The organism is Roseiconus lacunae (assembly GCF_008312935.1).
GTDB classification, from domain to species: Bacteria; Planctomycetota; Planctomycetia; order Pirellulales; family Pirellulaceae; genus Stieleria; species Stieleria lacunae.
In genome coordinates this window covers 1-57,671 of sequence record NZ_VSZO01000006.1, presented here as the reverse complement: position 1 = coordinate 57,671, position 57,671 = coordinate 1, and the positions used below count along the sequence as shown (strand labels likewise).

41 protein-coding genes (1 of these 41 running past the window's edge) are annotated in these 57,671 nt (G+C 53.2%); 16 read left to right on the top strand and 25 right to left on the bottom strand.

Going from position 1 to position 57,671, the window contains the following annotated elements; all coding sequences use genetic code 11:
- Window positions 1-406, top strand: partial view of a bifunctional 4-hydroxy-2-oxoglutarate aldolase/2-dehydro-3-deoxy-phosphogluconate aldolase gene (gene eda / locus FYC48_RS10100; RefSeq protein WP_149496587.1) — the 3' portion only. It extends 281 nt beyond the left edge of the window; the window shows 406 of its 687 coding nt (coding positions 282-687); the start codon falls outside the window, past its left edge; the stop codon is at window positions 404-406.
- An 87-nt stretch (window positions 407-493) separates the two neighbouring features.
- Window positions 494-1,522: a sugar kinase gene (locus FYC48_RS10095; protein ID WP_149496586.1), complete on the top strand. Its 1,029-nt coding sequence runs from the start codon at window positions 494-496 to the stop codon at window positions 1,520-1,522.
- A gap of 14 nt (window positions 1,523-1,536) precedes the next feature.
- On the opposite strand, the gene FYC48_RS10090 is transcribed toward FYC48_RS10095, so the two are convergent.
- From FYC48_RS10090 to FYC48_RS10070, 5 genes are all read right to left on the bottom strand, one after another.
- Complete coding sequence (locus FYC48_RS10090; protein ID WP_235034187.1) at window positions 1,537-2,406, bottom strand: hypothetical protein; 870 nt, start codon at window positions 2,404-2,406, stop codon at window positions 1,537-1,539.
- A gap of 93 nt (window positions 2,407-2,499) precedes the next feature.
- On the bottom strand, window positions 2,500-3,444 hold the full coding sequence (locus tag FYC48_RS10085; protein WP_149496584.1) for a hypothetical protein: 945 nt from the start codon (window positions 3,442-3,444) through the stop codon (window positions 2,500-2,502).
- Between the two features lie 152 nt (window positions 3,445-3,596).
- A complete protein-coding gene (locus FYC48_RS10080; protein ID WP_149496583.1) occupies window positions 3,597-4,025 on the bottom strand; it encodes a hypothetical protein in 429 nt (142 codons plus the stop codon).
- A gap of 177 nt (window positions 4,026-4,202) precedes the next feature.
- Window positions 4,203-7,394, bottom strand: a complete 3,192-nt coding sequence (locus tag FYC48_RS10075) for a mechanosensitive ion channel domain-containing protein (protein WP_235034186.1) — start codon at window positions 7,392-7,394, stop codon at window positions 4,203-4,205.
- Window positions 7,395-7,722: 328 nt separating this feature from the next.
- Window positions 7,723-9,096 (bottom strand): purple acid phosphatase family protein, encoded by a 1,374-nt coding sequence (locus FYC48_RS10070; protein WP_235034185.1) that lies wholly within the window; start codon window positions 9,094-9,096, stop codon window positions 7,723-7,725.
- Window positions 9,097-9,439: 343 nt separating this feature from the next.
- Here FYC48_RS10070 and FYC48_RS10065 point away from each other — a divergent pair, with 343 nt between their 5' ends.
- Together FYC48_RS10065 and FYC48_RS10060 are read left to right on the top strand one after the other, a co-directional pair.
- Entirely contained in the window at window positions 9,440-9,979 is a 540-nt protein-coding gene (locus FYC48_RS10065; RefSeq protein ID WP_200836580.1) for a PAS domain-containing protein, read from the top strand.
- A 19-nt stretch (window positions 9,980-9,998) separates the two neighbouring features.
- Entirely contained in the window at window positions 9,999-11,267 is a 1,269-nt protein-coding gene (locus FYC48_RS10060; RefSeq protein ID WP_149496581.1) for a methyl-accepting chemotaxis protein, read from the top strand.
- Window positions 11,268-11,309: 42 nt separating this feature from the next.
- On the opposite strand, the gene FYC48_RS10055 is transcribed toward FYC48_RS10060, so the two are convergent.
- Complete coding sequence (locus tag FYC48_RS10055; RefSeq protein WP_149496580.1) at window positions 11,310-12,326, bottom strand: zinc-binding alcohol dehydrogenase family protein; 1,017 nt, start codon at window positions 12,324-12,326, stop codon at window positions 11,310-11,312.
- A gap of 116 nt (window positions 12,327-12,442) precedes the next feature.
- Here FYC48_RS10055 and FYC48_RS10050 point away from each other — a divergent pair, with 116 nt between their 5' ends.
- A complete protein-coding gene (locus FYC48_RS10050) occupies window positions 12,443-12,811 on the top strand; it encodes a winged helix-turn-helix transcriptional regulator (protein ID WP_149496579.1) in 369 nt (122 codons plus the stop codon).
- Between the two features lie 210 nt (window positions 12,812-13,021).
- Window positions 13,022-14,419 (top strand): aminotransferase class I/II-fold pyridoxal phosphate-dependent enzyme, encoded by a 1,398-nt coding sequence (locus tag FYC48_RS10045; protein ID WP_149496578.1) that lies wholly within the window; start codon window positions 13,022-13,024, stop codon window positions 14,417-14,419.
- A 185-nt stretch (window positions 14,420-14,604) separates the two neighbouring features.
- Here FYC48_RS10045 and FYC48_RS10040 read toward each other — a convergent pair whose 3' ends face one another.
- Both FYC48_RS10040 and FYC48_RS10035 read right to left on the bottom strand, forming a co-directional pair.
- Window positions 14,605-16,914 (bottom strand): hypothetical protein, encoded by a 2,310-nt coding sequence (locus tag FYC48_RS10040; protein ID WP_235034184.1) that lies wholly within the window; start codon window positions 16,912-16,914, stop codon window positions 14,605-14,607.
- 129 nt (window positions 16,915-17,043) lie between these two features.
- Complete coding sequence (locus FYC48_RS10035) at window positions 17,044-17,898, bottom strand: AraC family transcriptional regulator (RefSeq protein WP_149496576.1); 855 nt, start codon at window positions 17,896-17,898, stop codon at window positions 17,044-17,046.
- Window positions 17,899-18,385: 487 nt separating this feature from the next.
- Between FYC48_RS10035 and FYC48_RS10030 the strand changes: the two genes are divergently transcribed.
- Both FYC48_RS10030 and FYC48_RS10025 read left to right on the top strand, forming a co-directional pair.
- The gene (locus tag FYC48_RS10030; protein WP_235034183.1) at window positions 18,386-19,309 is read left to right on the top strand and encodes a dihydrodipicolinate synthase family protein; all 924 of its coding nucleotides are present in this window, start codon (window positions 18,386-18,388) and stop codon (window positions 19,307-19,309) included.
- 292 nt (window positions 19,310-19,601) lie between these two features.
- Window positions 19,602-21,053 carry an oxidoreductase gene (locus FYC48_RS10025; protein WP_149496574.1) on the top strand — a complete coding sequence of 484 codons (1,452 nt, stop codon included), beginning with the start codon at window positions 19,602-19,604 and terminating at the stop codon, window positions 21,051-21,053.
- A gap of 78 nt (window positions 21,054-21,131) precedes the next feature.
- On the opposite strand, the gene FYC48_RS10020 is transcribed toward FYC48_RS10025, so the two are convergent.
- The 3 genes from FYC48_RS10020 to FYC48_RS10010 all read right to left on the bottom strand — a co-directional run bounded on the left by FYC48_RS10020 (window position 21,132) and on the right by FYC48_RS10010 (window position 23,606).
- Window positions 21,132-21,482, bottom strand: coding sequence for a P-II family nitrogen regulator (locus tag FYC48_RS10020; RefSeq protein ID WP_149496573.1), 351 nt, complete (start codon window positions 21,480-21,482; stop codon window positions 21,132-21,134).
- Window positions 21,473-22,492, bottom strand: coding sequence for a Gfo/Idh/MocA family protein (locus tag FYC48_RS10015; protein WP_149496572.1), 1,020 nt, complete (start codon window positions 22,490-22,492; stop codon window positions 21,473-21,475). The genes FYC48_RS10020 and FYC48_RS10015 overlap by 10 nt, the downstream gene beginning before the upstream one ends.
- Window positions 22,493-22,709: 217 nt before the next feature.
- Window positions 22,710-23,606, bottom strand: a complete 897-nt coding sequence (locus tag FYC48_RS10010) for an AAA family ATPase (protein ID WP_149496614.1) — start codon at window positions 23,604-23,606, stop codon at window positions 22,710-22,712.
- Window positions 23,607-23,834: 228 nt separating this feature from the next.
- Between FYC48_RS10010 and FYC48_RS10005 the strand changes: the two genes are divergently transcribed.
- The 5 genes from FYC48_RS10005 to FYC48_RS09985 all read left to right on the top strand — a co-directional run bounded on the left by FYC48_RS10005 (window position 23,835) and on the right by FYC48_RS09985 (window position 30,488).
- The gene (locus FYC48_RS10005) at window positions 23,835-25,604 is read left to right on the top strand and encodes an outer membrane protein assembly factor BamB family protein (RefSeq protein ID WP_149496571.1); all 1,770 of its coding nucleotides are present in this window, start codon (window positions 23,835-23,837) and stop codon (window positions 25,602-25,604) included.
- Window positions 25,601-26,716, top strand: coding sequence for a hypothetical protein (locus tag FYC48_RS10000; RefSeq protein ID WP_149496570.1), 1,116 nt, complete (start codon window positions 25,601-25,603; stop codon window positions 26,714-26,716). Before FYC48_RS10005 ends, FYC48_RS10000 begins: the two co-directional genes overlap by 4 nt.
- A gap of 116 nt (window positions 26,717-26,832) precedes the next feature.
- Window positions 26,833-27,708, top strand: coding sequence for a hypothetical protein (locus tag FYC48_RS09995; RefSeq protein ID WP_200836579.1), 876 nt, complete (start codon window positions 26,833-26,835; stop codon window positions 27,706-27,708).
- A gap of 44 nt (window positions 27,709-27,752) precedes the next feature.
- Window positions 27,753-29,594 carry an alkaline phosphatase D family protein gene (locus tag FYC48_RS09990; protein ID WP_235034182.1) on the top strand — a complete coding sequence of 614 codons (1,842 nt, stop codon included), beginning with the start codon at window positions 27,753-27,755 and terminating at the stop codon, window positions 29,592-29,594.
- Between the two features lie 54 nt (window positions 29,595-29,648).
- Window positions 29,649-30,488, top strand: coding sequence for a phosphoenolpyruvate hydrolase family protein (locus FYC48_RS09985; protein ID WP_149496568.1), 840 nt, complete (start codon window positions 29,649-29,651; stop codon window positions 30,486-30,488).
- Window positions 30,489-31,140: 652 nt separating this feature from the next.
- On the opposite strand, the gene FYC48_RS09980 is transcribed toward FYC48_RS09985, so the two are convergent.
- The 3 genes from FYC48_RS09980 to FYC48_RS09970 all read right to left on the bottom strand — a co-directional run bounded on the left by FYC48_RS09980 (window position 31,141) and on the right by FYC48_RS09970 (window position 37,358).
- On the bottom strand, window positions 31,141-32,496 hold the full coding sequence (locus tag FYC48_RS09980) for a sigma-54-dependent transcriptional regulator (protein WP_149496567.1): 1,356 nt from the start codon (window positions 32,494-32,496) through the stop codon (window positions 31,141-31,143).
- Window positions 32,497-32,498: 2 nt separating this feature from the next.
- Window positions 32,499-35,945 (bottom strand): efflux RND transporter permease subunit, encoded by a 3,447-nt coding sequence (locus FYC48_RS09975; protein WP_149496566.1) that lies wholly within the window; start codon window positions 35,943-35,945, stop codon window positions 32,499-32,501.
- A 168-nt stretch (window positions 35,946-36,113) separates the two neighbouring features.
- A complete protein-coding gene (locus FYC48_RS09970; RefSeq protein ID WP_235034181.1) occupies window positions 36,114-37,358 on the bottom strand; it encodes an efflux RND transporter periplasmic adaptor subunit in 1,245 nt (414 codons plus the stop codon).
- Between the two features lie 733 nt (window positions 37,359-38,091).
- Between FYC48_RS09970 and FYC48_RS09965 the strand changes: the two genes are divergently transcribed.
- The 3 genes from FYC48_RS09965 to FYC48_RS09960 all read left to right on the top strand — a co-directional run bounded on the left by FYC48_RS09965 (window position 38,092) and on the right by FYC48_RS09960 (window position 43,414).
- Complete coding sequence (locus FYC48_RS09965; protein WP_149496565.1) at window positions 38,092-38,826, top strand: LuxR C-terminal-related transcriptional regulator; 735 nt, start codon at window positions 38,092-38,094, stop codon at window positions 38,824-38,826.
- Between the two features lie 950 nt (window positions 38,827-39,776).
- A complete protein-coding gene (locus tag FYC48_RS27715; RefSeq protein WP_160149437.1) occupies window positions 39,777-40,403 on the top strand; it encodes a RedB protein in 627 nt (208 codons plus the stop codon).
- On the top strand, window positions 40,373-43,414 hold the full coding sequence (locus FYC48_RS09960) for a PAS domain S-box protein (RefSeq protein WP_149496564.1): 3,042 nt from the start codon (window positions 40,373-40,375) through the stop codon (window positions 43,412-43,414). The genes FYC48_RS27715 and FYC48_RS09960 overlap by 31 nt, the downstream gene beginning before the upstream one ends.
- 202 nt (window positions 43,415-43,616) lie before the next feature.
- On the opposite strand, the gene FYC48_RS09955 is transcribed toward FYC48_RS09960, so the two are convergent.
- From FYC48_RS09955 to FYC48_RS09905, 11 genes are all read right to left on the bottom strand, one after another.
- Window positions 43,617-45,332, bottom strand: coding sequence for an alginate export family protein (locus tag FYC48_RS09955; RefSeq protein ID WP_149496563.1), 1,716 nt, complete (start codon window positions 45,330-45,332; stop codon window positions 43,617-43,619).
- 116 nt (window positions 45,333-45,448) lie between these two features.
- Window positions 45,449-46,450, bottom strand: a complete 1,002-nt coding sequence (locus FYC48_RS09950) for an RnfABCDGE type electron transport complex subunit D (RefSeq protein WP_149496562.1) — start codon at window positions 46,448-46,450, stop codon at window positions 45,449-45,451.
- Entirely contained in the window at window positions 46,447-48,228 is a 1,782-nt protein-coding gene (locus tag FYC48_RS09945; protein ID WP_149496561.1) for a CRTAC1 family protein, read from the bottom strand. The genes FYC48_RS09950 and FYC48_RS09945 overlap by 4 nt, the downstream gene beginning before the upstream one ends.
- A gap of 5 nt (window positions 48,229-48,233) precedes the next feature.
- On the bottom strand, window positions 48,234-51,731 hold the full coding sequence (locus FYC48_RS09940) for a CRTAC1 family protein (protein ID WP_160149436.1): 3,498 nt from the start codon (window positions 51,729-51,731) through the stop codon (window positions 48,234-48,236).
- A complete protein-coding gene (locus FYC48_RS09935) occupies window positions 51,728-52,384 on the bottom strand; it encodes a hypothetical protein (protein WP_149496559.1) in 657 nt (218 codons plus the stop codon). The genes FYC48_RS09940 and FYC48_RS09935 overlap by 4 nt, the downstream gene beginning before the upstream one ends.
- A gap of 4 nt (window positions 52,385-52,388) precedes the next feature.
- A complete protein-coding gene (locus FYC48_RS09930) occupies window positions 52,389-53,117 on the bottom strand; it encodes a hypothetical protein (protein WP_160149435.1) in 729 nt (242 codons plus the stop codon).
- 854 nt (window positions 53,118-53,971) lie between these two features.
- Window positions 53,972-54,436 (bottom strand): FixH family protein, encoded by a 465-nt coding sequence (locus FYC48_RS09925; protein ID WP_160149434.1) that lies wholly within the window; start codon window positions 54,434-54,436, stop codon window positions 53,972-53,974.
- Between the two features lie 5 nt (window positions 54,437-54,441).
- Window positions 54,442-54,669: a hypothetical protein gene (locus tag FYC48_RS09920; protein ID WP_149496556.1), complete on the bottom strand. Its 228-nt coding sequence runs from the start codon at window positions 54,667-54,669 to the stop codon at window positions 54,442-54,444.
- A gap of 39 nt (window positions 54,670-54,708) precedes the next feature.
- Window positions 54,709-55,317, bottom strand: a complete 609-nt coding sequence (locus tag FYC48_RS09915; RefSeq protein ID WP_149496555.1) for a hypothetical protein — start codon at window positions 55,315-55,317, stop codon at window positions 54,709-54,711.
- 542 nt (window positions 55,318-55,859) lie between these two features.
- Window positions 55,860-56,279, bottom strand: a complete 420-nt coding sequence (locus tag FYC48_RS09910; protein WP_149496554.1) for a hypothetical protein — start codon at window positions 56,277-56,279, stop codon at window positions 55,860-55,862.
- A 98-nt stretch (window positions 56,280-56,377) separates the two neighbouring features.
- Window positions 56,378-57,196: an endonuclease/exonuclease/phosphatase family protein gene (locus tag FYC48_RS09905; protein ID WP_235034180.1), complete on the bottom strand. Its 819-nt coding sequence runs from the start codon at window positions 57,194-57,196 to the stop codon at window positions 56,378-56,380.
- Window positions 57,197-57,671: the final 475 nt, after the last annotated feature.

Genomic DNA, 57,671 nt, shown 5'->3' with positions numbered 1-57,671 from the left:
TGCTCAATTCGCCGTCGCACCGGGATTGAATCCAGAAACGCTTCGAGCCGCATCGCAGTTCCAACTGCCCTTTGCCCCTGGGGTGTGTACACCCTCGGAAATTGAAATTGCCGTTTCGCTAAATTGCCAATTGTTGAAATTTTTCCCCGCCGAACCGTCTGGGGGAATCAGCTATCTTCATGCGATCGCCGGGCCATACGCACACCTCGATCTGCAATTCATTCCGCTTGGTGGAATAAATTCTGATAACGTAAGCGACTATGCTCGTTCGAGCAGCGTGCACAGTATCGGAGGCTCATGGATCGCACCACGTCAATGGATCCAGCAACATCGTTGGGTGGAGATCGGTAAGCGAGCCAAGACGATGGCACGCCTAGTCGAAGCCGCCCGCAACCCGTCGAGCTGACGTTGTCGGGGATTGGTTTAGAAGAAGCCGAAACTTTGATGCGTTCAATCGACGATCCTCCCTTTCCGCCCAGGAAGGCCCAACCAAGTGAAGAGTTTTGTCACCATCGGTGAAATCATGGGGCGTTTCTGTACCCAAGGTTTCGCACGTTTTGAACAGGCCGTTCCAGGAACCATGGCGGTAACCTTCGGGGGCGCGGAAGCATCGATTGCCGCACTTCTTGCACGGCTTGGAAACTCGGCTGCGTTTGTTACCGCGCTCCCCAATAATCCGATCGGGCACGCTTGTGTGACGGAACTGCGTGCGATGAATGTTGACAGCCGCCAGACCGTTTTCGTCGACGATTCTCGACTCGGATTGTATTTCGTCGAACAAGCTGTTGGCGCTCGTGCCGGGCAAGTGATTTACGATCGTGATCGGTCTGCGTTCGCGACGACTTCTGCTGACCGCTACGACTGGGAGGCTATATTCGCAAATGCGGATTGGTTGGTGATCACGGGAATTACCCCCGCGATTTCGAAACTTGCGGCGGAAATGACATGCGAAGCGATCGGTCGGGCAAAACGCTCCGGAATTCGGATCGCGATGGACATGAATTTTCGCTCGAAGCTTTGGCGTTGGGATCCGTCATGCTCCCCGGCCGAACTTGCGTTTCGGTGGATGTCCAAGCTCGCCTGCGAAGTTGACGTGCTGATCGGCGGTGTCGACGATTTCGTTAATCGACTTGGGTTTCCTCAGGATGAGAAAACGGCGTTGCCAACGCAGATCTTAAACGCATATGAAAACGTCCAGCATGTCGTGTTGACGCGAAGAAGCGGCAGTGGCGGGGAGCAACGTTTTTCTGCGGAACTGCATTCGCGCGACCAAGATCCCGCAGTGTCCGGAACTGCAAACATCACCAGCGTCGTCGATCGGATTGGAACTGGTGACGCGTTCGCGGCCGCTTTGATTGATTCGCTCGCATCCGATCGTTTTTCTTCGGCGATCGATACCATCGAATTTGCCGTGGCCGCGTGTCAATTGGCGCACACGATTCCCGGTGACTTTAGTTTGATCGAGCGTTCGGAAATCTTAGAGGCTATGGCAGGAAGCTCTGCCGGGCGTATCCGTCGATAAGTGTTCATGAAACATCAACTTGCCGCGAGGGCCGCAAGTACGATCAAAGCAACGACACCGACCAACAGCACTGACGCGATGATTTTGAACATCGAGTAAGGTGCATTGCCAACGAGTGCGCGGACGTCTTGCCCATTAATTACAACGCGGTAAAGCTGCTGTTTGTATTCGTAAGCCATCACGTAGGCTGGCAGCGAAAGTCGTCTTGACGAGAGCCCCGTGACAACCAGCGATACATTCAGGTTCCGCACCTTGGTTCCTGGAACTTCATTCACCGACACGTGCTGTTTGGCTTGTTCGTAAACGGCATTGGAAATTTGTTGCCTCGCTTGTGATCGCTGCGCATCAAATTGTTCGACAATCGCATCGTCTGCACCAATCGGATCGGGGTGTACATGAGCCAGATCGACGCCCACGGCAACTTGCTGGGCTTCGCCAGCCGAAAGCCCCCGTGATGCCGAGGACAGGATCTGGCGAAAGTTGACGTTACACTGACCAGAATGCGGGGCCCAGTCAGAACGTCGGCTGTCTGCGTTGGAGTCCGCCGCCCAACTGACCAGTGCATCCGCGTCGAAGACCCAAGCGACCCACCAAAGCGGTTTAAGCTCACGGATGCGGGCGGCCGAGGTGAGGTCTGACGGTCGAAACCATCCGAGCGTATGCAACCATCGACGAAGTGCTTCACGGGCCTCTTCTTGAGTGACGGTAAACGGCAGATAGCCCTCCGTCTGTTCCACCGGATCGGTGATCGTTTCCACTTTGACAACGCTGTTGCAAAACGAACAAGCGGGGGCTTGTTTTTTGGCGTCGTAGGCCAGTGCCGCGCCACATCCGGTACACCGCAGTATCTGAACCGCCTTCAGGACTGACGAATGGCCAGCCATCGGCGCCGCAAAGCCACAAACGGAGCAACGGAGATCCCCTTTCTCGAGGGGACTTTCGCACTGTTGGCAGTTTACTGTTTCTGCGTTCATGCGCTACCCTTGTGCCAATATCATCAAACCAATCAGCAAAGCGATCCCGACCACGACAGCCAAAACGACCATCGAAACTTTGCCAAGCGATACGGGAGCGTTACCGGCGACTTGCCCGGTCTGGCCATTGACCAGGATTTGCACCGGCGGTTTGTCTTCGCTATATCGAACCGCGAAACACCAGACGGGAAGCAGCGCCAGGTCAATGAACTCTCGTGTAAAGTTGATTCGAAAATCGAGCCCACGAAACGAATCTCCCGGCATGAATTGATTGAGTTGCCGCTGGATCGATGCCCGTGTTTCTTCGCGAGCGAGGTCAAAGCAATTCGCCTGACTTCGAGAAGGTTCCTCGGCGGCCCAACCTGCAATCATCGCGGGTTCGTATCTTCGTATGGCCCGCAGATCATACGGTTCGATCGCTTGGAATTGCGAGTTACTGACTCCCTTGGAAGCCGACACGATGACATCCATCACATAGCAAGCGTGCTTGCCGTCGAGATGTCGATACTCCGTTTTGACGACCGTCCGTGTTCGCGTCACCGTTTTTCCGTTTGCGTCGCGCGTTGTGTAAGTTTCTGTCTCGGTGTAGTTTTCGCCGATACTCGCGGTATAGAGCGTCTGGGCCGTGGATCCGTACAAATAGACGGGCAAATAGATTCCTTGAATCAAATTGGGGATCGCCGATTTGAAATCTTTCGGCGCAAATAATTTTCCTCGGCGTAGCCACTGGCGAGCAAGATCGGCGGCACGTTGTTTCTCAATTTGAAAGCCAATGACGAACGCAGGCGTGGGAATGTCTTGACGTGGTGGGCGGCTAATAACCGAAGGTGAACCACAATATGGGCAAACGGTCGACAATTGATGCGCATCGAGGATCAATTGTGATCCGCAACTCTGGCATGAAATCTCAACCTTATTCTCGTCGGTCGTTAGCGACGCACTCGTCATGACGATTCGGCTCCTCGCGGTAGCACTTTCAATGTTCTACGCAATTTGAATTTCGGTTGCATCCATCAGTCGAAGGGCGTTAACCCTGGTTAATGCACCGAACTGTGGCCAACGCCATGCGGCTAATCCTAAAATCGATGGTTGACGAAGTACTAGACCAAGCTGTTGGCCAACCAATGGATTGTTCCGATCAAACCTATGGCGGCCAACAAGAGACTTCCGGCACATCCGCTCTTGGAGGTCACTGCCGAACGAGTTCCCAATCGATTCATGAGTCCCTCGACAAACTCTTTGCACTCGCGTAGGTTGTTCCCAGATGCATCGCGGTACAGCTTCACTGCTTCCAGTTTGTTGCCACGATCGATTGCATCTAAGATCGCATCCATGTGGTGTTCATCAAGCGTATCAGGCGTTTCGTTTAGATGAACCGACTCGCCGCACTCAATCGAATCGACGATTTGCAGGGCCTGCCGCAACGAACAACGTTCGCGCTGACGTACCCGTTTGACCGCTTCGATTTTTTTTCCAGCATTAACGAGCGCGCGGATGTCTAACAGAAATTCGTCTGGGGCACTCGGCATGGTTTCCAATTTGAAGCGAGTTGCGAACCTGAAACGCGAACGTCCGTGTGTTCCAGACACGGCGACGGTTTACAGGGTAGGCAGATATCGTAGCAGGTTTGGGCGCCGTATTTTGCCAAGTTTGCCGGTCGAGTTGTGGCGGCGGCCGTAGCCTACCGTTTGCCGGTGGAGATTTACTTAGGCGGACCGCCGCGATGGCTTCGTAAACAGGTCTTGATCCTTCGCCAAATCCCGGATCACTGGCTGTTCGGGCTGTTCTTTGACGAGCATGCTGAGGTCACCAAGATACTTTCGGAACCGTTTAAGCAGGTCATTTCTGAACGCGACGGCCAACTTACCGTCTTCGATCCAAACGCGTATTTCTATCCGCTGGGAATGCTTGGAGATACACACGAGCGTGGCCTGCGGTGCCGGGGCGACAAGAACGTTCTCCTGTTCGGCGGCAAATTCCTGCAGCGTGCGACAGATATCCGCTGGGCGCTCATCCTTGGTCACGGCAACTTCGATTGGGATCACGGTCAACCGGCCAGCTCCCATCCAATTAACCACGTCGTCGGTGACGAACTTTTTATTCGGAATGATGTTTTCACGCCCGTCATCATCGGTCAGGACGGTGGTCCGTAAGTGCTGCTTCGCAACACGTCCGGTAATTCGCCCGATGGTGATCAAGTCGCCGAGGGAAGCGGGTTTTTCAAACAGTACCACCAAGCCGCCAAAGACGTTTCGGACCATGTCTTGCAGGCCAAAACCGAGTCCGATGGTAAGGCCGACGGCAAGCCACTGAACGGTTTGCCAACGAACGCCAAGCCAATTCAGCGCGATTAAACATCCAACGCCGAACAGTATGCATCGACCGAGGACCAGCGAAAAGTGTTCCATGCCCTCGTCAAACGAAACTCGCTGTAGCACCAACGCATCGAACAAAGCGGGCAACAACTTCGCGACTTGAAACGCGACAAACAGCGTGACGGCAGCGAAGAACACATGCACCAGCGTCACTGGTATCTCTTCGACGCTCGCCTGCATCACGGTTTGACCATTGGCGTTGACAATCGGCTTGGTGACTGTTTCCTGAACCGTCCACACAACTGGGTTGCCGGTGCGCAGATTAGGAAAAACATCAATCCAAAGGTAGCCGAGAAACAACATCCCGGCGACAACCAATCCACACTGGCACAGGAAGGCGATCTGATGTTTCAGGTCAAGATACAAACCACCTGACAAGTCGATTTCGTGGGTCGGTTCAATTTCGCCATATTCGTCAAATTTGCGCTGTGGACTTTGCCCTCCGGTCAGCACTCGCCATACGTGAGCGGCCAAAATTTTCACCGCCGGCCATAGCGTGGCGCAGATCAAGGCAAGCGAGAACGTAACCGCAAAACGCAGGATCAATTCCTGGGCGGTAAACCCGTAACCGATCGCCGATAGAAAAGCGATCGCCAGCGGCGAACCGATAGCAAACAAATACAACACCACGCGGATGCGATGAATCATCGAACCGCCGTACTTCGCAACGATTGGTTCCAAGATTCCTTTCGTCGGATGCAGGGCTCGGTGGAACGTCCAGGCGACCAGCAATAGAGTGATAATTAATCCGATTCGCGATACCGACTCTCGCCACATTCCTTGGTCGATCAATCCGGTCACGGTCACGACGTAAGCGCTGAGCACTAATCCCGTTCCGACCACCATCAGATACTGGCAGGCCCGCTGGCGCCTTGGCAGATCGATTCCCAGATGTTTGTCGACGATCCCATAGTCGCGGAGCAGTTGCCGAGGCAATTCGACCATCAGCGCGATCAAGCTGCACGCATAAAACCCGCTCGATGCTTGGAGCAACGATTCGGACACGTAGCCGCTACCGAGCCAACGCGCGATCATTAGAAATACCGCTGGCAGTAAACACGCGACCAAGACTGTCAGTCCACATCCCGCTAACTTTCGAGTCGATTTTGTTGATTCACGCAATCGCGTTTTGCTACCGATCCCCACGAGAATCGATTTGGCCCACCAGCGTAGAACCAGCAATCCAACCGTCAGCAATGCGATCACGATGCCAGAGGCTAAGTTCACACCCAGCTTTTGCTGTAGCGAAAAACCAAACTCACTGCCGCGATCAGAATCCATCAGTGAAGCTAAACCGGGGCGAAGTTTCCCGAACGATGTCCAACCGATTGTTTCACCACTTCGGATCCAAACGACGTGTCGATTGATCAGCTTTCGGTAATCCCGAGTCAATTGACTTGAGGCCGATGTTACCGCATCGATCTCCGTCAATTGTTCTTGATAATGACGATGCCCTGCCCACAGTGCCGCCAACCACTCGGCGCGTTCGGACAACAGCTGCTCGATGTTCGAACGCAACGTTTGTTGTTCTTGCTTGTTCGGATCAAAACCGGCTTGCGAGAGTACTTCGGAAGCTTGAATCGCTGCCTCGGTTCCGTCGAATGGCACTAGCTCAAGGTCGAGTTGAGCTTCGCGTGATTTTTGAAGCGACGCGTGAACCCACCCAGTCTGAGAATCGTTTGCTTGCCAGCGATCGAGCTGTTCCTTTTTATGACGGAGCAAGATACCGATCGTCGGCGTCAAACCATACTTTTCAATCTTGGCCGTCACATCGTCATAGTCTTGCTGGGTTGATCGAAGCTTCGCCTGCGCGGTTTCGACGCGTTCGGCCAACGCGATGCATTCTTCGGCCAGGTCGGCCCACAACTTGGCAAAACGTGCGTTTTCGGTTGCCACGGTACTGACCAGGTTCGGACCGCCGGCAGCAATTCGCTGGAAATGCGATTCGCTCTGTCGGGCCGAATCGACCATCGCTCGTGTGTAGACGACTTTTGATTGAACCGGGATTTCAGTTGAGGCGGCCAGTCGAACGCCGCTGCCCTTTTCCTCTCGATCTGATGTTCGAGGTCGAGCCAAACGAACGACAGGTTGGTCGGTTGATTGGCCCGCCACCCGAACACCTGCGGCTGTGACAACAGGCGCATTGAAGGGAGCATACTCCGCCGCGAACGGCGTTGAGATCGCATTCGCGGTTCTGGAAGGCACACCCGTACGAGTGTCGAAGTGAGCAGAAACTGTCGTCGCCGGTGAATCCTGCCTCGATTGTCGCAATGTCCCGGTAAAGGGATTTGCATAACGCTTATCCTCGGATTGCGACGTCTGCTCGGTCGAGGGCCCCGACGGGGCGGGAAAACGTGATCCGATTGAATGGCTGACCGCACCCGCGTTTGAAACCGGGTTGGGAATCCAGCTTTCCGAGCCTTGAGGTCTTTGAAATCGTGCCGTCTGGGCATGGAGCATTGTTGCTGGACAAATCAGCAACGCGAGGAGCAACGCGATCGCGTAACGGCGAGACTGGAGCATCGGTGGCATCGTGCCGGAGCCCGGTGGTCGAGGGTGGTGCGGGGCCGTGGGCGGAATCGATCCAATGTCCACCCACGTCGTCGCCTACCTCTTACATGATGCGTGAAGACAACACCAGATTGATCGCAAATTAATTGCTGGCATTGAATCAGTTGAGCGCTAACATGCGTCGGTGATGCATTTCATCCCGCATTGCCTGCATTCGTCAGAGTGCAATGCCGGCGAGCCGATTGCATGCTGGCTTTGGCGTTCAACGAGAGGTTTGAAGCGAACCGAAGGCAAGATACGCGATCCGAAAACGCGGCGGAATGGACGAAAAACGGAACCATTAATCATTTGCCGGTGAAGTCGTCTCAACCAGTTCGTTGATTTGCCCTGGGACTTTCTTCAACGTGAACGAATCGAAAACGTCGCCGACCGCAGTTCGAGATTCGAAATGCAATTGATCATCGTCGACCGTAATGATCTGGTAGAGTTGCGTATTGGCTTTTTGGCGGACCATGAAATCATGGTGCTGGAGTTGATACATTTTTGGTCCACTCACAGAGACGACGTAGACAGTACCGTATTCCTGCTCACGTTTGTTAAGTCCTGTGGGGACGTTGGATTCCGATGGTGTGCCGAGTCCGGTTCGCCCATAAGTATGGTCGTGTCCTTGCAAAACTAAGTCGACGCGATACCGATCTAGGATTGGCTTCCATCGTTTCCGCAGTTCATCGTTGTCGCGGCCTTTTCCCGTTGAGAACACCGGATGATGAAACGTGCAAACCACCCAGCGGCACTGGTTTGATTGAAGTTGTCGTTCTAGCCACTCCGCTTGTTCATCCAGCTTCGTGTTGCTATTGAGTCCGATGATGCGAACGCCTTGATAGACCAGGGTGTAGCACGTTTCTTCCAAACCTGCCGGACCGTGAGTTGGCAGCGCAAACGTCGGTCGCCAGTGGTGCGACAAGCTTCGGCGTCCGTCCTCCTGCTTCGCTTGTTCGTGATTACCGGGGACGGGGATGCTGGGAATCATCCCGTTCAAAAAACCGCCGGCATAAAACCACTCGCCCCACTCTGCGTCCGACTCCGCTCGATTGACCAAGTCACCGGCATGTAAAAAGAACGAAGCCTTGGGCGCGTCCGAATGAGCTTCGCGAATCACTCGTGACCACATAGAACGCAAATTGTTCTGAGCGTCACCGAAATAGATAAACGAGAACGGCTTCGGCAAATCGCTCGCGGTCCGGAAGTGAAACCACTCACTCCAATTCGATCCATCACCGACGCGGTAGGCGTATTTCGTCTCAGGCTTTAAGTTGTTGAAGTTAACGGTGTGGTACCGTGCTTTCCCAAGATCGGTTTCCAAGTCTTGTCGTTCTCCGCGCACTTGCTTTGCGTCTTCAGTGAACTTTGGGTTTCCCGATGCGATCGCGATCTCGGCAATGCTCTGACGAACCGCCGTCGACGTGCGCCAAGTCACCGCTTGGGAGTTGGCGGGATTTCCCGTCCATGTCAATACGACACGATCTGGAATCGATGTAGGACGATAGAAGTCTGCAGGCCTGGGAGGTGCCACGTGATGATCGGCAGACTCGTGTGCGTCACATTCGGGCGATTCACCTGCGAGCATTGGAATCGCGATCAAAAGGAGCGCGAGAGTTCGTACTATCGGTGCATACATGCGTCGATGGTTGAGCAACTTAGGGAGGCAGTTCATGGCGGGCAATCAAGTGTCGAGGGAAACAAGCAGTAGGATGAAATGAATCTACCAGCTACGCCAATCGACGACCATGTTTCCGTGGAACGGAGTTCGGTGAAGGTTCTGTAAGCGCAACCAGAACGAAACGAGTAACCGTCAAGTCCCGTTGTCAACCGTACGGGGTAAACCGGACAAGCCAATGAAAGTAGGCCCTGGATTGCTAAGCTTATCGGATGCTCTCAGGAGACACTCTCACCGCGTGATCGACTGTTTTTCAGCTTGACTGTTCTTCAACGCGAGTGGCTGAGAGTATCAATGTGCGTTACCGCACGTTGGTGTATCTGATTCGTAATCTTTCGAGGTGACCGCAACTTCATTGATTCAAACATCCATCACGCCCACCGGACATGAGCGAACGTTTGCCGAGTCAGAGATCATTGTTAGCAAGACGGATTTGAAGGGCGTCATCACTTATGCCAATCACGTCTTCACTCGAATCTCCGGGTTCACGGAAGCGGAATTGCTCGGGCGTCCACACAATATCATTCGCCATCCGGACATGCCGCGATGTGTCTTCAAACTGTTGTGGGACGTGATCGCGGAAGGACAAGAAATCTTTGCGTATGTTGTCAACCTTTGCAAAAACGGTGACCACTACTGGGTGCTCGCCCATGTCACGCCAAGTTTTGACAATTCCGGCAACATCATCAGCTATCACTCAAGTCGTCGAAAACCGGATCCAGAAAAGGTTGCAAAAGTCATTCCGCTGTACAAGCAATTGATTGAATGCGAAGCGAGCTATCCCGATTGGCGCGAAGGCATGCAGGCATCAACCGACTTGATGCGGCAGGTCCTTCGCGACGCCGGCATGCAATACGACGAATTCGTTTTCTCCCTTTAGACCTCTGGCCACAACGGTAATGGAAACGACACAACAGCAGATTACCGCCCTTCAAGCGGCACCTCCGCAGTCCCCAAACGTCCCAGACCAATCGGCTGCAAAAAGCGACGCACGGCGGCATCTGTTTTTCGATGAGGTCGCTCATGTTTGCCGAGAAGCTTCTCGTGGCAATCTGGAGGTTCGGATCCAAGGGTTTGACAGTTTGACCGATGGCGACGAGGAACTCGCGGCCGTTCATCATGGAATCAATTCGCTGCTTGATTACACCGAGTCGTTCATTCGAGAAGCGAAGGCCGCACTTGGTTACGCTGCCGACGGAAAGTACTTTCGTCGCGTGCTGCTAGGCGGGATGAATGGGACATTTCGGCATGCCGCTGAACTGATCAATACCGCATCGGAACAGATGAAGGAAAAATCAGACGCGATCGAGCGCGCGAAGAGCGATCGCCTATCAATGGCCGACTCCTTCGAAGAAACGGTCAAGGGAATTACCGATTCACTTCTCGACGCCACTCACGAGTTGCACGCGGTGTCGACCGAACTGTCCTCGACAGCCAAGCAGACGTCAAGCCGCTCGAAAAACGCACTCGAAACCGCCAATTACTCCGTCAAGAATGTCCGCGAAGTCAGCGATTCTGCAGAACAAATGCAGAATTCGATCACCGAAATTGATGGGAAAATGGAAGAGACTGCATCACGTGTCGAACGTGTTGTTGTCGAAGTCACCAATGCGATGGAGGTCATGAAGGCACTCGGGCAGTCATCGGCGAGTATCGATAACGTGGTTGAAACGATTGAGGAAGTGGCCCGCCAAACGCACTTGCTTTCGTTCAACGCGGCAATCGAAGCGGCGCGTTCGGGCAGCGCCGGGGCTGGTTTTGCCGTGGTCGCTGCGGAGGTTCGCAAATTGGCCGAACGAACCAAAATCGCAACTCAGCAAGTCAAAGAAGAAATCTCGCGTGTTCAATCGAACGCCGATAATGCCGTTCAATCGATCGGCCGTTTCGGGGAAGCGATCGAGCAGCTCAGCAAGACAAGCGAAGCGGTCAGTCATCTGATTCGCGATCAGAAGGTCGCTACCGATGAGATTCAAAACAACGTGACCGAAGCGATGAAGTGTACCGAATCGGTGAAAGAAAACATCTCCGGCGTCTCGGGAGCGGCAACTCAAACTGATGCCGCCACCGATAAACTACGTGAAGCGTCCGAAGACCTTGAACGACAGGGAACAGCGTTGTCACAAGGCGTGGAAATGCTGTTGGCAAAGATTCGGGCTGACGGCCCCTGAAGAGGCTGATCTTGGGGTGTCCCGGGCGGATGTGCACTTAATTTAGTGCCAGCCCTCGAGGACGATCTTGCCGACGCTGCGACCTGCTTCAAGTTGCTTGTGGGCCGCACGAAGGTTTTCGGCGTTGATCGGACGGACCACGTTGTTCGCCGTCGTCTTAATCTTCCCCGCATCGATCCAGTCTGCTATGCGATTGAGCAAGTGGTGTTGCTCGATTCGGTCGGGTGTTTGGAACATCGATCGCGTAAACATAAATTCCCAGGTCAACGAAGCAGACTTGGATTTCATGACGCTCTGGCTGAGCGGTCGCTCGTTTTCGACGATCGAAACGACTTTGCCCTGGGGGCGGATCAGGTCTGCGGTCGCATCCCAGTGTCCGTCGGTGTCGTTAAACAATGCGATGTGGTCAACGTGGCTCAGTCCCAAAGACTCGATCTGGGGACGCAGCGGCTCGCGGTGGTTGATCACATGGTCCGCACCCAAATCGCGTACCCACTGAATCGATTCCGGCCGCGAAGCTGTCGCAATCACCGTCAGCCCGGCCAGCTTTGCCAACTGGATTCCGATCGACCCGACCCCGCCGGCACCGCCGATGATCAACAGTGTTTCCTTCGCATTTCTGCCATCGACGTCGATTCCTAGTCGATCGAAAAATGCCTCGTAAGCCGTGATGGATGTCAGTGGGAACGCGGCCGCTTGGGCAAAATCGAGCGACTGAGGCTTCCGCCCGACGATCGCTTCCTCGACCAAGTGAAACTGAGAGTTGGTGCCCTGCCGGGTGATATCACCGGCATAGAACACTTCGTCGCCCGGCTTGAAAAGCGTGACTTCCGGGCCGACCGCCTCGACGACTCCCGCCGCGTCCCAACCGAGAACCTTTGGACTTTCCTCGATTTTGTCTTTAGACGCTCGCACTTTGTAGTCCACCGGGTTGACCGCGATGGCATTGACGGCGACTAACAAATCATGCCCCACCGGTTCGGGGCGGTCCATCTCGATATCAAAAAGCGACAGTGGATCTTCGATCGGTAGGTAACGAGTCAGGGCAACGGCTTTCATGGGGATTTCTCCATCTCGATGACTGAGTTCGCAGTTGCGTTCAACCGCGTCTGTCACGATAGTAGAGGTAGCGTTCTCAGCGACAAGTACGCACAATCTTGGTAGGTAGGCACAAAATGGATACTGTTGGGCGATCTCGGCACCGCGATTACGTTCGGCCAGCCTGTCCGGTCGAAGCGACATTGGAGTTAATCGGCGGTAAATGGAAAGGCATCGTTCTGTACTACTTGCTCGACGGAAAGCTGCGGTTTAGCGAACTGAAGCGAAAGATCGGCTGCGTGACGCAGCGGATGTTGACGAAGCAGCTGCGGGAACTGGAAGCGAGCGGGTTGGTGACCCGCATCGTCTACGCTGAGGTCCCGCCTCGGGTGGAGTATGAGTTGACCGCTGAAGGCGAATCACTGCGACCGATCCTGGCCGCGCTCAAGCAGTGGGGCGAGACCCATGCGCTGTCGTTATTGGAAAAACGAGAGTCGGCGGTGTGACGGGGCTTGGTTGGTCGTCGCCGGGATGCGGCGAAGTCGGCGTTAGCGGTGCTTTTGTGTCGATCTTTGACGCAACGTTCAAATACCCCTGGGCTTTCCGCCGAAAGTTTTCGACAATGGAGTTGTGTCTGCAAGAACGAACGTGTGTTCGATTGAGGCAGGCAGTTGTATTAACAGTTAACCGGACGACACATCCGTGGATCGGTCACGATGAGCGAAGCAAGCCTGGACGAACAATCAAGCGGCGACCCAACAGTCAATCCATCTGCCAAGGCCGACTCGGCAAACGCGGCGAGTGCGGAAGCGGTCAGCCATGCGGCGGCCGGAAACCCTGCCGATCACGCCGCGGCAACCGCCTCTGGGGACGATTCGCCCAACATTGACGCGCCCGCCATCGGTGCGCCAACGACCGACCCGGTGCAACCGCCATTTGAAGTCAAGCTTGCGTCTCGCGTAGGGCGATTGCCGCCCTACATGTTCGGACGGATCAACAATCTGCTGTACCAAAAACGGCGCGCCGGTGATGACGTGATCGATTTGGGGATGGGGAATCCGTCCGATCCTCCGGATCCGATTGTCATTCAGAAGCTTCAGGATGCCGCGTCGGATCCTGGGAACCATGGTTACAGTAAATCCAACGGAATCGCGAATTTGCGTCGCGAGTTGGCGGGTAAGTATCACCGCAAGTACGGCGTTCGGCTCGATCCCGAGTCGGAGATTATCGCTTGTTTGGGAAGTAAAGAAGGCTTCTCGCACATGTGCTTGGCTTTGATGGGGCCTGGCGACACGGCGATGATTCCCTCGCCGTTTTTCCCGGTGCACATGTACGGCGTGATTTTGGCGTCAGGAAACGTTGTCGCTCTTGATGTTTCCGATTCGGAAACGTTTTTGCGAAACGTCGCCTACACCTGCGAGAATCTGACACCGATTCCGAAGGTGTTGATCGTCAACTACCCGCACAACCCAAGTTCCGCGGTCATCGAACCGGAATTCTTTGTTGAGGTCGTTCGGCTCGCCAAAAAGTACGGCTTCCTGGTCATTCATGACTTTGCTTACGCAGACGTGGCGTTTGACGGCTATGTTCCGCCGAGCTTCCTTGCCGCGCCGGGCGCTAAAGATGTGGGCGTCGAATTTACGACCATGAGTAAAGGTTACAACATGGCCGGGTGGCGCGTCGGCTTTTGCGCTGGCAACCCCGACATGGTCCGTGGGCTCGGCACGATTAAAGGCTACTACGACTACGGAATGTTCCAGGCAATCCAGATTGCTGCTATCGTGGCCCTGCGCGAGACCGAGGCGACCGTCGAGAAACAATCGGAAATCTATCAAAGCCGCCGCGATGTGCTTGTCAGTGGACTACGCCGTCTTGGCTGGGAAATGGAAACCCCTAAGGCCGGTATGTTTGTCTGGGCACAGGTCCCCGAACCTTGGCGAAGCAAGATGAGCACGATGGACTTTGCAATGAAGTTGCTCGAAGAAGGTAACGTCGCGGTCAGCCCTGGAAGTGGATTCGGATCGGCTGGCGAAGGATTTTTGCGAATGTCGCTCGTCGAAAACGAACATCGTTTGCGTCAAGCGGTACGTCAAATTGCGAAATGTTTGTCATAGCGGATCGCATCGCGCAAGTCAGTGACTGACTTGGGAGCTTTTTCGCACTGATTGGAGGTTTGCCCAAAGGCGATTCCGATGGGCCCTTCGCTAATCAGGCCGAATGCTTCTCCGCCCCCCGCCCCCGTCCCCGCCCGGCGGAGAAGGGCGGCGGTGCACGACGCGGTTTGCCGTGCCTTTGTTGACTAAGGCGTTTGCGTCTGCTTCAAATAGTTTTCGAAGAACCTATAAATTACCTCGTTGGAATCATCGTTGGGTGAATGGTCGGGGCGGTTGGTCATCATCACGCGCCCTGTCGCTCCCAGCAAACGGTAGACCTCGCGAGTGCGGTTGAGTGCCTGCCAACGCGTGATCGGGTCTTCGCTGCCACCGGAGACAAGGAACGGGCGCGGTGCCATTAGTGCATGGAGTTCATGCAGGTCACGGCCCTGATCTAAGAGTTGCGGATAAAGCCCGCGAGCCGGATTTTCCGCGGTCGGCACACCCCGATCTCTCCATGGCTTGGGATGATAGCCCAGGTACCAAGGTTCCCAGTAGTTAACGCTGGGACGTTGATCGAAAACGATCCCTGGGTCCGACCATGCCGCGCAGGCAAACCGATCGAACAAACAGGATGCAAACATCGCCCACTTCCCGCCAAAGGAATGGCCGACGATGCCGATCCGCTTTTCATCGACGTCTGGACGGTTGGCTAGTACATGCCAAGCGTTCGCCGCAGCGTAAGCGAGCATTGAAAGTGGTTGAACGCTGGCATTCTCGATCGACGGATGATAGATCGAATAGGTCTTCGCCAGACTTGCGTCAGTCGTTCCAATCGAAAGTGTGACGAACCCTCGGCGGGCTAACTGTAAGGCAAAGTCTCGATTCGGCTTCCCCTGACCGATCGCTGTTTCTGGTTCGTAGAAGACCGTCACGACGGCGGGATGCGGCCCTGGCGAATTGGGGACGAGTAGATAGCCAGTCGTTGTTTCCGTCGGCGTCCATCGGAAGCGAATTCGTGATTGAGTGCAGTTCTCTAGCTTCTCGGTCGCCAGGATGTCGATGTCCTGTGTGGTGATAAGCGGTGGCCATTGGCCAAGCAGCGAGTGCCACTGCCGACGCAATAATTCCCTCCGCTTCAACCACCCGTCGGCCGTCTCGACTGTTCCGCCATCGTTGAGGGCTAGCACCGATCGGTAATTGCCGGTTTGATCTCGCAGCGCAGCCGGCGGCTCAGCATAACGAGCTAGGGGCGTCGGCGTTGACTGACCGAATTGTTTGTTGGGTCGGTTCCAATGCAGCTTTGCAATGAAGATGCTGTTGTCACTGCCGTGCTTTTCGACGCCTAACGGCTGCATCCATTCGGCGGCGGTCACCCAGGTCTCATCCGCCGAGACATCGACGACGCCAAAATTTCCTAGCCTTGCTCCGCGCTGAGGAACGATGATTTGTTCGGTGCCTTTCAACAGGGTCAACGATTTTGGATCAACGCGGGCGATGAATAGTGGCGCACGATGGCGAAACACGTGATCGTTATCAGCGCCGCGGCGGGTGTAGACAAGATACAAACCGTCGCTGTGCGTAACCCAATGCTGCTGCGTATTGTAATTGAGCAACTTCGTTCCATCGTCGAACTTCCAGTGGCGAGGTTCGCTGTATTGAAGCCCATCGTCACTGACGCTCACATACGCTCCATCGTCGTTGCGAAGTGTTAAATAGAACCGATCTTTGAAATGAGTGATCGATGGTTCGTACAGGCCACGTTTGATGGGAAGTGTTAGCGCGTTTCCAACGTCAACAAAATGCAGCGTTTCGCCGTCAAATCGACAGCGGCACACTGCGGAGGAGAATTGTTTGTCCTCGGGGCGTTTGAAATAGAACGGGATGAGGACGTCACCTCCCACCAGATCGACGCGTTGTTGACTCCCCGAGCCCGCGCTGACGAATCGCGGTTCGTCGGGCAACCGCACCGTCTTCCAACGTTGCCAACGATTCCTTCTATGATCGAAGACTGCGTATGCGATCCCGCGCGGACGGACGTGCATGACTCGGTTGTTTCGGTACCAAACCGTTTGTCCGATGCCTAAAAGCCGCTGGCTGGCTGCATGCCACTGAGGTGAAAAATCGCAAACGGTTGTTTCGTCGCCAGGTTGCAACAACTTCAGACCAAGATCAGCTCCCGTTGGAAGTGGATCATCAGGTCCGGTGTGGGTCTCTCTTGCGAAGCTGTCAATCGGTACCCAGTCTGACCACGTTTGCCCCCCGTCGCGACTTGTCGTTTGATGCAATCGATAGAAGACGTCCGAGCCCGAAAGAAGCAATTTTTGTGCGGTCATCACGACTTTCGGCTCTTCAGCTTCGGGACGCATCACGTTGCCCGGAACAATCCCGGCGCGGGCGTGGACCCAACACATCGTTCCATCAAAGCCCGATTTGGCGACGGTTAGTTCGTGTGCAAAGTCGAGTTGACCGTTGGCACCGGTTTCCTGCGCCGCGGCATGGCCGGGTTCAAGCATAAGGGCAAGCAAAAGGGCCGCGTTTGCCACGGCCCATCGAAAGTTTGAAGGTTGCTTCATCGTCGTGTCTCGAGGCTTAAAAATAGAGCTGGGACGCCGATGATCATAACCCAAAACCTCTACTGACGATCAGCTTGGCGATGAGTTCACTTGCTTTCGATATGCTTTTGGCGATACGCCGGTCTGAGATTTAAATTGTCGATAGAACGTCGAAAGGTCATTGAAGCCGCATTCGAACGCGATCGATGCGATCGACAAACCGGTTTGGGCAAGTTGGTGCTTGGCGTGATTGACGGCAATCTTTCGAACGTACGTTAGCCAAGTCTGACCGGTGATTTCTTGAAACAAGCGAGTGAAGGTGCGACGCGACATGCCCAATGATTTTGCGGTGTCGTCAATTGTCGTCGCTTCATAGAATTCCATTGCCAGCCGTCGGACATAGTCTTGCATCGCTTCTCGGTCATCACTTGCGTGGATGTTTGGTTTGGTTTGCTGGGCTTCAACGGCATCGACGACCCATTCGATCAAGCGTGAAGCAGCGGCAACCATGCCGATCTTCTTAGACCGCTGTTGGCTGTGTTGTAAGTGTCGCATTCGCCTCAGCTGGGTTGCCACTCGGCCGGCATCGTACCCGCTTGTCGGCACCAGTCCGGGTTTGATTAGGTTGGCAATACCCGCATCGAAACTCATCAATTTCGCGGAGATGCAGCAGATGTATAAGCTGCTCGCCGCATCGGGGGCATCGGCAATCCGATTCGGCGTTTTGGGCGGAACGAGAACTAATTCGCCATTTCGGAAATGGGTCACACGATCCGGGAATTCTATGACACCGCGACCGCGGAGGACGAATACCAACTTCAGGAAATCGTGTTCTCGCCAGTCCATCGTGAATTGCGGAGAGTGGTGGCTCTCAAGTACCAGCACACCCCAATCAGGTAGGTCTTCGTCGAGCGGTCGGTCGGTGAGTTTGTTGCGGCTGGACAATGAACAGCTATGGAAGAACAGCTATGGAGAAGAATTGTTGCGATGAAGAATTGGGGGAAGCGGCTGTTTGGGACCCAAATTTACGCCGACGCAAACGAGGAGAATCGGCAAACATCGATTTTGCCCGATTTGCAAAAAAGAATGTGGCGGTTTACCAAGACTGCGTCAATCGTTCTTGGTATTTTCTTAGCGGCTTGGATGACTCTCTCCGAAGATCGGATAGTGCGACGTTCACGTTTTTGTGAACTCCAAGTCGCTGCGTCGGTATTGGAGTCGTTCCTTCGGTGCGTGATGGATGTTTCACCCCGAGAGTCCGAACCTGGAGTCGCGGTCGAAGTCCTTCATCCTTCTTTGAGCGGGAAGATGAAGGCGTTCCAGCGACAAACCAACGAAGCAGTGTCTTCCCCCCGTTCCACTTTTTGATGATCGACCGATGCCACCGATTGAACCGACAGCTTTGTTAAGGCCACGACGAAAAGTCACCGGGATGTCCGCGATTTTGCTACCGTTGACCGAAGGTACATCGGTCGACTGGGAAGGTTTCGATGCCCATGTGGTCAGGACGTTCGATGCGAACTTGGTACCAGCGATCAATATGGACACCGGTTACGGAAATCTGATCGATGCTGGCACCCGTATCGAAACGCTTCGACGAACCCAATCACTTGCTAACGGCCGAGACTTCGTCGCGGGAGCATTCGTTGGTGATCAAGCAGGGGCCGACTTTGATCGATCATCGTATGCCGCATCGATGGAGCAGATCCAATCATTCGGTGGAACCCCGATCATCTTCCAGTCGTACGGACTGGCGCACCAAAGCGACGACCAAATCATCCAGGCTTACGAAGCCATCGCCAGCGACTGCGATAGCTTCTATGCCTTTGAACTAGGCCAAATGTTTGCACCTTTTGGCCAGATCTATTCGCTTGACGTCTACGAAGCCTTAATGGGAATCGAAAAATGCTTGGGGGCAAAGCATTCTTCGCTCAGTCGTGAGTTGGAATGGCAGCGTTTGAATCTACGCGATCGTGTCCGTCCGAGCTTTAAGGTTCTGACGGGCAATGACTTGGCGATCGATATGGTGATGTACGGAAGCGACTACCTGCTCGGTTTGAGCACGTTTGCCCCGGATGCTTTCGCGATTCGTGATGAATTGTGGCTACAGGGCGACTCACGATTTTATGAACTTAATGATCTCCTGCAGTATCTGGGGACGTTTGCATTCCGTCGCCCCGTTCCCGCGTACAAGCACAACGCCGCGATGTTCCTCAAGTTGCGTGAGCAGATCAAAACCAGCTTGACATACCCGGGATCCCCCGAACGACCTTCATCGGACTTGGATGTTCTGTCACAGATTCGGGAGGACTTGCAGCGATTGATCGGTGTGCATGCGACTCCGCTCGTTGTGTGAGCGAGTGCAACAGAAAAGTCACAGTTAGGTGACATGGAATGTTCAAACCAGAACGTTTCCCACCGATCTACGCCAACTCGTGACGCTGTCACATTCGGATCACAGGTTTGCGTCCCGGTCTTATCGTATCGCTCTCTCCTACAGACTTCAGATTGCGACCGAAGCGGACGCGCAGTCTGCGGTGAAGAATCGTTCGTCTCGACCGGATCTTGGACCTGTATCCGATGACCTGATCCCTTGTCTCCTATTTCATCCAATTTTTGATCTCATCCTTTTGTCACGTTGATCATTCATGGCGAACTATCCACGCATCGCAAGTTTTAAAACCTTTCAAGACTTTGACCAACGGTTAACCGAACTCGGGTTGCGGATGCCGCGAGAGGAAGTGGTCCGCTGCGGATCGGAGAGTCCCATGGCCCGATCCGCGAAAGTGGGGCCACTGACGATCGGGAACCGCTATTGCATCTTGCCGATGGAAGGTTGGGATGGGACCAAAGACGGACGACCAACCGAACTGACCCGCCGGCGGTGGAAGAACTTTGGTATCAGCGGTGCGAAGTTGATGTGGGGGGGAGAAGCGGTAGCGGTGCGTCATGATGGTCGTGCCAATCCGAATCAGTTGTGTTTGACCGAGCAAACTGTCGGTGATATTGCTGCCCTGCGTGAATCATTGACCGAGGCGCATCAGGACCGGTTTGGCGAGACGGACGGGCTTGTCGTCGGGCTTCAGTTAACCCATTCAGGTCGCTATGCCCGGCCGAACGAAAAAATGACACCGGAACCCCGGGCGGTGCAGCGCAATCCCGTTCTTGATAAACGGGTGCAGATCGATTCGGACGCGGGGTTGATCACCGACGATGAGCTTAAGTCGCTGATCGACGATTTCATCAAGGCAGCAAAGACGGCTCAAAATATCGGCTACGATTTTGTCGATGTAAAACACTGTCACGGATACCTGGGCCACGAGCTTTTGAGTGGCGTCGATCGTCCGGGCCCCTTCGGTGGCAGCTTCGAAAATCGAACCCGATTCTTGCGGGCGATCGTTGAAGGTATCGCATCGGAGGCACCGGGCATGCAGATCGGTGTTCGGTTAAGCATGTTCGATGTGTTGCCATTTCACAAAGGCATCGACAATATCGGCGAGCCTGAGGAGGCGGGGGATCCAAGGTTGGTGTTTGGCGCGAACGCCGCGGCCGACGGGATCGATTTGGAGGAACCGAAAAAGTTTCTTGATCTGATGCAGTCACTTGGTATCAAGCTGCTTTGTACTACCGCCGGAAGCCCCTATTACAACCCGCACATACAACGTCCGGCGTTTTTCCCACCGAGCGACGGATACGATCCACCGGAAGAACCGTTGATCGGTGTCGACCGACAAATCATGGCGACCGCCGAATTGAAAAAGCAATTCCCGGAGATGTTCATCGTCGGCTCCGGTTACACCTACTTGCAGGATTATTTACCTGGTGTCGCACAGGCTGTCGTTAGTCAAGGCTTAGCCGATTCCGTTGGGTTGGGGCGTATGGTGCTTTCGTATCCCGATCTACCGGCGGATGTCTTGGAAGGGAAAACGCAACAGCGCAAAAAAATCTGCCGAACTTTCAGCGACTGCACCACGGCCCCGCGGAAGGGGATGGTCAGCGGGTGTTATCCGTTGGACCGTTTCTACAAAGACCGTCCCGAACGAATGGAGTTGGTGAAGCTCAAGAAATCCGCGACCACCGGAAGTGATTCGTCAAAGTGATCTCCACGGAGTACGTGTGCAAACGCCAAGACGCCTGACGTGACCGGACGCCGGTGGGAGTCATTGGTGGGTAAGCGTTTACCAGCCCGGTTCATATTCGGGATGTTCGTCAGCCATGTCGATCACGTCAGCAACGGGTAAGACAAAGATCTTTCCATCTCCGATTTGACCTGCCGAACCGGTCAACGCTTGTCGTGTGATGGCATCGATCACGTGCTCGAGTTGGTCCTCGTGGACCATGATTTCGACAACGACTTTCCGCAACAGGTCGACCTTGTATTCGTTCCCTCGGAAAAGGGCGCTTTGCCCGCGTTGACGACCGTAGCCCATTGCGTCGCAAATCGTCATGTCTTCGACATCCAGTTCACGCAGGGCGTCCCGCACATTAGATAGCTTGGTTGGCTGGATAATCGCAACAACTACTCGCATGTCGACTCCGAAAGTGACGAGGGGTTGTGTTCGGTTGGTTCGGTCATCTTAACCGGCGTCGACTGTTTTGCCGACCGATCGAGTTGGCTAAGCACGCGTTGCGTCAGCAAAGAGAGTCGGTTGTACTCTTCGAGCGACTCACTTCCGACCAGGGTTTCAATCATTCGAATTTCTTGGCGGTCAGAAATCTCATTCGAGGTCACGCTACCGTTAGCATCGTGAATCCAGAATCGTGAGGGGCGGTCCGCCCACGGACGAGTGAAGTCGTCACAGATGAGCGATGCATCGCTTCCGGCGACTTCGAACCATTTTCGTGTCGATGTGTCGTACCCAAATGAAAGTGTCGCCGTCACATGCCCAGGAAACCAAAGTGTCGCAGACGTACGGATCGGCACATCATTTTCCACCACCGCATGATCCGCAAAGACACGCTCGGGCACACTTCCGGCCATCAAACAGGCAAGACTGACCGTGTACCATCCGAGGTCAAGCAAACAGCCGCCGCCGAGTCGTTTGTCCAGACGATGCTCTCCATCCTGGAATGGTCGATAGAAGGAGACAGACGCAGACACATGACCTATTTTCCCGAGATCACCGCGCTGTGCGATCGCGCGCATTTCCTGGGTTCGGCGATGATGCAAATAGGCGGTTGCGTCAATCCATCGTACATCTTCCGCTTTGCACGCGTTCGCGATTTCCTCGGCTTGCTGAACGTTGCATGCGAGTGGTTTTTCACAAAGAATGGTCTTCTTTGCGCGTGCCGCCGCGACACACCAGGTCGCATGCAGCGCCGGTGGCAGCGAAACATAAACGGCATCGACGTCATCGCGGCGGAGCAATTCGTCGTATCCGCAGACGGCATTTGCGATTCCGTACTGGGATGCAAACCAATCGGCGCGTTCTTGTTGACGACTCGCGATCGCCGTCACAGAGACCGACGGTGTCGATTGCAAATCGGCTACCAAACGCCGTGTGATGCGTCCGGTTCCAATAATTCCAAATCGTGTCATCTCTCGCTGAGTCCTTTTGTTAAACTTCGCTCGACCATCGGGATTCGGCAACGTCGGTTGCGTCGAGAGTTCGTCTCGCCAAAGGTCAGTCTTTGACGTATTTTCCGACCCGTGATGGCCTCCCCGATCGCAGGCGAATATCGACGAAGACGATCGACAGACCGTTTCTACAAAGTTTTGTAAAGCGGTCGATCCGGTTGACGCAATGAGGGTAACGCTACACCGGAACGGGAATGGTTTCCAACAGTTGCGTGATCATTTCTTCGACGACCAAACGCGATGACTGCGTCGCGAAGTCATCCAATTGGACGCGGTGTGACAAGGTGCTCACTGCCAGGGCCTTGATGTCATCGGGAATGACGAAGTCACGTTGTTCGGTCACCGCTCTCGCTTGACAACCACGGTAAAAGCTTAGTGCAGCTCGTGTGCTTACCCCCAGACGGAAATCAGCACTCGTTCGCGTTGCGACCACTATTTTTAACAAATAGTCTTGAAGTGACTCGTCGAATCGCACCTGCCGTACCGCAGATTGCGCCTTAAGCACGTCATCGGCGGTCACTACACTGTGGATCGAATCAACCGGTTCACCGTCGCGATGCGATTGCAAAACCCTTCGTTCATGTTCCGGTTCTGGGTAACCGACGCTCGTTCGCATCAGGAACCGATCCATTTGGCTTTCGGGCAAAATATAGGTGCCTTCGAACTCGTACGGATTCTGCGTCGCTACAACGATGAATGGTTGTGGTAAGACGTAGGTTTTACCGTCGACGCTGACTTGGCCGTCGCTCATCGCTTCCAACAATGCCGATTGAGTTCGTGGCGGCGCGCGGTTGATTTCGTCTGCCAAGACGACGTTGGCGAAGATCGGACCCGGCGTAAATTGAAATTTCTGGTCGTCACTGCGATAAATCGAACTGCCAGTGATGTCGCTCGGTAGCAGGTCGGGAGTGAACTGTATGCGATTAAACTCGGTATCAATACTGCCGGCTAACGCTTTTGCGGCCAACGTCTTGCCGACTCCGGGTACGTCTTCAAGCAGCAGGTGTTCCCCGGCGAGCAGTGTTAGGACGATCGAGCGAATCGCTTCACTTTTGCCCAACATCACCGACTCCATGTTCTTCCGCAGTCGGCGAGCGGTCTCGTAAGCATGCTCCATCGTTAGTAAAACAAGATCGGGAAAGAATCGGCGAATGAACGGGTAGACATATTAACTCACACCCCGGCAAGGGCGGAACCCAGCGTGGTCGACATCGTCCGTCGACCTTGCCAAATCCTCTCCCCCCCGTTTTGGCATCGCGTTTCTCGGTCCCCCAACAGCTTGCGATCCCGGCATTGGTCAAAAATGAAAAATCAGCAGCCACCGTCTTCACCCGAACAAGTCAGTCCCAACGTCGGCGATGAAGGCTTCCAATCACCGGAAGATCAGAGTTCAGGTTCCGGCTCGATGTTCCCCCCCGAAGCGGACTCTCGGCGCGCGGTGCGAAGCATCTTTGTCGCGTCGGGGCTCCTGTTGATCGGAATTTGTGTCGCCGTCGTCGCTCAATACCTCGCACCGGATTTCGATCATCAAAATGCAAACTTGATCGGCATCGGGGCGGTCGGTCTGACCGCCGTTTACTTGCTCTTTAGTATCTATCGGGTTGATTGGCGTGCCGGTCATCGGTTTCGTTTGCCGGGCTTATTGGTCGCTCTTTTGATCGGGTTCGTCGTGCTTTTCCGGTTTGATGGTTTTAGCGGCGAAATGCTACCGATCTTCAAGTCTCGCTTTGCCGCGGGAGAGAGTTTTGTACTCGAATCGGTGAAGCAATCGGACGAGCGATCAGAGAGCGGAACCGGCACCTCCGCCTCTCAGGAAAAGCAGCCCGCTTTCGACTCGCCTCAATTTTTGGGCCCGGCACGAAACGGCGTCATCTCCGAAAGGTTGTTTCAAGTTCCGATGGATCCTGCCGAGGTTGAAGTGGTTTGGGATCATGGGATCGGTCAAGGGTGGTCCTCTTTTTCCGTGTCTGGTGGCTTCGCGGTAACGCTCGAGCAACGTGACGACCAGGAATGCCTGAGTTGCTACCGTATCGCCGACGGTGGTTTGGAGTGGATGACGCAGCATGAAGGCTTGCATCACAATACCCTTGGTGGAACCGGCCCCAGGTCGACTCCGACGATCGACCAAGGGAAGGTCTATGCGACCACCGCGACGGGGCACCTGTGGTGTGTCACACTCGAGGAAGGCAATGTGGTTTGGTCACAAGATTTGCTCTCGATCGCGGGTTGGAATCAAGTTGAATTTGAAGCTGCCGCTCCGTGGGGATATGCCCCCTCGCCACTCATCGTCGATAACCTTTGCATCGTCCCTTTAGGTGGACCGCGGGAGTCCTCGGACGCTTTCTCACTCATCGCTTTCGATCGCGAAAATGGTGACATCAGATGGAAAGGTGGCGACGATCAACTTAGTTACGCGTCACCGATGCTGATGACCTTTGACGGTGATCGGCACGTCGTTTCGGTGAACGAGAAAACTGTTAGCGGGCATCGTCTCACCGATGGTAAAACGTTGTGGTCGTTTGACTGGCCTGGATCGACCAATACCGGTGCGACTTGCGCGTCGGCATTGCCGGTGCCAGGAGGTCGGGTCCTCGTCGGAAAAGGCTACGGCGGTGGCAGTGCCCTCGTTCAGGTCCATCGCAGCGATAGCGGCTGGAGTACAGAAGACGTTTGGCGATCTAATCGAGTCTTGAAGACGAAATTCACGCACGCAAATGTACGGGATCAGGTCGCATTCGGAATCAGCAACGGATCACTTCAGGCGGTCGATCTCACCGAACCGAGTGTGTTCTGGACACAACCACGGCGACAACGAAGCGAAGAAGGGCATTCGATCCTGGTCGATGATGTGCTGGTTGTCCAAGATGAGCAGGGTGATTTGGTGTTTGTAAACGCATCGCTCGCAGACTACGAAGAGCTCTTGAGGCTGGACGCGTTAAACTCAAAAACTTGGAACATTCCCACGGTCGCGGGCCGCTACGTATTGGTTCGCAATGATCGGCAAGCGATCTGCTATCGGATGCCGCCGATCGAGTCTGATGCGATCGATGTGAACTTACCTGAGAAAAGATGAGTCGTGCCGCCTCCAACACGCCGTTGACAAAGTTGCCGTGGTTGTTCGGACCACGGATCGATGTATTGACGTTCGGTGGGAGTTGCTTGTTAGCGTTTGCGTTTTTAGGGATCGGGAACTATTTCGGAGTCCTGCATGACGACACGCCAGACTGGACGTGGGTGATCGCGATTTTGCTGATCGATGTCGCCCACGTCTACGCAACCGGCTTTCGTGTCTATTTCGATCCCGGTGAACTGCGACGTCGGCCCTGGTTATATGGGCTGACCCCGGTGCTTGCTTTTACCGTTGGTTGGGCGTTCTATAGCGAGAGTTCCGCGATGTTCTGGCGCTGCTTAGCGTACCTAGCGGTATTCCACTTTATCCGGCAGCAATATGGCTGGGTTGCATTGTATCGGCGGAAAGCAAACGATCATGGAGCGATTGGAAAGTGGATCGATACGGCCGCGATCTATCTCGCGACTGTTTATCCGTTGGTTTACTGGCATTCCAACCTGCCACGGAAGTTCTGGTGGTTTCAGGCGAATGACTTTGCGGAACTGTCGCTGGACTTATCCGTGGTTTTAGAACCGTTTTATTGGATCAGTTTAGTCGCTTACGCATCACGATCCTTCTACCGCGGCTTCGTTGCCGGTCAATGGAATCCAGGGAAAGACCTTGTCGTATCGACAACCGCCCTGTGCTGGTATGTCGGCATCATCGTGTTCAATTCTGACTACGCATTTACGGTGACCAATGTAATCATCCATGGCATCCCGTATCTTGTTTTGGTTTATTGGTATCAGCAAGCAGCCGTGAGCCCGGACGCGACATCCGATCAGACGACGGATCAGCGGCGAACTCGAATGATATGGCAACTCTCCAGATTCGTTGGGCTAATCTGGGTACTGGCGTACGTCGAAGAGTTAGTTTGGGATCGCGGCGTTTGGCATGAACGAGAATGGCTGTTCGGATCCGCCTGGAATTTCGAAGGCCTTGAGACAGTCATCCCGCCGTTGCTTGCCGTACCACAGGTCACTCACTACGTGCTCGACGGTTTCATTTGGCGACGTCGTTCGCACCATGCCGTCGCTCGCATTGGTAGTTCAAGCAACAAGATCACCGTGCACTGATCATGCGTGTTTAGAAACCACGCTACGCCACTTCAGACTCCGCACCGCGCGAAAGTCCTTCACCAGCCTCGACGATCTCTCCCATGATTCACCACGCCAATGACCCACGCACAGCGATGATTCTATTAAGGTTCGCTACGTTTTTGTGTCTCGGCGGTTGGGCGTGGGGGCATCTGTATTGGGAAGGCCCGTACGGCGTTTTACTGTGGCAAGACTCGACCTATCAGATAGCGCAGTGGTTAGGAATCAGCTGGGACGAATTCGTGGGGTCGGGTGCCGGTGACGGTTGGGTGCAGCGCTGCAATGTGTGGATCGGTTGGTTCTATGCGTTAGCGGCTGTCCTTTCGCTGACCGCGCGCCGAACGTCCTACGTCCAGCTCGCGATCTTGACGACGAGTACGCTTATGTTGGGGATATTGAGTTATGCGAAATATGTCTCTGCCCAGTATCAACTTCCGATGCTAATCGAACATGGCGGCCAGGTTTTATCCCCACTACTGTTGACAACGGCGATCGTCAAAGGACCAACTCATCGGGGCACCATTATCATCGCGATGATCGCCGTCGTCACCACATTTGCCGGGCATGGATCTTATGCGATCGGATGGTGGCCAACCCCGGGGAATTTCTTTGCGATGACGACGCTGACACTTGGATTGGAGTATGAATCCGCGAAAACGGTCCTGCGTGCTGCCGGCGTGCTAGACTTTGCCGTTTGTGTTCTGCTGTTTGTCCCCCCGCTGAGGCAGATTGCCGTCGGCTATGCTGCAGTCTGGGGGATGCTCACCGCGCTGGCGCGTCCGGTCGCGGGGATGTCGATGACGTTGATCTACTGGGGGGCGGATCAATACATTCACGAGACAGTACTTCGTGCGCCGCATTTCCTGATTCCGCTGTTCCTGGTGTTCGTTTGGCGAAAGCCAAATTTCCGTGTGGATCGAAATTCGGCTGATCAACAAACGCCCGCTGTCGTCGGCGTCGTTAGCAGATAAACTATCGTCGCCCCGCCGTTTCAATGTTTCTTTCGGGAGTCCCGATGAAGACCATCGTTCGCTTTTCGGTTCTTGTTGCGATGTTGTTGAGCTTTGGAAGCTCGGCGTTCGCTCAGGCAAATCGTTCACGTCCACGACGCCCCGATTTGAGCATTCCCAAGGTCGACAAAAAGGATCTCATCTGCTTCGCGCTCTATACCGTCAGCGATCAGACCCTCAAGCTGACCGCCCAGTTGTATCCGCTCGCCGACGATGATCCAAAAGTCGTGCGATTGGAGATTCAAAGAGAAGGCAATTGGGTGGAAATTGACCGTACCGAAGTGATCCAACCGGGGTGGACGGCAACGTTTCGGGTCGAACGTTGGGATGATGGCCAAGCCCACACCTACCGGGTCGCTCATGGCAATGAAGCGTTCTACGAAGGGACGATTCGTAAGAATCCTGTCGACGAAAGCGAGATCGTGATTGCCGCGTTCACCGGGAACTCGATTCACCCCGCGCATGGAGGTGATATCTCACGGCAAGACTTAATCGACAACGTGAAGCGGGTTGACGCGGACCTGCTGTTTTTCTCCGGCGATCAAGTTTACGACCATAATCGTCACTATGCGGCTTGGCTGAAATTTGGCCGCGATTTCGGCGAGATCATCCGACATTGTCCGACCGTTTGCCTGCCAGATGACCATGATGTCGGCCAACCAAACCTATGGGGTGAAAGTGGGAAAATTTCCACGCTCAGCGGTGCCGCCGATGGTGGATATGCGAAACCGGCTCCCTATGTGAAGGAAGTCGAACGTGCGCAGACGAGTCACCTACCCGATCCGATCGACCCTCACCAGATCGGCCAAGGAATTGGCGTTTACTTCACGAACCTCAACTGGGGCAACGTCGACTTTGCCATTCTTGAAGATCGTAAATTCAAGACAGGTCCGGCTGGCCGTGTCCCCAAGCAAGGACCTCGTCCCGATCATATTCGCAATCCGGAATACGATCCTGCCAGCGTTGACGTTGACGGTGCCGTATTGCTCGGAGAACGCCAGCTAAAATTTCTGCGAAACTGGTCTGGCGACTGGCGTAACGCTGAAATGAAAGTAGCGTTGTCGCAAACCATTTTCTGCGGTGGCGCACACATTCATGGTTCGGCCAACGGACGCTTGCATGCGGATATGGATTCTAATGGTTGGCCCCAATCGGGCCGCAATCGAGCGCTCGAAACACTTCGCAAGGGCTTTGCTTTTCACCTCGCAGGTGACCAGCATTTGGCGACCATCTTTCATCATGGCATCGACGAACACCGTGATGCCATTTGGTCGTTCTGTGTGCCTTCGATTGCAAACTTGTACTTACGGTGGTGGCAGCCACTCGAACCTGGCAAAAACCGAGAGCCCGGTAGCCCGGAATACACCGGGGACCAGCTGGATGGATTCGCAAACAAAGTCACCAATTATGCGGCAGCTAATCCAGAACCGTCGCCGGCAGGCAAGCTGCTTAACACTCGTGCAGCGGGCTTTGGAATCGTTCGACTTCAAAAGGACCAGCGGACGATCACGATGGAATGCTGGCCGCGCAACGTCGACGTGACTGATTCGAATGCCAAACAATACCCCGGTTGGCCACGCACCATTTCTCAACTCGACAACTACAACCCGCCGTCCTGGGGAAAGCTGGGGAAATTGACGTTCGATGTCGACGATCCCGTTGTCCAATTGATCGATGCGAATACGGGAACAACCCTGTACACAGTACGAGCGAACGGAAAATCCTTCATACCTTCGGCTCCCAAAGATCGTGTATTTAAAGTCAAGGCTGGCCAGTATGCTCCGGACAAAGTCGTCGCTACCGACGCCAAAGTGGGGAGCGAACCGATCAACGTGACGCTGAAGTAGCCCAGCTCGATAAGAGATACGGACTAATCAATTATTACTATCACACCGAGTTGTATGCGTCAGAATCGAACCGACATCCTTGATCGTTTGAAAGCGAAAATCGCCGATGGTACCCCGATTATCGGCGGCGGTGCCGGAACGGGAATCACCGCGAAGTGCGAAGAGGCAGGGGGAATCGACTTGATCGTAATCTACAACTCGGGTCGTTTTAGAATGGCCGGACGAGGGTCTCTTTCTGGATTGTTGCCATTCGGGAACGCCAACGACATCGTCAAAGACATGGCGAAAGAGGTGTTAACGGTCGTTCAATCTACGCCCGTGATTGCCGGGGTCTGCGGCGTCGATCCGTTCATGCTGCGAGACCATTTTTTACGTGAGTTGATTGAACTCGGATTTTCCGGAATCCAGAACTTTCCGACGGTTGGTTTGATCGATGGAACTTTCCGTGCCAACTTGGAAGAAACTGGGATGGGATATGACTTGGAAGTCGATTGTGTTGCCGCCGCAAGAAAACTTGAGTTGCTGACAACACCCTACGTCTTTGACCCAGACCAGGCGGTCAAAATGGCCAATGCGGGTGCGGATATTTTGGTCGCTCACATGGGACTGACGACCGGTGGAGCGATCGGCGCCGAGACTGCCAATTCACTCGATGACTGCGTCGAGCGTGTCAACGCAATTGCGGAAGCGGGACGTAGTGTTCGTCGCGATATTTTGGTACTTTGCCATGGCGGTCCGATTTCGATGCCTGAAGACGCAAAGTATATGCTCGAGCGATGCGAGATACACGGCTTCTACGGTGCCAGTTCGATGGAACGACTACCGACCGAAGTGGCCGTTCGTGAGCAAGTGGAATCGTTTGTTGAGCTCAAGCTTCGCCGGACTGGATATTAACGAAATCGCTCGTTTCAATACAAAGCGGCAGACCGTAGCGGATGACATCATGACAATTGTCAATCCAATGCGACAAACCGGAATTCCGCGCAAGATCTGCGACTCGATAGCCAAACGCCAGTCCAATAGACCGGTGTGTTCGCAGGAGAAGTTGGATCATCTCAGAACCCAACTGGGAATTAATCACAACCGATTTATCAGCCGGCAGTGTGCTAGTCGGCAGTGTGCTAAGCAGCTGAGCAAGAATGTTTCGGCTTAAGTCGTTTCACTCTTCCACTGGGCATTGGTATCTACACATCGTTCTTTACCTTCCTGCGAGCGGGAGGGTGTTATCCAGATGCTCAGACCCGAAGACGCGTGTTTACCTGCCAAGCCGCGGGCTCTGCAGTTGTTTTGATTTTGACCAACGAAGCCCGATGCTAGGGAAAGCGATCGATGGCCAGATGTTTGATGCTGAACCACTTGCAGTCTTAGAAGTATGCGGTGGATCGGCGGGAGTTTCGTTCTAGACGTTTATTGCGGTAGGCCTAGAGAAGTGGTCCTTGGTTGGGCTAGAACGGCGTTAACTTGTGTACCAGAATCCGTCCCCAGCTGCGATTGCCTTCGAATCTCATTTCAACGGGCGGCGAGTTTCGATATTGGATTAATTGCTTCAGTAAAGATCGTACTTGTTCATTTTGTAGTGCAGTGTTCGCACGCTGATCTTCAGTGCCTTGGCGGTTAGCTCTCGATGGTGATTGTTAGCAATCAAAGCGTCCTTGATCCCGTTCTTTTCAGCTCGCTCAGTGATCTCGGTTAGTGATTGTGAAACGGAGATTTGTCTACCATCACTGATAAATAGCTCATCCGGCAAGTCGTTTGTTTGGATCACGTCGTGTGCCGAAGTCACTACGATTCGCTCGATCGCGTTTCGCAGTTGACGCACATTACCGGGCCAGCGAGCGCAGACGAGCCGCTTCATCGCGTTTGGCGTGATGGTTTTGCGTGACTGACGATGTCGTTTGCAAAAACAATTCAGGAAGTAATTGACCAACAATGGGATGTCCTCACGACGTGAGCGCAATGGCGGGACGTTAACGTGGACGATCTTCAGTCGGTCGCAAAGATCTTCCCATAACTTGCCGTCATCAGATGCCTGGTAACCAGCACGTTCGGTAGCCAAGATGATCCGAGCATGCGCATGACGCTCAATTTTTCCACCGACGCGCGAGTAACGTCGAGTTTCCAAGACCCGGAATAGATCGAGCTGATTCTCGGTTGCGATCTCTGTGAATTGGTTGAGGAACAACGTCCCGGTCGCAGCCAACTCAAAGTATCCCAAGTTCGATCTAGCTGCACCGGCGGACGGGGAATGTTCTTGACCGAATAGTTCGCATTCCAATAACCCTTCTGGTAATACCTTCAAGTTCAAAGGCACAAACGTTCCTTGGGATCGGATGCTTTGATCATGGATTTTTCTCGCAATCAGCTCTTTACCCGTACCATCTTCGCCGCAAATGATCACCGTCGCGTCCGTCGATGCGAGCTGGCGGATCTGAGTCACCAGCTCTTGCATGGCTCGACTCTGGGCAACAATCCCGCTCATATCACCCGCCGCAGCCATTCTTTCTTTTAGTTCCCGATTTTCAATTCGAAGTCGATGGTGTTCTGCCGCTCGAACGACTTGATGTCGGACCGATTGAAGATTGTTCGCTTGACTATCGATATCGATCGCTCCTCGCCAAGTCGCATCAGCCGGTGACTGAACACCTCCTTGAAGGGTGATCACGATTGGGGGCGTGTTCGATTGCTGCTCTCGTAATAACGCGATAAAGTTTGCACCCCGTTGCTCACCCGGTAGACTGTTGTCGACGATGACCATGTGAAAGTCACCGACGCTAAATTTGTCGGTTCCTTCGTTGATTGACCCGGCCGTATCAATTTTCGCCAACTCGCTCAGTTCTGTTTCCAACGTTTGTCGAATGTCGGGATCGCTATTGACGATCAAGACATGGAAATCTTTGTGCATGGCTAACGAATCCCACCGTTTTGACGTTCAAAGATTTCACTGAGGGGCTCGTCGTGTTCATCACGAATCAACCGTCGTCCGTCTGCGATTGTCGCGAACAAAAAGTACAGTCCCGGTATAACGATCACTCCGACGAGGGTTCCAAGGAGCATCCCACCTACCGCGGTCGTTCCGATCGTACGATTTCCGATTGCACCCGGTCCAGTTGCACGAACCAAAGGAATTAAACCGGCGACAAAGGCGAACGACGTCATCAGAATGGGACGGAAACGCAACTTTCCTCCTTCGATGCCGGCTTCTCCAATGGAAAGCCCTTGCTGGCGTCGCTGAACGGCAAATTCAATAATTAGAATCGCATTCTTTCCCAATAGCCCCACAAGCATCACCAACCCGATCTGGCAATACACATCGTTGGCCAATCCCATTGAGTGAAGTAATAGAAAGGATCCAAAAATCCCGATAGGAAGCGATGCCAGAACGGCGATTGGGATAATAAAGCTCTCGTACTGGCCGACCAGCACCATGTAGACAAAGATCACGACGATCAAGAAAATATAGATTGCGGTGTTTCCGGCATTAGCTTCGTCGTACGCCAGTCCTCGCCAATCGATATCAAATCCGTTCGGCAACGTTTCTGCCGCGACTTCTTTGATCGCGGCGATCGCCTCGCCGCTGCTATAGCCGTTTGCCGGTGCCCCTTGAATAGGTGCGGTCGGATACAAGTTGTAGCGACTGATTTCGTTCAGCCCTTGTTTCTTTTCGATCCTCATGAAGGCCGAATACGGGACCATTTCACCGGTATCGTTCTTGACAAATAGATTGTCAAGGTCTTCCGGATAGCGGCGGAATTGTGGCGCGGCTTGAACATAAACTTTGTAAAACTGACCGAAGCGGACGAAGCCCTGCTCCCACGTACTCCCGATCACGATTGACAAATTGTCCATCGCGTCACGTATTGAAACGCCCTTTTGCATCGCGGCATCATTGTCAATGATAATTTCGTATTGTGGGTAGTTCGCCGCAAAGAACGTAAACAGCCCTTTCAGTTCGGGGCGCTGATTCAACGACTCCATGAAGTTCTCGGTCACCTTGCCTAAAGCGGCATAGTTTCCGCTGTTCGTCTTGTCCAATAGGTTGACAGAGAATCCGCCCGCCGCGCCAAACCCTGGAACCGCCGGCGGTTCAAAGAACTCCAGTTTGACGTTAGCAATCTTCGTTCCTCGTCGTTCCAACTCGTCGATGATCTGTTTGGACGTGAGTTCTCGGTCGGCCCAAGGCTTCAAGTTGATGATACACGTTCCCGCGTTTGACCCTCGTCCTTCGGTGAGTACTTCATAGCCTGCGATCGAGGACACCGAGGTGATCTCTTCAAGTTCGTTACAAATTGTTTGCAGTTCATGACACTTTGCATTGGTGTATTCCAATGTCGATCCAGGAGGCGTTTGTACGATGCCATAAATCATTCCTTGATCTTCGAGGGGGATAAATCCTGTTGGCAACACCTTATTGACAACTAAGATCCCATAGGAAAACAAGGCGATCACCAAGACAGTGACTATTCTTCGGCTGATGATGCATCGAAGTAAGGCCGCATAGCCGCCGGTCACTCTTTCGATACCTTGATCGAACGCATGAAGAAAGACGCCGATCGGACCTCGACACTGAGGCGATCCCGCGTATCCCGAGAACGTGGCCCGCAGCGAGAACGCCGCTAACAATCCGACGATCGCGGCGATGATTTGAACCCTCGCTTCTGAAAGCTCGACCTGCTCGGCGATGACTTCATGAACAATTTCGATGTGCAATAGACACCGTGTCAGCAATGCGATCGCGACACCAAAAAGCGAACACACTCCAGCCCGAACAAGAAATGCGTAGCGACCGGCAAGTCTGTGAAATATTTGATTTAGTCTGGCGACGATCGCAGGCTGGCGGTCCTGATCATGTGGCTTCAAAATCATTGCACACAAGACCGGCGTTAAGGAGAGGGCGACCACTCCGGAGATGACGATTGACATCGCCATCGTGAGTGCGAATTGTCTATAGAAGACACCAACCGGTCCAGTCATGAATGTTACCGGAATAAAAACGGCGGTCATGACCAATGTAATCGCGATGATGGCTCCGCTGATTTCCCGCACTACCTCACGAGTAGCTTGATACGGTCCCAAATGTTTCGAATGCATCTTCTCATGAACCGCTTCGACGACAACGATCGCATCGTCGACGACGACACCAATGGCAAGGACGAGTGCGAATAACGTGATCAGGTTGATCGACATCCCAAACATCAGCATGAAAAAGAATGTGCCGATCAATGAAACCGGGACCGCGATCGTCGGGATGAGTGTGCTACGGAAATCACCGAGGAATAGATAGACGACTAGTGAGACAAGGACAAACGCTTCAAACAGCGTGTGTAATACTTTTTCGATCGATGCGTCCAAAAAATTTGAAACGTCGTAGGTGACGGCGTAGTCCATTCCGGGCGGGAATGATTTCTGTTTGATCTCCTCGACCTTGGCTTTGACTTTCGCAATCACGTCCGCTGCGTTGGATCCTGGGGTCTGCTTGAGGACGATCGCCGCGGCCGGTAAACCGTCGATGTCAGAATAGAGATCATAGAAAGAAGAGCCGAGCGAAATACTGGCGACATCACCAAGTCGTAAAATCTCACCCTCTGAAGACGCACGCAGAATAATTTTTTCGTATTCTTCGGGTGTCTTGTAGCGTCCAACCCAGGTGAGCACATATTCGAGTGTCTGGGAGGTCGAACCTGTCGCTTGGCCGAGCCGTCCGGGAGAGCCGATCATGCTTTGCTCGTCGAGCGCCTTCATAACGTCCTCGGCGTCAACCTTGTATGCCCGCATTCGGTCTAAATCAAGTTCGACGCGCATCGCATACGATCGGTTGCCAAGAATCGAAGCGCGTCCAACTCCGGGTATTCGTTTGATCTCGTTAAGGATATTGACCGTCGCATAGTTATAGAGGTAGTTCTGGTCGACGTTGGGATCCCGACTGAACACATTCACATACATCAACATACTGGTCATATTCTGCATTACGATAATGCCTTCACGTTCAACGATCGGCGGCAGATTGTTTTTGACCATCTGGACACGATTGTTGACGTTCATGACAGCGACATTGGGATCCGTTCCGGGTTCGAATACGATTTGGATTGTGCCTTCACCGGCGCTCGTCGCGTCACCCATCATGTAACGCATGTTTGGAACGCCATTGATGGCTTGTTCCAAAATCACCATCGTTGAATCGATTAGGATCTTTGCACTTGCCCCCGGGTAGGACACCGATACTCGAACGCTTGGCGGCGCGACCGATGGGAACTGCGAGATCGGTAGCACGTTGATCGCCAACCCGCCCATGAACAGAATCAATAGGGAGATGACGATGGCCAATGCAGGACGATGCAAAAACTTCTCGAACATGGTGGTTGGAAACCTTACAAGGCAACGTCGGAAGGAGTGTGGTTTTCCAAGTACGTTGAAGCGAGTTGGAAATAGATAGAGAGCACACCATGTGGTTCGGTTAACAACTTCCCGGTGAGCTAGTGCGACGAGCGTGTGAGGCAGCTCGGACGAGATAACTTCGAAGGGTCACTCGGCGTGAAACTTCAAGTTTGCAAGAATCGCTTCTGGTGGGTGATAGTCATAGGCGATGGTTTCGCCGTCGCGTACTTGTCGGATCCCTTCCACGAGGATTCGATCGTTCGGCATTAGTCCTTTTTCGATCAAGAAGATATCTTCTTGTTCGTCTTCAATGACAATTTCCCGTTGATGAACTACGTTGTCCGGACCAACGACGAACACATACGTTTTCGTTAAAATCTCGAACTTAGATCGTTGTGGGATGACGATCGCATCGGTTTTGGTTCGGTTGATCAGCACCGTTCCCGTTTGACCATGGCGAAGTAAACCGTGCGGATTAGGGAAATCGGCTCGAAAAGCGATGTTGCCAGTTTCATTATCGAAGTCGGCTTCAATCGCACCGATCGACCCTATTTGGTCGAACAGGGTATGATTGGCAAGCTGCAATTGGACCGACAAGCTATTTTGACTTTGTCCATTATTCAGTGCCGTTTGGTATTCAAGATATGCAGATTCTGGCACGTTGAAGTAGACCCACATAACGCTGTTATCGGACATCGTGGTCAACATCGCGCCGTCATCGACAAGACTTCCTTCCTGTTCCTTCAAGCGGTCAACGATGCCATCAAAGGGCGCCTTGATTTCCGCAAAGTTCATTTCTGCCCGAGCCAGCTTGACGTTGGCTTGAGCTTTTCCAAGTTTTGCTTTCGACACTTTTAATTCTTGATTCGAGACAATGTTTTGCTCTACCAGGCTTTGTGTATTATCGAATTCCACTTGTGCCAGTTCAGCTTCCGCTAGGTCGGCTTCGAGTCGCGCCTCGTAGAGCGTCGGCAGAATTCGAAACATCGCTTGCCCTTTAGAAACTCGCTGACCTTCGTTGACTAAGATTTCATTTAGATAACCACCTTCGAGCGCACAAATTTCGATATGTCTCCGTGAGTGAATCTGACAGACGTACGGCTGAGTCAGTGTGACATCTTTGATCAAAGGACTGGTAACAACAATCTTATGTTTCGCGTGGTGAACCTCGCTCGAGAGCGGTTTGACGCCGTGGTCGTCTGAATGGCTTGGAATCGTCGCGCTGGAAGCGTGAATCTCAGTTCCATGTTTGGGTCGCTCAGTCGCTACACCTAACAAGTTGTGAACGGTCTCATTCACATTCCCAACCCCTGTCATCGAAAGCGACCCGACTGCGACGAAAGCGGCAAGTAGCAAATTGGTGCGCATGAACGAAAGTTTCCGGTGTGTCATTGGGGGCTTGGATGGAAGGGACACAGAGGCTTGCGGATTTGACGGTTCCTATTCCGTAAACGGTCGGATCGTTAAGGACCCAACAAAGACGAACGGTGGTTGTCTCTTGAGGGTCACAGGCAGAGCCTTTGTGCTGGCGTTCTGTTCAGGGAGGGACGAAGCGTTCGTATGGCATTCCCTGTGCCAACGCCGCACACGCGGACGCAGATGCGAACGATCGAGCAGCGATTCGCCTGTTGAATCGGTACAAAAAAAGCGGTTTGTGATCGGCGGCGCGTTGCATCACAAAACGATGGCTGCAACTTCTTGCAAGCGTCCGGCAAACTTCTGCAGACTTTTCTGAGAGCGGACCGCGTGAATCCATCGAGAATGCGGCGCGATCTCGGCCTTTTGTTGGCGAAGGATTGCCGAGGGAGGCAAAAGACGACGGCAGATAGATCGCCGACCTTGCGGGCGGTTATTCTGAATCAATTTCCGGGCGAAACTACTGGAAACGAATGGAGGCCGACCCTGGCAATACGTGTGAAATGGCGCGCTGGCTTTACATCGGTCGTCGTTTGATATTGCAAAGGAGCTGTGTGGTGCTGACGGGGAAGATCGGACCCGGAATTTCTGTACAGTAGCGCAATCAAGATTCACCGTTTTTTCATGTTTCGAGTACGGGGTTCGATTGCCCTTCTCGCATTATTTTTCAGCGATGTCATTTTGATCCCACACCGACCCACACGAGCCCATGAGCGGAGCAACCGAAGAGATGCCGACGATCGAACGATTCGGTGCGCCCTACTTTTTTTTCTCCAATGACGTGGACTATCGGATCACCTTTTTGAGTGGTTCGGTAGAGGCGGTGCTGGGGTACCCTGCAGATCAACTGATCGGTCGCCGAATCGTTGATTTCTTGGTTGCCGAACACGAGGCCAATATTGATTTGGCGGTTACGCACGAACAACGATTCAATACCGACGGAAGGCAAAGTCACTTGCGGGCTGTCCGCGACATTCGCGGTGCGGAACGTGTTCTCGCCGTTCAAACGTATGGTGAGAAAAACGAGGCCGGTCGTGTTTACCGGAGTCGCGGGATGGCTCAGGACGTGACCGCTTGGTATCGACACTATCAACGTCTTAGGAAGTCACAATCCGAGCTGGCAAAACGGGTCTCGGAGCTATCACATCGTGATCGCCCTGTGCTCCGCATGATTGCTAAGGGCTATCTCAACAAACAGATTGCGAAAGAACTTCGCGTTTCGATGCGCACGGTTGAAAATCGGAGAAGAAGCATCCTTTTGAAACTCGGGCTCGATCACATGGCAGGTGCGATTGCGATTGAGTCTCATCTGTCGTATGTGACTGACCTTTTGGACTCACTCGAGCATCCACCGAATGTGTTAGTGTCAGCGCATACGCCGTTGCAGGGATCTGATGATGCAGGATCGTTGCAATATCGACGAGATTCCAATCAAGCGATCTGATCCATCGTTCGTAATGCGATGACGAACCCATCTAGGTGGTAACAGAAAACGAAATCGAAAAGCGATCGCTGCCTCAGTCAACACGTTCTGCATTGGGTGTGTCCAGGAATCGAGATGAAGCGGGACAAGTCTCTCAACCTTTGAGAATGAATGTGGATATCCGAAAGTCGCGGAAAATTGTGGTGCTGAATCGCTTTTCTTGAGTTCGTTCTTTCGTTAGAGTCCCGCATCAACGGCGGGGGTATAGTTCGTGGGGCATGAACAACAATGTACCCTCGCCGTTGTTATTTTTGGGGGTGATGGAGAATCGCCGTACGTGTTTGCTTTGTAAGAGGTACGCGCGGTTGTTCTCGCTGTGTGCTGATGTGGACTCAGTGTCCAGGTCATAGGGCCTTCTTCCCTGGTCAGCGCGGGATATTTAACCGACCACCCAGAGACTCCATTGCCCCCGGATGCGCCGTCTCCGGATGCGCCGTCTCCGGATTGTTTGATCATGGCGACTGACTATTTCGCTGAGATTCAGCGTGTCTCTGGGGGCGTTGATCACCAACGGTTGATTGTCTGCTTGCAAGTTTTCGTCGACGCTTGGAATGAGTGCGATTGTCGCTTCAGTCAGAAGCACATTGCAGCTAAAACGAAAACGATTTCGACCTTAGGTGTATCACTTTCGCGGCGCCCGGTGACGAGGTTCCAACTTGTTTGCCTTGTGTCTCTGCCGATCGTCCAACTCGATCATCGAAAGGGAATTTCGGCGTTCGCTTCAGTAACTCCGTCACAGTGGCGTCTTGCCGACGATCGTCGGGTAAACCGTCATCGCATCTGTCTGCATTGTGGCGAGAATTCTCCCTCGTTTCGAATGTCCGTTTGTCGTCGATGGAAGGCGACCTAGGTTTCTCGGTCTTCTCTGAAGCTCAACGGCCCACCCACGCCCCCACTTCTGACCGAATCCTATGAACCACCCCGAATTGTCACCGAAAGATTGGAGTCTAGCGATCTCGCTATGGGGCTGTGCTGTCGTCGGAGTGTGGACATGGTCGACTCAACACGAGTTCTCAGTCAATGCTAAATCGGTGAACGCTGTACCGAGCCGATGGCCAGCCGCGAGTGAAGTCGTCAAATCAGATGATCGCGCCACCTTGATTTTGTTCCTTCATCCCAGGTGCCCTTGTACTCGAGCAACCATCGTTGAATTGGAAAAGACGTTGACCGGTCGAGCGTTGGACGCATCGCAACTTCCAAAATGTTTCGTTGTCGCTTCACTACCGACGGACGCAGACCAGCGTTGGCTAGACAGTCAAACGGTACGCCGCGCTGCAAACCTTCCCAACGCTGAAGTCGTCTGGGATTACGACGGTCATATTTCAAGTTCTTTTGGAGCGATCACGAGTGGAACGGTCATGCTCTATCGAATCGACGGTCACTTGCAATTCTCAGGGGGAGTTACGATCTCGCGTGGCCATGAGGGATCGAGTCTCGGTGCCGATCGATTGCACGCACTTCTGCACCATGACGATCACGGTTCGATGGAATCGACACCTGTTTTTGGATGTCGTCTTTGTTTGGATTCATCTTCCTGAGCGTCGACCAGGATCAAACCGTTTTGGGCAAGTCCAGTCTGTTTACCATGCTAAACCACAACACCGATATTTCGAATCACCGAGACTTGGGGATCAAAGCGGCAGTCCAGGAGAAACTGCGCGCACAATTTCGCGTGATCCACCAGCGCACCGATCGCATGTTTGCCATCCTGATGGTGTTGCAATGGTTCTTCGGAATCGCGGTCGCATTGATCGTTTCTCCGAGAACCTGGGTCGGAGCTCAGAGTGAAATTCACCCTCACGTCATGATGGCGTTGATTGGTGGAGGAATCTTGACTTTATTTCCTGTTGCGATGACCGTGCTCTACCCCGGTCGCCGCGCAACTCGGATCGTGATTGCATGTAGTCAAACGCTGTATTCCTCTTTGCTAATCCATCTCACCGGCGGCCGCATCGAGACTCATTTCCATGTCTTTGGATCGCTGGCATTTTTGGCGGCGTACCGCGATCCCTGGGTCATGTTTCCTTCAACGTTGATCGTCGCGATTGATCATTTTGTCCGTGGCGTTTGGTGGCCCGAATCAGTGTTCGGCGTCGCGACGGCTTCACAATGGCGTTGGCTCGAACATGCCGCATGGGTTGTCTTTGAAGTTGTCTTTTTGTTGGTGATCATCCAACAAAGTATCAGAGAAATGCGCTCGCTGGCACGTCAATCGGTTCTGCTAAACAATGCACTTCGTTCGGCCGAAGCCAGTGACAGACTATTCCGCGAGGGTTTCAATCAAGCGGCAATGGGGATGGCTGTAAAACGCCTCGATGGGGCCTACATTCGTATCAACGATCGGTACTGTGAGATCACCGGATATGGTCGCGAAGAGCTCTTCAAGAAACGATTTCAAGACATCACGCATCCGGACGATGTGCCACTGCATTCGGCCGCGATTACCAAGCTATCCTCGGGTGAGATCTCTAATCTTGAGATTGACAAGCGGTATTTGCATCGACAGGGGCACGAGGTCTGGGTGCGGCTGACGCTCTCGCTCGTACGTGATGAAGAGGGAGCTCCGGACTATCTAATCGCGGCGGCTCAAGACATCACTCAAGAGCGTTTTGCCCAAGATCAGATCGCGAAGTTGTCGTTGGTCGCCAGCAAGACTCGTCACTCGGTTATCATCGCCGGACCCGATCGAAGGATCCAATGGGTCAACGACGGATTCACCAATTTGACTGGGTACACCGCAGAAGAAGCGATCGGATATAGACCAAGCAATTTTCTGCACGGGGCCGATACTGATCAAGCGACGAAGACACTTATTTCTCAACGGCTTCAAGACGAACAGGCCGTGAGTGTCGAAATCCAGAACTATCACAAAGACGGCCACCCCTACTGGATCAATCTTGAGATCGATCCTGTTTTTGACAATCAGGGACACCTGATTCATTTCATTGCGACACAATCAGATATTTCTGAACGTATCCGCCGCGAGAAAGAATTGGAAGAGGCGACCGAGGCAGCACAGGCGGCTAATCGAGCGAAGAGCCAATTCTTGGCAAATATCAGCCATGAAATACGAACGCCATTAAACGGTATACTTGGCTTTACCGAAGTTCTGATCCGAGACCGCGGAAAGATCTCGGCGAATGAGATGGATGAGCACCTGCAAATTATTCGTCGCAGTGGCGAGCACCTCTTGACGTTGATCAACGATGTGCTCGACCTTTCCAAAATCGAAGCCGAGTGTCTTTCTGTTGAATCGATTTCGTGTTCTCCACATCAGGTTTTATCGGACACAGTTTCGGTGCTTCGAGTCGGCGCGATGGAGAAGGGAATCAGCCTCGACTATCGATGGGAATCGGCTGTTCCTGAATTTATCGTTTCAGATCCCTACCGACTAAAGCAGTTGCTCCTCAATCTCGTGGGCAATGCGATCAAATTCACTGACCAAGGTTCGGTCTTGATTGTCGCGAGTCTTGACAAGGCGGCGTCACAACCGGAGTTGATCTTCGAAATTCGAGACACGGGAATCGGTATTCCCCAGGAGAAGCTCGATGCGGTTTTCCAACCGTTCACGCAAGCCGATGATACCGTGACCAGGAAGTATGGTGGGACGGGGCTTGGGCTCTCGATCAGTCAAAAGATCGCCGAATCGCTCGGTGGGAACCTGAGTGTGCGCAGTGAAGTCGGTCGAGGAAGTACCTTCGTCGCACGAATCGCGACTGGCGATTTGTCCCAGGCTGATCGTTATGATTTATCGGATGAGCCACCGGGAGCTGACATTAAGTCGGGACAGCTAAGTGGCTGTGATTTCGATGGAATCTCCGTCCTCGTCGTGGACGACGGGGACACCAACCGAAAACTGATCCGTCTATTGCTTGAACGCCACGGGGCTAAAGTCCGACTTGCCGAAAACGGTCAGGTTGCACTAGATATGGTTGCAAGAAACTCGTTCGACGTTGTTTTGATGGACATGCAAATGCCAGTTCTCGACGGCTACTCTGCATCGACGCGACTTCGTGAACGCGGTTACGATCGGCCGATTATCGCTTTGACCGCACATGCGATGAAAGGTGACCGTGAGAAGTGTGAACGAGCTGGGTGTAGCGGATATCTCGCGAAACCGATCAACGCGGATGAGTTGTATGCGTTGATGACACAGCTTTGCCAAAGGGCGAGCATCGGATTTGATTCGGTGGTCGATCAGCTCATCAACGAACTTAGCGATAATGAGTGTCCGTCGTTCGCTCCGATCAGGTCGCATCTTCCAACGGAAGACCCCGAAGTTTGGGATCTCGTCGACACATTCTTGTCGCGGTTAGAATCAAAATTGGCCGAGATGGATCGCGCTTGGGATGAAGGTGACATGGGGGCACTGTCTGAACTTGCGCATTGGCTAAAAGGTGCCGGAGGTACGGTGGGGTTTGATTGTTTCACCCAGCCTGCGTCAGACCTAGAGGGTGACGCAAATAGCAACTGTCGGACCAATGCTAAGGCGACCATGGGGAAGATTCGTGAACTACAGCGCCGCTGCGTTGTGTCTCCTGAATTGTGAACCTGGCCACGGGGGTTCCCCCGTGGCGCGTGACATTCTTCCGTTGGAAAACGGCAGTGAGGCAGCCAAGTGAAGCGATGCCGTGGTAAGTCGCGCACACTGCCTGCAAGCGATCTCGGTTCGGTTGGCCTTTGCGTCTCTCCCACACAGACAGCTTTTGATCAGTCTCTGCGGACCGCAGACGCGGCAGGAACACACTGGGTTACCATCGCTGTTGGAAGATCAAATACAGTGACTCTGCGTCGGCAGATTGGTTGGCGCCGGCTGTCGACTCTAGAAACCGTCCGCCAAAGAGTTTGTTGTAGCTGACGAGTAGATCTGAATACTTCGTCAGGTGAAAGTTGATCACCAGATCAATTTCGTCTCCAACATCGTTTCCTGATGATCCCGTTACATCACGTCGATAGGGGACTCCACCGGCGTTGTACAATGCATCGCGTTCCTCGGCGAGATAGAATCGATGGTATTGCACCCAAGTGGTGATCCAATTGGAAGGATACAGATAGAGATGGGCATTGAGATCGTGGATATTCTGACGCCCGACCAAATCCATCCATCCTAAGTAGTAGTGTCCGAACGGAAACTGCTGCTGAAATGTATGTGAAGTGGACGAAGTGGGATCATCATCTCCACTCGCGTAGTCGTAGTAGATCCAGAATGTCGGTGAGGCGACGCAGTTTCCAAAGTTTTTGCCAAGTCCCAAAGTTGCCATCGCGGCAGTCAAATCACCTTGATTCTGCTGCCCGAACTGGAATGCGCCTTCGAAGTCCCAGAGCAGACCTTCGTTGCTCCCAGCCCAACGGGATCCAACGGTATGAGTTTGGAAGGGAGACCGATTGATTCCTAAACTTGTGCTCTCATTTTTGTTATCAAAGAATAGATAATACAGGTCGCGGAATTCACCCTTCTTCGGTCGATGTGTGCCCCATAGCCCCGCGAACGTTTGGTTGTCATCGGCACTATCAAATTCAGTTGCTCGGGGAGGGACATATTTCGTCCAGAAGGCATCAAAATCAACTTTGGTACCTTGTCGAAAAACACGAAATCCATCAAAGGAATGTCGCTTATTTGCCCAGGGGAGCGGCGTCACCAGTCGTTGCGATCCGAAAAGCAACTCCTGTCGACCTCCTCGAACGTAGACGGGTTTTCCCGCCAATTCACCAAGGTTGACGTCAACAAAGAGATCGAGAATGTCGCCACGATCAACATCCGGTGGTACCGATGGTAAGTCTTCGCCCCAACTGTCTGCCCACACATACTCTCCGTAAACGCGGAGCGAGTCTCCGTACGCAAAGTCTAAGTATTGCCGGATATGTCCGATCGTGAATTCGTTCGTCGTATCCGTCAAGCGACTGTTATGCTCATGTGCATAGCGAGTCCAAAATTCACCGCCGGTACTTAATAAGAAGCAGTCAGGAAATCGCAACCGCTTCAAGCGTTCAACGACTGTGCGTTCTTGTGCAGGGACAGATTCGACGTATCTCCAATCGGCGTCAAAAAATGGCCATGCGTTGATCGCGAACGGGGCGTACCCAGACTTTGGCGCTGTTTGACGACAGTCACCGATCAGACAATCAATGGCTGAGTAGTATCCTGGACCGTTCGCCGGAATCGGAAAGATCCCAGGGCGTGGCATCTTATGAATTGTTTCCGGATGGTTCTCCCAGTCCAGACAACACCGGTAGGAGCACCCGGGTTGCGAGCACTCCCCAAGTAGTTCACGGGGACCTCCGTCGCAACCAACGTCGTGCGAACAGACGATCGGCGTGTCTAAAAAGGTTGACGTCGCATGGTTGTGGACCGACGCAGCGTCAACAATTTTAGGCGGGGGCTCACTCGCGACACAAAGAGCGGAGTGATCGGCGGCCAGCGCCGCCAGGAAGACCAGCGTCTGTCTTCCGGCACGTTGAATGTGCATTGATAGACCTTCAAAGCAAAACAGTGATGGGACAACGTTTTGCTCAACCCTTGCGGTTCTTGGTCGTCAATGCTGGGCCCGGGGAACAGGGAATTCTTTCGAAATAGCACCGTTGTTTAGCTCACACTGGGCGCAGGCTCCGCATGACCGTCAAAGTCTTTCGACGGCATGTTTGTCGGCGGTGCTGATTCGGTACGATCGGTGAAATGCATGTCAATAGCGAGCGCGATTGGTCCAACCAAGAACAATGCATAGTACGGGGCGTGAATCACTTCCCCCAATCGCAAACCCATTTCGACAAGTGCAACCAAGAAAGCAACCAAGCACTGCCCGCGTTTCGAACGAACGGTTGTTTTGGGATCTGTAATCATGAAGAAAACAAACAGTTGGTACATCGGCCCTGTCAATGGGGCAACATTGGCCAAGAATGGACTTTCTGTCAACCAACTTCGTACCGCGGCAAGGGCGACGAAGGACAACACATAAGTCGCACAGATATGAAATCGTTTCAAACGGCTGATGATTAGTGAACCGAGACACCAAACGACGGCCATCGGCAGCAGGCTGTTTCCCCACTGAATACTCAAGCTCGCTACGGCAGCGGGATAGAGAAATAGCATCGCGCTAACGCCGAAATTGGATGGATTCCACAAATGCCGGTTGTGCATTCGCAACACGTACTTCGACATGATGGAAAGTCCGGCGCACATCGCATACGGCCAGACGAAAGGAGATCGGATCAGAATTCCCACACTGATTCCAGAAATGTAAGCACTCGCCAAATGAGGGTATCGCCCTACGATCAATCTTCCAAGGATCAACTCGGTGGCGATACAAACCCCGATCGCGGTGAATGTCCTTGACCAACTTTCCAGGAAACCAAAGCTCAGTTGACCCGCAAGCAGAATGCTGGTGATTAAAGCGGGCGCCAGAAAACGATTTTCCAATGTCAGCCAGTCACGCCAGCGAAACTCTTTTGGCGAAGCCACCTCTACCGCTTCTTTGCGGGGGGCGGAATTCCCGTCAATTCTTGGCAACTCGGCAGTGGAAGCAACATTGGGAGTGGATGCGTCTTCATCGCCAGGTCGACTGGTGGTTGAGGTTTGAAATCCACTCATTGAGGTTCTCTTATCGAATGGGTCTGATCAATCGCTGGATTGACGATTTGTTGGGTTTTACCGTTCGGCCAACGAATCTCGACTCGATCGACCGATGAAGATTCTCCCAGACCAAAATGCAATCGGGATTGGTTTTGCGCCGAGTATCCACTAGCCGACAAACGTTCTTGCAGCTGTTGTTGACCATTCCAAAACACGTGAATTTGCGCCCCAATGGCGCTGCGATTACTCCCCTGGCCTTCCAGTTCGAAGGCGATCCAATGCTGAGAAGGATTGACGTGATTCCGGTAGAGTAACGCAGGCCCGCGTTGGTTTGCGACGATCAAATCTAGCATGCCGCGGTTTTGAAAATCTGCAATCGCGACAGCACGTCCGTCGTACCGATCGTTCGCACCGACCCACTGTGCGACATCCCGAAACCGGCCGGCACCGTCGTTGATCCAAACACGTTTAGCTTGGTATCCGGCAAGGCTTCGTTGCTGCATCGCTGGCCAATTAGATGCGTCCGAAATAATCTGCTCGTGTCCCCCGGTGATCTGAGAAAAGTCATACCAATAGCTCGTTCCCTTCTCACCGGAAACATAACCGTTGGTGACGTAAAGATCGGTGAAGCCGTCGTTATTAAGGTCACCGAACTGCGCGCCAAAACTCCAGCCACCTTGTTCAATACCCATCACCGAGGCAAGGTTTTCGAAACGCAGGCTTCCATCGTCACTGGGGTACCAGAGGTTATTTCCTTGCAGTAGCACGCCTTCTTCTGAGATATTCGATTCATAGATTGAGAGCCGACCTTGGTTAAGCACGTCGCCGACGGCCGCATTCATTCCGCTTTTGGGTGAGTATCCTACTCCGGATTCTTTCCCAACCTCTCGGAAACGTTTTCCTCGATCATTCATGTAGAGTTCGGAGACACCATAGTCGTTGGCAAGAAACAAGTCGGCGTATCCGTCTTGATCAAAATCCGCTGCCGCAACCGCAAGGGTCCATCTCGTTGAAGTGATTCCGAGCGATTCGGTGACATCCTCGAACTGAAAGTTGCCGGTGTTACGCAGCATCCATTTTCGGCCACCGTTATCGGCGTACTCAAAACTCTCGGGCATGATTTTCGTATGATCGAGATCGCCCAAGCGAACGTCATCCGGCCAATATCCCGCAAGGAACAAATCAACCAAGCCATCGCGGTCGTAATCGAACCAAGTCGCACTTCCGAGATTCGCCCATTGAGGTAAGTCGCCGGGATTCTCGATCACTTCGAAAGACTTGCCCGCAACGTTGCGGAGCAACTCCGGTCGTCCCCACTTGTAAATCAAAACATCATCGAATCCGTCGTTGTCGACATCGGCCCAAACGGAGCCCATGCAAGCTCCATCGACCGCGTGATTCAAATCAGCCAAACCGACTTTCTGGGCGACCTCTATAAACGTGCCGTCACGCTGGTTGTGATAAAGATGGTTCTTTGAATCGGCACCACTGTTGGTCAAATAGAAATCCTGCCAACCATCTCGGTCAAAATCGACGACCGCAACACTTGCCCCCATTGCCGCGATTTGCGGCGCAATGTGATCAAGTTTTGCGTCGATGTTTGGTGGCTGATGAATGAAGCGAATCCCGGCGTGCTCGGCGGTTTCTTGAAGGTAAAAACCGTATCGCTCGAACTGACGCTGGTCTGACTTTATCGAGGAGTGATCGATATTGTTTTCGCCAGCGAACCAACGCAGGTAGGCGGCCGGGCCAAACAAAAGTGAGGCAAATACGAACGCAGTGATAGCACGGATCATGAAAGTCACTCCTGCGGGATATTCGCGTCGAGATCGCCAAGACGACGAAGTTTGTTGTGAAAAGACGCCGGGGAAACATAGCGTGTGTGAAACGTCTGCCAGTCCGATGCATGACGTTGGAACACAGGGTCTTGGTCAAGCCGAGATAGCTCAGCCGGGTCGCCTGGAGCATGATGCGAGGGCAAAGGACGAACGGTCTTGGAGAAGGCGGTATTGAAATCTCCGTCTTTCACCCAACCGTCCCCGATCAGGATGAAGTCATGCACCGTTTGTGCGTCGTCATGCGAAGCGTGCCCAGTGGGATCGGCAAATTGGAAACGCAGCTCATCGCCAGCATTCATGATTACATAGCGATCATCGATTTGGTCGAGCAACGGACGAACATCGCCGTGCCGCGTGTGATACCCTTGAAGATCCAGCCATCGTTGTTCACGTTGGTCGACTTGATAAATCGGTGTATCGGGACGTCGGCGATCCATGGGTTCAAGTTTCGAAAACCCACGGTAAAGCAACTTGGCGTCTTCTAGCTCCAACCGAGAAATCGTTATCTTTTCATCCGGTAGTCTGAACGACCATCGCAATGAGTCCCAATAGATTTCCATATTCGTTCGTAACCGATAGCGAACAGAGCTTGTCAGTTGTTGACCATCCATCTCAATCACGACATCTTTGTTTTTACCAGCGGGAAACCCGATTTCGTCACAGACCATTTCCCATTGTCCCTTTTCGGTTTTTCGCTCAAGCACAAGTCCCATCGGTTTAACACTGTTTTGCTGCGCGATCGCGACGTTCAATGAGCTGTCGGTAGGATAGATCCATCCATGGCCGACTAGCAGAATTTGCTTTTCCGAGCTGATTGATGCGGGGAACTGGAATTCGATCCAGTGATCTTGGGCCACCCCTTGGCAGGGCCCCAAATCAAAGTCGCTTGCGTACCGTCCGTCGATCTTTGATAAGACCGTGCCCATCGGCAGACCATCTTGATTGATCGGTGAAACGAGGGGTTGTGAAGCCGATCCGACGAAAATCTCTTGGTGTGGGGGACGCTTCGGTGCGAAGCACTCATCAACAAAAATTTCCGTCTCTTGGGGATGCTCAACTTTCAGGAGTGCGACGTGATCGAAAAAATGAGTTTCCCAAAGTTCGGCCGTGATTCGGATGTCATAATGCCCGTCGGTCGACTTTAGATACTCACGTGGGATCTTGATCCGATCTTCCGTTTGTGTGATTCCGGCTGTTTCTTGTCCGTTGATCTTCAGACCCAAAGGAGAACGCCAAAGGAAGTCTTTTATGAAGCGGAAATCTTTTCCGTCGTAGGTGAATACCCAAGGACAGGAACCTTTTAGTCGTTGTTCGGCCGTGGTGATTGAGCCTTGCTTCAAATTGAATTCGGCTTGACTGGTTCCGTTGGGCCAAATCAAACGAGCTACATCGATTTGCGAGTGGCCGCCTAAGCCGAAATGCACTCGAGGCGAGCGAATCATTCTCGACTGAACAAGGTGTCCGGCGCGGATTTCAATGTTACCGCCAATCCCGAACGTGTTAAATCGCTTGTCACCGGCAGCCATGTTCGCACGCGGTTCAATGGTATGCCAACCATACCCCGCACGACTTTGGTTGATCGCCACGACCGCAGATTGCGAGTTCCTGCCGATCAGGTCCAATAGGCCGTCGCAGTTATGGTCGGCGACCGAGCTGACTTGCATCTCGAGTACTTGGTCTAAACGCTGATACGAGTCGGAATGGCTTTGTAGCCAGATGTGAGTTTTCCCTGAAACAGAGCAGACCACATCGACCGCGCCGTTGTTGTCTAGATCCGCGTTCGCTAAGAAGAAGATTGAATCAACTTCAAGCTTATCCTCACCATGCATGTTTTCGATCAACGATCGTGCTTTCCATGAGCTTCCGATGAACTGGTAGGCGACAACGGATCCCAATCGGGTTGCCGCTATGATCTCGAATATTCCATCGGTGTTGTGATCCCCGATGGAAATCGCCGCAAAAGTTTCATCGGTGATCGTTTTTTGGATCTCAAACTTGCCCTCACGAAGGTTCATCACTATTGCCAAAATTCCGTTTCGGTCTAACGTGACGAGATCGAGATCGCCGTCTTGATCAAAGTCAAATTCATATAGTTCGACGACACCAGACAGATCGATGATTCGTTTCACGACACTGAACGTCGCGTTACCGTCGTTCTGCAAACAGCGAAGTTGTGACTCATGATCGCTCAGTAGGACGTCGAGATCGCCATCCGCATCAACGTCGCTGACCCATGCGGACTTCCATGGGTAGTTTTTCGAATCGGGGGCCAGTTCTTTCGATTCATAGTCGCCCGTGCCAGTGTCGAGGAATACACGACAGCCTTGGCTACCTGCTAAAATCAGATCATGCCGAAAATCATTGTTCAGATCGGCCCAGCAAACGCTGTTGTTGGAAGATTCATCTACGATTCCTGGAAACGGCAGCGCGGCCGACTCGCCGATGTGGAGGGTGTCACGGGTAAGCGACAAAAGGGTTGAGCATCGCTCACCCGGTTGCTCCACAGCAAGGACGAAATCAGGCCGCGCTGCTTTTCCAAGCGGTTCAGAGAATTCAAAGCCCATCGACAGATCGGATGGTGCCGATTGGGCGTCCGGCCATTGGAGGGCTAAAAACGATCGTAAAGGTGTCCCGACTGCGGCGATCGAGAGAATTCCAAGTTCATTCAAGCTACGCTGATAGTCCCGACTTGGCTTGCTAAGGTTTTCAAGGAAGGTTAACCGAACGGCGGTTTGACGCAGATCATCTTCCTCAATCGCATTGATGGCCTGCTGCAACTGCTCGGCCATTTCGGGTGGCCACGAATCGCTCATCTGCTGAAACGTCTTGATCGCTTGGTTCAACGATTCGACATCTCCGTTTGTCGCTGCAAGTCGTGCGTACTCACACCGGACGCGCAGATTGTTCGGATGCGTTTTCAAAATCTCGGACAACAATTGCAACCGTTCGTTATCAGCATCTTGATCGTTGACTTGGCCGAGCAATGTGCTGAGGTGAAAGGCGACGCGAATATTGTCTGGCCATCTTTGATGAAGTTCGCGAAGTGCAGCGATCGCTAACGCAATGTCACCCGATGCCTCGAGCACCTCGGCTTTCAATCGAAGTAGCTCTCCTGATTCGGGTGAAATTCTTAACGCGTTGTTGAGAGAATCGGCTGCGGCCACGGTGTCATTCAAACGAAGTTGTGCGACAGCAAGGTTCGCCCACAGCGCGGGCTCGTCCGGTTGATCTGTGACAAGCTGGGATAGGATTTTGACGGCTCGTTCGTTTTCTTCTACGTCGAGTGCGGCGAGGGCAACTGAAAAGCCAACGACCGTAGCTTCGTCCGCCGGGATACCACCGGTATTTTCGGCGGATCGTGGCGCGAACCAATACACGGTGATACCCAGTATTGACGCGACCGCTGCAATCACAACTACGATGAAGACGGCATCTTTACGCGATGGTGTTTTCGTTATCATTGTGTCCCTCCAACGATCCGAATTTGATCGTCGACCATCACTCTGCATTTTTTCTCTTCAAGACGCGGATGAGCGTCTGACTGATGAATGCCCGACTGATCTTGTCTATTGGCTGCGTACTCACGGTATTGCTTCATTCTTCGAACCATCGCGAAAATCCAGACTCCACCAATCAATAAGAAGGGGAAAAGGTAGATTGCGAGATCCCAAATTCCCTGCCCAGGCGGGGTCGATTCGACTTCCGCCGTAAGCTGTTTGGCAACACCCTTTGAATCAATCAGGCGAATGCCGACCGTCCAAAAATCCCGCATGTCAAACGTCGGCTTTGCAAAAAACTGGACGCGATTTCGCAGTGCTTGTTTCTTGGCGTGGTAGCTGACCCGATCGAGTCTTTTGCTTACCGGTTGGGTCCAAAGTTCGACGGCAGGAACCGTGCGTGGAAGTTCACCGTGTGAGTTCTCTACGATGACAAAAAAACGCGCGTCGCCGATATCTGGGTCGGTCCAAACGGAGACTCTCCATTGTCCGATCGGTTCGTCAACGATGATCGGAAACGGTGGCCCTTCGTGCGCCGCCGCTCGATTAACGTACGTCATACTCCCAAGGGAGAACGTACCAATTACGAAGAGCTGAATTGCGACTTGCTTTATCATCTATCTAACCTCCGAGGAAGGTCCCACGCATATCCATCGGTTGGTTCATGATCCAAACCGCTGAAGCGAACAGGAGGAAATGCAGAACAGCCCACGGTATCAAGGTTGCCATGGTCGACTTGGGATACACAGGTGAACTCATTATTTCGCGGGTAGTGCCAGTCCGCTCTAACTTGATGTTCGTTCTTTGTGTAATTGTCCAGGTGACCATCCACGAGCCGAGAAGACCAAGCGATAGGAAGCCCAATTCGATTGGGTAAACGATCGACTCTGGTAACCCACCGAGTTGCCATTGCGGGGTGCCCAGCCAAGGACTACCAAAAGCCTGCTTTGCGGCGTTTTGCGAGACCGGGATTACCGTCAGTAGTCCGGTGAAGAAATGAAATCCGTAGTGGGCCAACCAAATGCCGAAGCCGATCGGAAGCAGTGACGGCGCGTATTGTTTGACGATTCCCCAGAGAGAATCGGTGGATTGTGATAGTCGCCGACTGATCGCGGCTGCCCCGAACAGTAACAATGCTGGTTCGATGACAAGTAGGCATGCAAAGATCGCCGCCAAGATCGGCCATTCCACTGTAAGTCCGGTCGACTTTGCGATTGCGTTTTCCAGTGCGTACACAGGGCTGATCATCGCAAAGGCATTTAAGATTGCCCCGAACGTGAAGATAACCGTCAATCCGGCAAAGTCATTTCGCTGTTCCGGCATCCCAATGCCCGATCGGGATCCGGTCATCGCTAACTCTTCACCGGGAAGTCGAGAAAAGATACCGACGTTATCTTCCGGACATGCGTAGACACAATCCAAACAAAAAGTGCAATCAAGGTTGCCGACCTTTCGAGGCTGAAAGAGATTGAGTTCACAGCCGCGGCGAATCACGGGAAGGCCAGAACAGTCCCGTTCGATCGCCTCCCTACGCCCGCGAATACAATCTTTCGATTTACAACCGTCACAGACGCTCGGCGAAGCGACGGCAACTTCCAATGGGGATAATGTCGCGCTCAAAAAATTGAATTGTCCAATCGGACAAACAAACTTACAAAATGAGGCCCTTTTAAAAAGAGTGTCTATCAACAACGCCAACGTGAAATAGCCGACGATCAACATTCCCGTCCACCAGGGCTCGGAAAAAAGATCGAACAGCTCGTAAGTAAACAGAACCGTCACGAACAACGCTGCCGCAGGCCATTTGTTGCTTAGCCATTGCGGCCATCGTAACCGCGGGGCGTGAATTTTTCTCGCAACGTCACGTACCAAGACGAACGGGCAGGACAAGCAGAACAGGTTTCCGGCTAGCAGAATGACCAAGACGACTAGCCCCCGAAAATGAACCCACGTGAGCAATGCTGCCAAATTTTTGGGTGCCAATTGCGGACCCCAAAAAGCATGCGCGATCATTACGAGGCTGACAAAGAACACGGGAAGCTGAAAGACTAGTCGGGAGTGACGCCAACGAATGAACCGACCGATCAGCGGTAACGACAGGACATCGCCACTGCGACGGTCGCTGGTTTTGGAGCCCTGCGATGCCGCAATTGACGGTCTACGATTCGGGACCGGTTCTGTTCGTTTGCCCAGCAACGTCACCGCTAGTTCGTCTCCACGCCAAGGACATCGATCTTCGATTCGATCGAGACGCCGTCAGGACCAGTCGCGTTGATTAACAAGAACCAATCGCCCCCCATCGTGAAGTCAATGGTCCCTGAGTAAACGCCTGGTTCATCGGTCTCGGACATTTCCGCGAATGATGGTTTCATGCCGGCATGATTCATGTTCCCTTCGACGGTTAAGTCCGCACCTTTGAGTGGGGATCCGGAAGCATCGAGCAACGTTACCGTGAGGTCGCATGGGCCAACCGACGGCGGTGTTGAACCGAGCTGAACTTCGGCAGATCCCGTCGGTTCTGTCGACTGCTGTGATTCGCAACCCGTTGTGGCGATCACGATCAGCATCATCACGCCAACGAAATGTCGAAGAAGCGTGATTCGGCAATGTTGGCGATCGATCTGCCGTGCTGAGCGGTGAGTGGTGTGGCGTAAACCTTGTGTGTGCATCGATTTCACTGTTGATCTTGTGATGAATGGTCGACGTTGATGTCGGTTGGATAGGGCCGCGCGCTCCATAACAGGGCAAAACCGCTGATCGCGGCGAAGGCACAGAGGACGAGGGCGATACGCGATCCGATCGCTTGCGTTGGTGGTTGCCCACCAGCCCACAACCACCCCGCGATGGTCGAAAGCAGCAACGCGAACAGGAAAACAGAGATTAGGGTTCGAATCAGGTTCATCGTTTGTCTTGTCTTAGAGTCACGTGTTGGGCATGTACATTAGGCTTTTGCAACTGTTGCTTTCGTTCGTCTGGCGGCACGCGGTTGCCAAGCGCAGGAGCATCCCACGTGCGCTTCTTCACCGGGAAGTGGGAACATGTGATAGAACATCGCGATCACCATCGGGACAAATACCACCGTGTTGTAGAACAGGTGCAATTCGACACGAGGGATGACCAGCTGAAGAATGCTGACCGGGACTGGTGATTCGAAAAGGTTCTGCTGAAAGATTGCCTGCCCTTGAAGTAACGCATGCTCGATGTGGTGCCAGAACTGGATCCAAAAAGCGATCATCCACCAAGTGTATGAGCTACCGGTGAATCCTTTTCGCAGTAGCCAAAACGCGATCAGCATGATTAGCGCGTAGCCGTAGTGGAGCGCTTCGGATTTCACCATCCACGGATACCACAACCCCAAAACGCCGCGCGACTCGGGGATCGGCCAATGCAAGACGTAGATCTGGATCGCTTGAACGAGATGCTCCATCCAATGGGCAAGAACAATCGCGGTGTATACCCATAGGGCTTCACGGTGATACGGTCCGTTGATCTTTTCCATCCAACTCATTTGGTCAGATGCTTGGGGGATCGAACATGTAGCACTGGACATTGCAACACTCCACGGAAACGAAAGGTGAGATGACAATCGAGGTTTGAAGCAAGCGGGCGCACCGGTGGTCGCAATGTCACATGCAGGGGGCACGTGGTCGAACCTAAGCCGGTATGAAGCTCGCTGTTGATGGCGCGCACGATGTGACCAGTGCGCACCACGCCTAAGACGACTTTGCAGAGAAAGCACGGCTATCAAACGATGCCAATATCACAGAGGCCGCGTTTGCTGTACCGGGTGAAATTGCACAGCAACGTTGGCTCTCAAACGCAGGGAAAGCACGTCAGTCGGTTGACTCGCCTCACGGAACTTCGATTCCGTACTGATCTGCGATTAAGTCAATCGACAATAGCGATGTACGCCTAGCGTTGGGCATCTCGTGATGAGAGCTACGAAATCCCGTGATCACTGACAGACAATAAAGACACACATGTGATCGGTACTCCTATCGATGGATACCGAAGCAATGTGCAGACACTTATCAGTCAGTGGGCGCCTAGCAATTTCTGCAGGAACCCATCAGCGACGCGCGATCTCTCGTGCTAGACGGCCAATTGTGGTGGGCGTTCGATGCGTCCACCATGTCCGGAGAAAGGTCCGATCCGATTTTCGGGGCGAACCAGGTTGCGAGTAAGCGGAGACGCAGTTCGGTTGACGAACCCAATCGAACCGAAGAGCTTCGGAGTGATCGTGGTCTCTGTCGTTTGCAGCGGCGACAGCGGTTGAAATGGGGCATTCTTGCAGTTTGGACCACTGCACGGCCGCGGAAAAGAAGGCTCGGGCGCCGATTGGTCGGCTACCGTCTCAGTGTCCATCGAAGGACTGGAAGAATTATGTGCGAGCCAATCGCCGCAGCTACCAAACGCCGACGAGCTAACCGCCATGACGAGCGGTAGCGCGATGAGCAACCGAGCCACAAGTGGCAACAAGCTGTTCTTAACGGCAATTTGAGGGGGCAACATGCACATTATGAAGGAGTCTAAGCTTCTTCTGTCACGGTGTCAATCAAAATGTCGCACCCTGTTGGTCCGGTTGGCCACTTGGCAGCGAAGTTGAATGGTTACCTATCGTCAGCACTCGACGAAGTGTGAGGCCTTAGTTGAATTTTCGCAGATACGGGACGGTGGTCTGAGGCAATCGGTTCGTCGACGACATCGACGTGTTCGATTGACCAGCGCGTCGGCGGAGCGACGAAAATAAAATCGATTTCAATCGAAGGCTTCGACGCCGAATAGGTAAACGAATCATCCTGCGGCTTATCGGCTTCCGTCATGCCACGCCCGAGCAACTCGAGCGTCCGGGAGTTGGGCTGATCGTTGAAATCGCCAAGCAGGATGTATGGAGTTGTTAACTCGGTCAGAGCTTGTTTCAGTCGCTTTGCTTGGGCGAATCGAAAGCCATCATTTCTCACCCAGTCAAAATGAAGATTGACGAGAGTGATCAATTGCCCGTCGGGAAGCTCGACATCGACCGCAAGCGCCACACGTGGTTCGTTTCCTTTGGGCAACTCAATGATCTTGGACTGCCTAATGGGATGGCGTGAGAGAATGGCCAAGCCATACCGTCCGCCGTCGTAGTCCATGAATGGCGCGAACGAATGGTGCATGCCGAGTTGTCGACCAAGTTCGGCGGCTTGGTCCACTTCACCGCTGCGTTGGGTCTTCTCGTCGACTTCTTGCAGTCCAACAAAATCTGGTGAAAGTCGATTGATGACCGACGCGGTTCTTGCGAGATCTGTCTTGCCGTCGTTTCCCAACCCTCGCTTGATGTTGTAGCTGAGCACTCGCAGCGACGTACCTTCTTCGGCGTGGGAAATCGAAGGCGAGATGGTCACGAGTGGCAATATGATCATTGCAACTGCGGTCGGAAACAGATTCATCAGACGGTTCGCCGAAGATGATTGGAGTCTTACTTGGTTCAATAACATTGGTGTCTGTCTTGGTAAGAAGTCATTTGAGTGTTGAAACGCTTGAATTAGTGGTCGAACAAAGCCTGATCGAACAAAAAACGTAGGCGATTGACGTCGTTGGGGCGGACACAGCCGCAGCCAGCTTTGCGGCGATGAGATTAATGCAGTCGGCTTAGGTATTTCAAATTGCTTCGGTGCATCGGGGTAAATTGAGGCAACGGCAAGATAGAGCCTGGTTCCATCTCATTTCTCGGATTAGCCGCGGCTATTGCGCAGAAACCGTGGCGAACGCCATGCGGCTAATCCTAATCTCAATGGTCGACGAAGCACTAGGTACAACGTTCGATATGACTAAGCAGTTGAACACGAAAGATTCGGCTTAAGTCATTTCACTCTCCCACTGGGCATTGGTATCTACACAAGTGCGAAGGGGAGAGCTTTGGCT

Bases quoted from the DNA above. Each gene is read 5' to 3' on its own strand.
- FYC48_RS10090 (WP_235034187.1), bottom strand. From the start codon at position 2,406: ATGGCTGGCCATTCGTCAGTCCTGAAGGCGGTTCAGATACTGCGGTGT.
- FYC48_RS10085 (WP_149496584.1), bottom strand. From the start codon at position 3,444: ATGACGAGTGCGTCGCTAACGACCGACGAGAATAAGGTTGAGATTTCA.
- FYC48_RS10080 (WP_149496583.1), bottom strand. From the start codon at position 4,025: ATGCCGAGTGCCCCAGACGAATTTCTGTTAGACATCCGCGCGCTCGTT.
- FYC48_RS10075 (WP_235034186.1), bottom strand. From the start codon at position 7,394: ATGCTCCAGTCTCGCCGTTACGCGATCGCGTTGCTCCTCGCGTTGCTG.
- FYC48_RS10070 (WP_235034185.1), bottom strand. From the start codon at position 9,096: ATGAACTGCCTCCCTAAGTTGCTCAACCATCGACGCATGTATGCACCG.
- FYC48_RS10060 (WP_149496581.1), top strand. From the start codon at position 9,999: ATGGAAACGACACAACAGCAGATTACCGCCCTTCAAGCGGCACCTCCG.
- FYC48_RS10055 (WP_149496580.1), bottom strand. From the start codon at position 12,326: ATGAAAGCCGTTGCCCTGACTCGTTACCTACCGATCGAAGATCCACTG.
- FYC48_RS10050 (WP_149496579.1), top strand. From the start codon at position 12,443: ATGGATACTGTTGGGCGATCTCGGCACCGCGATTACGTTCGGCCAGCC.
- FYC48_RS10045 (WP_149496578.1), top strand. From the start codon at position 13,022: ATGAGCGAAGCAAGCCTGGACGAACAATCAAGCGGCGACCCAACAGTC.
- FYC48_RS10040 (WP_235034184.1), bottom strand. From the start codon at position 16,914: ATGCTTGAACCCGGCCATGCCGCGGCGCAGGAAACCGGTGCCAACGGT.
- FYC48_RS10030 (WP_235034183.1), top strand. From the start codon at position 18,386: ATGTCCGCGATTTTGCTACCGTTGACCGAAGGTACATCGGTCGACTGG.
- FYC48_RS10025 (WP_149496574.1), top strand. From the start codon at position 19,602: ATGGCGAACTATCCACGCATCGCAAGTTTTAAAACCTTTCAAGACTTT.
- FYC48_RS10020 (WP_149496573.1), bottom strand. From the start codon at position 21,482: ATGCGAGTAGTTGTTGCGATTATCCAGCCAACCAAGCTATCTAATGTG.
- FYC48_RS10015 (WP_149496572.1), bottom strand. From the start codon at position 22,492: ATGACACGATTTGGAATTATTGGAACCGGACGCATCACACGGCGTTTG.
- FYC48_RS10010 (WP_149496614.1), bottom strand. From the start codon at position 23,606: ATGGAGTCGGTGATGTTGGGCAAAAGTGAAGCGATTCGCTCGATCGTC.
- FYC48_RS10005 (WP_149496571.1), top strand. From the start codon at position 23,835: ATGAAAAATCAGCAGCCACCGTCTTCACCCGAACAAGTCAGTCCCAAC.
- FYC48_RS10000 (WP_149496570.1), top strand. From the start codon at position 25,601: ATGAGTCGTGCCGCCTCCAACACGCCGTTGACAAAGTTGCCGTGGTTG.
- FYC48_RS09995 (WP_200836579.1), top strand. From the start codon at position 26,833: ATGATTCTATTAAGGTTCGCTACGTTTTTGTGTCTCGGCGGTTGGGCG.
- FYC48_RS09990 (WP_235034182.1), top strand. From the start codon at position 27,753: ATGAAGACCATCGTTCGCTTTTCGGTTCTTGTTGCGATGTTGTTGAGC.
- FYC48_RS09985 (WP_149496568.1), top strand. From the start codon at position 29,649: ATGCGTCAGAATCGAACCGACATCCTTGATCGTTTGAAAGCGAAAATC.
- FYC48_RS09980 (WP_149496567.1), bottom strand. From the start codon at position 32,496: ATGCACAAAGATTTCCATGTCTTGATCGTCAATAGCGATCCCGACATT.
- FYC48_RS09975 (WP_149496566.1), bottom strand. From the start codon at position 35,945: ATGTTCGAGAAGTTTTTGCATCGTCCTGCATTGGCCATCGTCATCTCC.
- FYC48_RS09970 (WP_235034181.1), bottom strand. From the start codon at position 37,358: ATGACACACCGGAAACTTTCGTTCATGCGCACCAATTTGCTACTTGCC.
- FYC48_RS09965 (WP_149496565.1), top strand. From the start codon at position 38,092: ATGAGCGGAGCAACCGAAGAGATGCCGACGATCGAACGATTCGGTGCG.
- FYC48_RS27715 (WP_160149437.1), top strand. From the start codon at position 39,777: ATGAACCACCCCGAATTGTCACCGAAAGATTGGAGTCTAGCGATCTCG.
- FYC48_RS09960 (WP_149496564.1), top strand. From the start codon at position 40,373: ATGTCGTCTTTGTTTGGATTCATCTTCCTGAGCGTCGACCAGGATCAA.
- FYC48_RS09955 (WP_149496563.1), bottom strand. From the start codon at position 45,332: ATGCACATTCAACGTGCCGGAAGACAGACGCTGGTCTTCCTGGCGGCG.
- FYC48_RS09950 (WP_149496562.1), bottom strand. From the start codon at position 46,450: ATGAGTGGATTTCAAACCTCAACCACCAGTCGACCTGGCGATGAAGAC.
- FYC48_RS09945 (WP_149496561.1), bottom strand. From the start codon at position 48,228: ATGATCCGTGCTATCACTGCGTTCGTATTTGCCTCACTTTTGTTTGGC.
- FYC48_RS09940 (WP_160149436.1), bottom strand. From the start codon at position 51,731: ATGATAACGAAAACACCATCGCGTAAAGATGCCGTCTTCATCGTAGTT.
- FYC48_RS09935 (WP_149496559.1), bottom strand. From the start codon at position 52,384: ATGATAAAGCAAGTCGCAATTCAGCTCTTCGTAATTGGTACGTTCTCC.
- FYC48_RS09930 (WP_160149435.1), bottom strand. From the start codon at position 53,117: ATGACCGGATCCCGATCGGGCATTGGGATGCCGGAACAGCGAAATGAC.
- FYC48_RS09925 (WP_160149434.1), bottom strand. From the start codon at position 54,436: ATGCACACACAAGGTTTACGCCACACCACTCACCGCTCAGCACGGCAG.
- FYC48_RS09920 (WP_149496556.1), bottom strand. From the start codon at position 54,669: ATGAACCTGATTCGAACCCTAATCTCTGTTTTCCTGTTCGCGTTGCTG.
- FYC48_RS09915 (WP_149496555.1), bottom strand. From the start codon at position 55,317: ATGTCCAGTGCTACATGTTCGATCCCCCAAGCATCTGACCAAATGAGT.
- FYC48_RS09910 (WP_149496554.1), bottom strand. From the start codon at position 56,279: ATGTTGCCCCCTCAAATTGCCGTTAAGAACAGCTTGTTGCCACTTGTG.
- FYC48_RS09905 (WP_235034180.1), bottom strand. From the start codon at position 57,196: ATGAATCTGTTTCCGACCGCAGTTGCAATGATCATATTGCCACTCGTG.